The 57084-nt window shown below is 45.9% G+C and carries 56 protein-coding genes and 4 tRNA genes (1 of these 60 only partly in view); 39 read left to right on the top strand and 21 right to left on the bottom strand.

Annotated elements, in window-relative coordinates; translation table 11 throughout:
- The 4 genes from cytR to hslU form a co-directional block, all read left to right on the top strand.
- Positions 1–840: the 3' portion of a DNA-binding transcriptional regulator CytR gene (gene cytR / locus ACQEXT_RS15735; protein ID WP_269378380.1), read on the top strand. Its footprint begins 168 nt before the window's first position; the window shows 840 of its 1008 coding nt (coding positions 169–1008); its start codon lies off the left edge, out of view; the stop codon is at positions 838–840.
- 114 nt (positions 841–954) lie between these two features.
- The gene (ftsN, locus tag ACQEXT_RS15730) at positions 955–1503 is read left to right on the top strand and encodes a cell division protein FtsN (RefSeq protein ID WP_426952927.1); all 549 of its coding nucleotides are present in this window, start codon (positions 955–957) and stop codon (positions 1501–1503) included.
- A gap of 257 nt (positions 1504–1760) precedes the next feature.
- Positions 1761–2306, top strand: coding sequence for an ATP-dependent protease subunit HslV (gene hslV, locus ACQEXT_RS15725; RefSeq protein WP_269378378.1), 546 nt, complete (start codon positions 1761–1763; stop codon positions 2304–2306).
- Positions 2307–2342: 36 nt separating this feature from the next.
- Entirely contained in the window at positions 2343–3677 is a 1335-nt protein-coding gene (gene hslU / locus ACQEXT_RS15720; RefSeq protein WP_269378377.1) for an HslU--HslV peptidase ATPase subunit, read from the top strand.
- Positions 3678–3731: 54 nt separating this feature from the next.
- Here hslU and frdD read toward each other — a convergent pair whose 3' ends face one another.
- The 4 genes from frdD to frdA are packed head-to-tail and all read right to left on the bottom strand — an operon-like array spanning position 3732 to position 7089.
- Positions 3732–4109 carry a fumarate reductase subunit FrdD gene (gene frdD / locus ACQEXT_RS15715; protein ID WP_138973547.1) on the bottom strand — a complete coding sequence of 126 codons (378 nt, stop codon included), beginning with the start codon at positions 4107–4109 and terminating at the stop codon, positions 3732–3734.
- A 12-nt stretch (positions 4110–4121) separates the two neighbouring features.
- The gene (gene frdC, locus ACQEXT_RS15710) at positions 4122–4505 is read right to left on the bottom strand and encodes a fumarate reductase subunit FrdC (protein ID WP_331418545.1); all 384 of its coding nucleotides are present in this window, start codon (positions 4503–4505) and stop codon (positions 4122–4124) included.
- Between the two features lie 2 nt (positions 4506–4507).
- On the bottom strand, positions 4508–5272 hold the full coding sequence (locus tag ACQEXT_RS15705) for a succinate dehydrogenase/fumarate reductase iron-sulfur subunit (protein ID WP_138973545.1): 765 nt from the start codon (positions 5270–5272) through the stop codon (positions 4508–4510).
- Positions 5272–7089: a fumarate reductase (quinol) flavoprotein subunit gene (gene frdA, locus ACQEXT_RS15700; protein ID WP_331427479.1), complete on the bottom strand. Its 1818-nt coding sequence runs from the start codon at positions 7087–7089 to the stop codon at positions 5272–5274. The genes ACQEXT_RS15705 and frdA overlap by 1 nt, the downstream gene beginning before the upstream one ends.
- A gap of 422 nt (positions 7090–7511) precedes the next feature.
- Here frdA and epmA point away from each other — a divergent pair, with 422 nt between their 5' ends.
- From epmA to cysE, 5 genes are all read left to right on the top strand, one after another.
- The gene (gene epmA, locus ACQEXT_RS15695) at positions 7512–8483 is read left to right on the top strand and encodes an elongation factor P--(R)-beta-lysine ligase (protein ID WP_426952926.1); all 972 of its coding nucleotides are present in this window, start codon (positions 7512–7514) and stop codon (positions 8481–8483) included.
- 146 nt (positions 8484–8629) lie between these two features.
- Complete coding sequence (locus tag ACQEXT_RS15690; RefSeq protein ID WP_426952925.1) at positions 8630–9064, top strand: rhodanese-like domain-containing protein; 435 nt, start codon at positions 8630–8632, stop codon at positions 9062–9064.
- A gap of 158 nt (positions 9065–9222) precedes the next feature.
- A complete protein-coding gene (gene secB / locus ACQEXT_RS15685; protein ID WP_138971081.1) occupies positions 9223–9690 on the top strand; it encodes a protein-export chaperone SecB in 468 nt (155 codons plus the stop codon).
- A gap of 176 nt (positions 9691–9866) precedes the next feature.
- Entirely contained in the window at positions 9867–10898 is a 1032-nt protein-coding gene (gpsA, locus tag ACQEXT_RS15680; protein WP_138971080.1) for an NAD(P)H-dependent glycerol-3-phosphate dehydrogenase, read from the top strand.
- 61 nt (positions 10899–10959) lie between these two features.
- The gene (cysE, locus tag ACQEXT_RS15675; protein ID WP_138971079.1) at positions 10960–11781 is read left to right on the top strand and encodes a serine O-acetyltransferase; all 822 of its coding nucleotides are present in this window, start codon (positions 10960–10962) and stop codon (positions 11779–11781) included.
- Between the two features lie 100 nt (positions 11782–11881).
- Here the strand turns inward: cysE and ACQEXT_RS15670 are convergent, their stop codons facing one another.
- The 3 genes from ACQEXT_RS15670 to argE form a co-directional block, all read right to left on the bottom strand.
- Entirely contained in the window at positions 11882–12421 is a 540-nt protein-coding gene (locus ACQEXT_RS15670; protein WP_138971078.1) for a PadR family transcriptional regulator, read from the bottom strand.
- A 395-nt stretch (positions 12422–12816) separates the two neighbouring features.
- Complete coding sequence (gene ppc, locus ACQEXT_RS15665; protein WP_269378369.1) at positions 12817–15450, bottom strand: phosphoenolpyruvate carboxylase; 2634 nt, start codon at positions 15448–15450, stop codon at positions 12817–12819.
- Positions 15451–15701: 251 nt separating this feature from the next.
- A complete protein-coding gene (gene argE / locus ACQEXT_RS15660) occupies positions 15702–16838 on the bottom strand; it encodes an acetylornithine deacetylase (RefSeq protein WP_426952924.1) in 1137 nt (378 codons plus the stop codon).
- 153 nt (positions 16839–16991) lie between these two features.
- On the opposite strand from argE, the gene argC reads away from it, so the two are divergent.
- The 4 genes from argC (at position 16992) to argH (ending at position 22275) form a co-directional block, all read left to right on the top strand.
- Positions 16992–17996 carry an N-acetyl-gamma-glutamyl-phosphate reductase gene (gene argC, locus ACQEXT_RS15655; protein ID WP_331417691.1) on the top strand — a complete coding sequence of 335 codons (1005 nt, stop codon included), beginning with the start codon at positions 16992–16994 and terminating at the stop codon, positions 17994–17996.
- 37 nt (positions 17997–18033) lie between these two features.
- Positions 18034–18828: an acetylglutamate kinase gene (gene argB / locus ACQEXT_RS15650; RefSeq protein ID WP_426952923.1), complete on the top strand. Its 795-nt coding sequence runs from the start codon at positions 18034–18036 to the stop codon at positions 18826–18828.
- Positions 18829–18940: 112 nt separating this feature from the next.
- Positions 18941–20155, top strand: a complete 1215-nt coding sequence (locus ACQEXT_RS15645) for an argininosuccinate synthase (protein ID WP_138971075.1) — start codon at positions 18941–18943, stop codon at positions 20153–20155.
- Positions 20156–20400: 245 nt separating this feature from the next.
- Positions 20401–22275: an argininosuccinate lyase gene (gene argH, locus ACQEXT_RS15640; RefSeq protein ID WP_138971074.1), complete on the top strand. Its 1875-nt coding sequence runs from the start codon at positions 20401–20403 to the stop codon at positions 22273–22275.
- 204 nt (positions 22276–22479) lie between these two features.
- On the opposite strand, the gene ACQEXT_RS15635 is transcribed toward argH, so the two are convergent.
- The 3 genes from ACQEXT_RS15635 to ACQEXT_RS15625 form a co-directional block, all read right to left on the bottom strand.
- Positions 22480–22734, bottom strand: coding sequence for a DUF3624 domain-containing protein (locus ACQEXT_RS15635; RefSeq protein WP_426952922.1), 255 nt, complete (start codon positions 22732–22734; stop codon positions 22480–22482).
- Positions 22735–22850: 116 nt separating this feature from the next.
- Positions 22851–24308, bottom strand: a complete 1458-nt coding sequence (locus tag ACQEXT_RS15630) for a dihydrolipoyl dehydrogenase (protein WP_426952921.1) — start codon at positions 24306–24308, stop codon at positions 22851–22853.
- 182 nt (positions 24309–24490) lie between these two features.
- Positions 24491–25219, bottom strand: coding sequence for a redoxin family protein (locus ACQEXT_RS15625; protein WP_269378362.1), 729 nt, complete (start codon positions 25217–25219; stop codon positions 24491–24493).
- A 170-nt stretch (positions 25220–25389) separates the two neighbouring features.
- Between ACQEXT_RS15625 and oxyR the strand changes: the two genes are divergently transcribed.
- Positions 25390–26286 carry a DNA-binding transcriptional regulator OxyR gene (gene oxyR, locus ACQEXT_RS15620; protein ID WP_426952920.1) on the top strand — a complete coding sequence of 299 codons (897 nt, stop codon included), beginning with the start codon at positions 25390–25392 and terminating at the stop codon, positions 26284–26286.
- A 55-nt stretch (positions 26287–26341) separates the two neighbouring features.
- Here oxyR and ACQEXT_RS15615 read toward each other — a convergent pair whose 3' ends face one another.
- On the bottom strand, positions 26342–28858 hold the full coding sequence (locus ACQEXT_RS15615) for a penicillin-binding protein 1A (RefSeq protein ID WP_426952919.1): 2517 nt from the start codon (positions 28856–28858) through the stop codon (positions 26342–26344).
- A gap of 136 nt (positions 28859–28994) precedes the next feature.
- Here ACQEXT_RS15615 and pilM point away from each other — a divergent pair, with 136 nt between their 5' ends.
- The 12 genes from pilM (at position 28995) to trpS (ending at position 39951) form a co-directional block, all read left to right on the top strand.
- Positions 28995–29975: a type IV pilus assembly protein PilM gene (gene pilM, locus ACQEXT_RS15610; protein WP_426952918.1), complete on the top strand. Its 981-nt coding sequence runs from the start codon at positions 28995–28997 to the stop codon at positions 29973–29975.
- A complete protein-coding gene (locus ACQEXT_RS15605) occupies positions 29965–30531 on the top strand; it encodes a PilN domain-containing protein (RefSeq protein ID WP_426952917.1) in 567 nt (188 codons plus the stop codon). Before pilM ends, ACQEXT_RS15605 begins: the two co-directional genes overlap by 11 nt.
- Positions 30524–31111, top strand: a complete 588-nt coding sequence (locus tag ACQEXT_RS15600) for a type 4a pilus biogenesis protein PilO (RefSeq protein ID WP_426952916.1) — start codon at positions 30524–30526, stop codon at positions 31109–31111. Before ACQEXT_RS15605 ends, ACQEXT_RS15600 begins: the two co-directional genes overlap by 8 nt.
- A complete protein-coding gene (locus tag ACQEXT_RS15595; protein WP_426952915.1) occupies positions 31101–31577 on the top strand; it encodes a hypothetical protein in 477 nt (158 codons plus the stop codon). Before ACQEXT_RS15600 ends, ACQEXT_RS15595 begins: the two co-directional genes overlap by 11 nt.
- A gap of 18 nt (positions 31578–31595) precedes the next feature.
- Positions 31596–33023 (top strand): type IV pilus secretin PilQ, encoded by a 1428-nt coding sequence (locus tag ACQEXT_RS15590; protein ID WP_426952914.1) that lies wholly within the window; start codon positions 31596–31598, stop codon positions 33021–33023.
- Between the two features lie 152 nt (positions 33024–33175).
- Positions 33176–33694 carry a shikimate kinase AroK gene (gene aroK / locus ACQEXT_RS15585; protein WP_138971063.1) on the top strand — a complete coding sequence of 173 codons (519 nt, stop codon included), beginning with the start codon at positions 33176–33178 and terminating at the stop codon, positions 33692–33694.
- A gap of 25 nt (positions 33695–33719) precedes the next feature.
- Complete coding sequence (aroB, locus tag ACQEXT_RS15580) at positions 33720–34808, top strand: 3-dehydroquinate synthase (protein ID WP_426952913.1); 1089 nt, start codon at positions 33720–33722, stop codon at positions 34806–34808.
- A 78-nt stretch (positions 34809–34886) separates the two neighbouring features.
- Positions 34887–36380 carry an SPOR domain-containing protein gene (locus tag ACQEXT_RS15575; protein WP_426952912.1) on the top strand — a complete coding sequence of 498 codons (1494 nt, stop codon included), beginning with the start codon at positions 34887–34889 and terminating at the stop codon, positions 36378–36380.
- Between the two features lie 90 nt (positions 36381–36470).
- Positions 36471–37298, top strand: coding sequence for a Dam family site-specific DNA-(adenine-N6)-methyltransferase (locus ACQEXT_RS15570; protein ID WP_138971060.1), 828 nt, complete (start codon positions 36471–36473; stop codon positions 37296–37298).
- Positions 37299–37422: 124 nt separating this feature from the next.
- Positions 37423–38094: a ribulose-phosphate 3-epimerase gene (rpe, locus tag ACQEXT_RS15565; protein ID WP_138971059.1), complete on the top strand. Its 672-nt coding sequence runs from the start codon at positions 37423–37425 to the stop codon at positions 38092–38094.
- Positions 38095–38098: 4 nt separating this feature from the next.
- On the top strand, positions 38099–38782 hold the full coding sequence (locus ACQEXT_RS15560) for a phosphoglycolate phosphatase (RefSeq protein WP_426952911.1): 684 nt from the start codon (positions 38099–38101) through the stop codon (positions 38780–38782).
- A gap of 131 nt (positions 38783–38913) precedes the next feature.
- Positions 38914–39951: a tryptophan--tRNA ligase gene (trpS, locus tag ACQEXT_RS15555; RefSeq protein ID WP_138971057.1), complete on the top strand. Its 1038-nt coding sequence runs from the start codon at positions 38914–38916 to the stop codon at positions 39949–39951.
- A gap of 257 nt (positions 39952–40208) precedes the next feature.
- On the opposite strand, the gene trmL is transcribed toward trpS, so the two are convergent.
- From trmL to ACQEXT_RS15540, 3 genes are all read right to left on the bottom strand, one after another.
- Positions 40209–40685: a tRNA (uridine(34)/cytosine(34)/5-carboxymethylaminomethyluridine(34)-2'-O)-methyltransferase TrmL gene (gene trmL, locus ACQEXT_RS15550; protein ID WP_331417669.1), complete on the bottom strand. Its 477-nt coding sequence runs from the start codon at positions 40683–40685 to the stop codon at positions 40209–40211.
- A 96-nt stretch (positions 40686–40781) separates the two neighbouring features.
- Complete coding sequence (cpxA, locus tag ACQEXT_RS15545) at positions 40782–42161, bottom strand: envelope stress sensor histidine kinase CpxA (RefSeq protein WP_426952910.1); 1380 nt, start codon at positions 42159–42161, stop codon at positions 40782–40784.
- Complete coding sequence (locus tag ACQEXT_RS15540) at positions 42161–42856, bottom strand: response regulator (protein WP_138971054.1); 696 nt, start codon at positions 42854–42856, stop codon at positions 42161–42163. The genes cpxA and ACQEXT_RS15540 overlap by 1 nt, the downstream gene beginning before the upstream one ends.
- Positions 42857–43040: 184 nt before the next feature.
- Here ACQEXT_RS15540 and ACQEXT_RS15535 point away from each other — a divergent pair, with 184 nt between their 5' ends.
- From ACQEXT_RS15535 to pfkA, 3 genes are all read left to right on the top strand, one after another.
- Positions 43041–43538 carry a CpxP family protein gene (locus ACQEXT_RS15535; protein ID WP_426952909.1) on the top strand — a complete coding sequence of 166 codons (498 nt, stop codon included), beginning with the start codon at positions 43041–43043 and terminating at the stop codon, positions 43536–43538.
- Between the two features lie 113 nt (positions 43539–43651).
- Positions 43652–44560 (top strand): CDF family cation-efflux transporter FieF, encoded by a 909-nt coding sequence (gene fieF, locus ACQEXT_RS15530; RefSeq protein ID WP_138971052.1) that lies wholly within the window; start codon positions 43652–43654, stop codon positions 44558–44560.
- A gap of 271 nt (positions 44561–44831) precedes the next feature.
- Positions 44832–45794, top strand: coding sequence for a 6-phosphofructokinase (gene pfkA, locus ACQEXT_RS15525; protein ID WP_138971051.1), 963 nt, complete (start codon positions 44832–44834; stop codon positions 45792–45794).
- Positions 45795–45867: 73 nt separating this feature from the next.
- Here pfkA and ACQEXT_RS15520 read toward each other — a convergent pair whose 3' ends face one another.
- The 4 genes from ACQEXT_RS15520 to epmB all read right to left on the bottom strand — a co-directional run bounded on the left by ACQEXT_RS15520 (position 45868) and on the right by epmB (position 49455).
- Positions 45868–47193 carry an anaerobic C4-dicarboxylate transporter gene (locus ACQEXT_RS15520; protein ID WP_138971050.1) on the bottom strand — a complete coding sequence of 442 codons (1326 nt, stop codon included), beginning with the start codon at positions 47191–47193 and terminating at the stop codon, positions 45868–45870.
- Positions 47194–47365: 172 nt separating this feature from the next.
- A complete protein-coding gene (locus tag ACQEXT_RS15515) occupies positions 47366–47860 on the bottom strand; it encodes an MgtC/SapB family protein (protein WP_138971049.1) in 495 nt (164 codons plus the stop codon).
- A 78-nt stretch (positions 47861–47938) separates the two neighbouring features.
- Positions 47939–48430, bottom strand: a complete 492-nt coding sequence (locus tag ACQEXT_RS15510; RefSeq protein ID WP_426952908.1) for a type II secretion system protein — start codon at positions 48428–48430, stop codon at positions 47939–47941.
- Positions 48431–48432: 2 nt separating this feature from the next.
- Positions 48433–49455 (bottom strand): EF-P beta-lysylation protein EpmB, encoded by a 1023-nt coding sequence (gene epmB, locus ACQEXT_RS15505; protein ID WP_426952907.1) that lies wholly within the window; start codon positions 49453–49455, stop codon positions 48433–48435.
- 32 nt (positions 49456–49487) lie between these two features.
- Between epmB and efp the strand changes: the two genes are divergently transcribed.
- The 3 genes from efp (at position 49488) to rraA (ending at position 51692) form a co-directional block, all read left to right on the top strand.
- The gene (efp, locus tag ACQEXT_RS15500) at positions 49488–50054 is read left to right on the top strand and encodes an elongation factor P (RefSeq protein WP_331427496.1); all 567 of its coding nucleotides are present in this window, start codon (positions 49488–49490) and stop codon (positions 50052–50054) included.
- A gap of 116 nt (positions 50055–50170) precedes the next feature.
- A complete protein-coding gene (locus tag ACQEXT_RS15495) occupies positions 50171–51088 on the top strand; it encodes a 1,4-dihydroxy-2-naphthoate polyprenyltransferase (RefSeq protein WP_426952906.1) in 918 nt (305 codons plus the stop codon).
- A gap of 76 nt (positions 51089–51164) precedes the next feature.
- Entirely contained in the window at positions 51165–51692 is a 528-nt protein-coding gene (gene rraA, locus ACQEXT_RS15490; protein WP_426952905.1) for a ribonuclease E activity regulator RraA, read from the top strand.
- A 47-nt stretch (positions 51693–51739) separates the two neighbouring features.
- On the opposite strand, the gene ACQEXT_RS15485 is transcribed toward rraA, so the two are convergent.
- Positions 51740–53083 (bottom strand): MATE family efflux transporter, encoded by a 1344-nt coding sequence (locus ACQEXT_RS15485; RefSeq protein ID WP_171052134.1) that lies wholly within the window; start codon positions 53081–53083, stop codon positions 51740–51742.
- A gap of 109 nt (positions 53084–53192) precedes the next feature.
- Positions 53193–53963, bottom strand: a complete 771-nt coding sequence (gene tpiA, locus ACQEXT_RS15480; protein ID WP_138971043.1) for a triose-phosphate isomerase — start codon at positions 53961–53963, stop codon at positions 53193–53195.
- Positions 53964–54234: 271 nt separating this feature from the next.
- Between tpiA and ACQEXT_RS15475 the strand changes: the two genes are divergently transcribed.
- On the top strand, positions 54235–54582 hold the full coding sequence (locus ACQEXT_RS15475; protein ID WP_138971042.1) for a 5-carboxymethyl-2-hydroxymuconate Delta-isomerase: 348 nt from the start codon (positions 54235–54237) through the stop codon (positions 54580–54582).
- A gap of 41 nt (positions 54583–54623) precedes the next feature.
- A complete protein-coding gene (locus ACQEXT_RS15470; protein ID WP_138971041.1) occupies positions 54624–55049 on the top strand; it encodes a DUF805 domain-containing protein in 426 nt (141 codons plus the stop codon).
- A 179-nt stretch (positions 55050–55228) separates the two neighbouring features.
- On the opposite strand, the gene coaA is transcribed toward ACQEXT_RS15470, so the two are convergent.
- Complete coding sequence (gene coaA, locus ACQEXT_RS15465) at positions 55229–56152, bottom strand: type I pantothenate kinase (protein WP_426952904.1); 924 nt, start codon at positions 56150–56152, stop codon at positions 55229–55231.
- 211 nt (positions 56153–56363) lie between these two features.
- On the opposite strand from coaA, the gene ACQEXT_RS15460 reads away from it, so the two are divergent.
- From ACQEXT_RS15460 to ACQEXT_RS15440, 5 genes are all read left to right on the top strand, one after another.
- Positions 56364–56439: transfer RNA gene (locus tag ACQEXT_RS15460), tRNA-Thr, on the top strand.
- Positions 56440–56475: 36 nt separating this feature from the next.
- Positions 56476–56560 (top strand) — tRNA-Tyr (locus tag ACQEXT_RS15455).
- Between the two features lie 35 nt (positions 56561–56595).
- Positions 56596–56670, top strand: a tRNA-Gly gene (locus ACQEXT_RS15450).
- Between the two features lie 13 nt (positions 56671–56683).
- Positions 56684–56759, top strand: a tRNA-Thr gene (locus ACQEXT_RS15445).
- Between the two features lie 140 nt (positions 56760–56899).
- Positions 56900–57084: GTP-binding protein (locus ACQEXT_RS15440; RefSeq protein ID WP_232425018.1), on the top strand; the 185-nt coding region annotated here is incomplete at its 3' end.

The following is a 57084-nucleotide window of genomic DNA, read 5'->3' as shown; positions in this document are numbered from 1 at the left end:
AATGAGTCAAAAACAATTATCGCGATCATTCCGGATATCTGTGATCCTTACTATACCGAAATTATTCGAGGTATTGAGGATGCTGCGATGGAGCACGGTTACATTGTGCTACTCGGCGATAGTGGTCAGCAGAAAAAAAGAGAAAGCTCATTTGTGAACCTTGTGTTTACTAAACAAGCTGATGGCATGTTGTTGCTTGGTACCGATCTCCCCTTCGATGTCAGTAAACCTGAACAGAAGAATTTGCCTCCTATGGTGATGGCGTGTGAGTTTGCGCCAGAATTAGAACTCCCAACTGTACATATCGATAACCTGACTTCCGCTTTTGAGGCGGTTAACTATCTCACGCAGATGGGGCATAAGCGCGTCGCTCAGATCTCGGGACCGCAATCGGCGGTGTTGTGTCAATTCCGTCATCAGGGCTATCAACAAGCTCTACGTCGAGCGGGTATTACGATGAATCCTAATTACTGTACGTATGGGAATTTTTCGTTTGAGGATGGTGCCAAGGCAGTGCGTCAGCTGCTGGCGTTGTCTGAACCTCCAACAGCGGTCTTTTGTCATAATGATGCAATGGCTATCGGTGCGATTCAGGAAGCGAAAAAGCTCGGTATCCGAGTACCACAAGATTTATCCGTGGTTGGTTTCGATGATATCCACTTTGCACAGTATTGCGATCCACCGCTAACTACCATTTCACAGCCTCGCTATGAAATCGGTCGTCAGGCGATGCTAATGATGCTTGAGTTATTGCGTGGCCATGACGTTAGAGCAGGATCGAGACTATTGGAAACGAAACTGGTTGTTCGTGAAAGTGCTGCTCCTCCGCGAGTGCTTTAAAACATACCTCTCAGCGGCACATTTTGATGTGCCGCTTCCATTTATACTCTGTCATCAAGTGGCGATCTGCATTAACATGTCGGCAGTAGTAAACAAAATTATTGATGTTAAGTAGTGGCGAATCGAGATTACGTTAAAAGAGGTCGTGGTGGAAACAGCCGCCAGCCGACCAAAAAAACATCTGCACCACGTCGTAAACCATGGCGCAGTGGCCTGTTAGCTATTTTGCTGGTGGGTGTGTTTGGTTATGGTCTGTATACCCTCAGTAATGATCCTGAGCCACCAGCGCCAGTTGTTGAACCGGTTAAACCAAAATCGAAGCCAGCAACGCAAGCCAAACTGCCACCACCTCCAGAAGAGAAGTGGGATTATGTCGATTCGTTGCCAAGCCGAGAAGTCGAAGTAAAAGCTAAAGAGCAGGTGGTATCTGAGATTCCATATATCATGCAGTGTGGCGCTTATAAGACCGCTCAGCAAGCTGAAGCACGTAAATTGGATATCGCTTTTCAGGGCATCAATAGTAAGATCCGTAAAAAAGAAGACAGCAGTTGGTATCGTGTTGTGCTTGGACCTTATAAGTTCAAGCGAGATGCGGAACGAGACAAGCATAAGCTACAACGCGCTAAAATCGAACCTTGCGCAATCTGGAAAGAAGCGCAGTAGAAGTTTTAAAAACGAACCCAATGGGTTCGTTTTTTTATGCCACGTAAACAGAACGGGTCCCGCCCTGCGAGAGTTTAGAACGGACTTCGTCCTTCGAGATGTGGGGGCGGGTAGTGAGTTGATAGAACCAGGTGTTGACAGGACTTGTCCCAGCGAAGAGATAACACTCTCGCCTCTCGCCTGCCCCTTGAATTTCCAATCCCTAAACCTCATATAATCTCTAACATTGAGATTAAAATAACTATGAGGCCCTGCTCGTGACTACCATTGTATCTGTACGTCGTAATAACAAAGTCGTCATCGCTGGTGATGGCCAAGTATCACTAGGTAACACCGTGATGAAAGGCAATGCACGAAAAGTGCGTCGTCTGTACAACAACAAAGTGCTAGCTGGCTTTGCGGGCGGTACTGCAGATGCCTTTACGCTGTTTGAAAAGTTTGAAAGTAAACTGCAAATGCATCAGGGTCATCTAACTAAAGCTGCGGTAGAGTTAGCGAAAGATTGGCGAAGTGACCGTGCCCTACGCAAACTGGAAGCTCTATTGGCTGTTGCTGATGAAACGGCTTCTTTGATCATTACTGGTAACGGTGATGTTGTTCAGCCAGAAAACGATCTGATCGCAATTGGTTCGGGCGGTAACTTTGCTCAGGCTGCGGCTACAGCTCTGCTAGAAAATACAGAATTAGATGCTCGTGAAATCGCAGAGAAGTCACTCAAGATTGCAGGTGATATCTGTGTGTTTACGAACCATTACCACACTATTGAAGAACTAGAAATTCCAGCTCAACAAGCAGCTGAATAACCAAAGATAGTGGCTAACTAATTTAAGGAAAAGATTATGTCTGAAATGACACCTCGCGAAATCGTCCATGAACTTAACCGCCATATCATTGGTCAGGACAAAGCTAAGCGATCGGTAGCGATTGCATTACGTAACCGCTGGCGTCGCATGCAGCTTGATGAAAGCCTGCGTGTAGAAGTGACACCGAAGAACATTCTGATGATTGGTCCAACGGGTGTGGGTAAAACTGAAATTGCCCGCCGTCTTGCGAAGTTGGCGAACGCACCTTTCATTAAAGTTGAAGCGACAAAATTTACCGAAGTAGGTTATGTCGGTAAAGAAGTCGAAACCATCATCCGTGACCTAACGGACGTGGCGATTAAGATGACTCATCAACAGGCAATGGAAAAAGTGAAATTCCGTGCCGAGGAGCAGGCTGAAGAGCGTATTCTTGATGCACTGCTACCGCCAGCGCGTGATGCTTGGGGGCAAAATGAGCAGCGTGACGAAACTTCGTCTAACACGCGTCAGGTTTTTCGTAAAAAACTACGTGAAGGGCAGCTAGACGATAAAGAGATCGAGATCGATGTCGCAGCACCACAAATGGGTGTTGAAATTATGGCGCCTCCTGGCATGGAAGAGATGACGAATCAGCTGCAAGGCATGTTCCAGAATCTAGCGGGTGATACGAAGAAAAAGCGTAAGCTCAAAATCAAAGATGCGATGAAAGCTTTAACTGAGGAAGAAGCGGCCAAGCTTGTTAATCAAGAAGAGCTAAAGGAGCAGGCGATTTTCAACGTAGAAAACAACGGTATCGTATTTATCGATGAAATCGACAAGATCTGTAAACGTGGTGAGAGCTCGGGTCCAGATGTTTCTCGTGAAGGTGTTCAACGCGATCTCCTACCACTGATTGAAGGCAGTACGGTTTCAACCAAGCACGGTATGGTTAAGACAGACCACATTCTGTTTGTTGCTTCAGGGGCATTCCAAGTGGCAAGACCTTCAGATTTAATCCCTGAACTTCAAGGTCGTCTGCCTATTCGAGTGGAACTTGAAGCGCTGTCTAGCGATGACTTCAAACGTATCCTAACTGAGCCTAAAGCGTCTCTGACGGAGCAATACGTTGCGCTGATGAAGACAGAAGATGTCGACATCGAGTTTACGGAAGAGGGGATCATTCAAATTGCACAAGCAGCATGGACAGTGAATGAAAGAACTGAAAATATCGGTGCGCGCCGTCTACATACTGTGATGGAGCGATTAATGGATGAGATCTCATTCGAAGCGACCGATAAAGCGGGCTCCAAGCTAACGATTGATGCCGAATATGTGAAAGCGAAACTTGGTGAAACAATCGAAGATGAAGATCTAAGCCGCTTTATTCTTTAATTGAGCCACATAAAAAAGCCCGCTAACTGAGCGGGCTTTTACTTTGAGTGCTTGTTAAAGCATAAAGATAAAAATGACAGCTAGAGCAGAAATAAGACCTGCAAACGCGTAGCACGCAACTTTACCAACAATACCTGTATGGAATTTAAGATCGTGCATGCCGTGGTGAACACGGTGCATCGCATGCCACATTGGTAGTGCCAGTGTCGCGATGATAAATAGCGCGCCAATGATGCTGGTTGCAAAGTCTACAACACGTTCATAGCTTAGCGCGTCAGCACTGATCACACCGAGCGGTACCAGTACACCTAGCACCAAAATTGTGATTGGTGTGATCATTGCGAACCAAGTACCGCCTGCGCCAAACAGACCCCACCAGATTGGCTCATCAGAACGTTTAGGTGCTCTATCTACAGAGAAATTCGGTTTCATCGTTAAAGCTCCTTAAACCACGATCAAGACAATAAGTGAGATGAAAGCTACCGCCGCCCACTGAGTCAGTACAATGATCTTCTTATCGACAAGTTTACCTTTCAAGCGAATCGGCATTACTTGCGGCATCATACTGAAGAAGGTTTGAGCATGCAGTAGGCTGCCCGCTAGCGCCACGATGTTAATCGCGACGACTACTGGATTCGCCATAAAATCAAGCCAAGTTTGCCAAGCGTCAGGGCCTTTTACCAATGAACCTAAACCGACGGTTAGGAATAGAGTAAACAGGATTAGAGGCAATACAGTTGCTTCACGAAGCATGTAGAAGCGGTAAAAAGGATGATCTTTCCACCAAGTGCGTTTTACTTCACGAACGTAAGGTTTACGGTTACTCATCCTTATGCCTCCTCTGCTGTTTTCGCTGGTGTACCATCAGGCTTCAACATCGCAATAACGAAATCCATCGAAGATTCGACTTTACCTTGGTTCACTGCCGCGGCAGGGTCAACGCTCTTAGGACAAACTTCAGAACAATAACCAACAAAGGTACAGCCCCAAGCGCCGTTTTCGCCATTGATGAGTGCCATACGTTCAGCTTTACCGTTGTCACGGCTATCGAGGTTGTAGCGGTGAGCAAGCGTTAGTGCTGCTGGACCAATGAACTCTGGGTTTAGACCAAATTGAGGACACGCGGCATAACATAGACCACAGTTGATACAACCAGCGAACTGCTTGTACTTCGCCATCTGTTCAGGAGTTTGGATGTTAGTCCCATCTTCTGGCTTGCGGTCGTTACCGATAATGTATGGTTTGATCGCTTCAAGGCGCTCAATGAACGGCGTCATATCAACGATAAGATCTTTCTCAATCGGGAAGTTCGCTAGTGGTTCAATCTTCACACCGTTCGGGTAGTCACGTAAGAAGCTCTTACACGCTAGCTTAGGTACACCGTTTACCATGATGCCGCATGAACCACAGATAGCCATACGACAAGACCAGCGGTATGACAGATCTTTGTCTAGGTTATCTTTGATGTAGCCTAGCGCATCAAGCGTAGACATGGTTTCATCAAATGGTACTTCAAAGGTTTGAAAGTGCGGCTCTGCGTCATGCTCAGGGTCATAGCGCAGAATCTCGACTTTTTGGATGCGATTGCCTGACATTATGCTTGCTCCTCTGCATTCTTCTCTGCTGCTTTAGCTGCTTCTTCAGCCGCTGCTTTCTCTGCTGCTTCACCGTATAGACGAGCTTTTGGCTGTGACTTAGTGATTGTCACTGTGCTGTAGTCGATTTCAGGTGCTGCATCTTCTTTGTAGAAGGCCAGAGAGTGCTTGAGGAAGTTCACATCGTCACGCTCCGTACAACCATCATCTAGACGCTGGTGGGCACCACGAGACTCTTTACGTAAGATTGCTGAGTGAACCATAGCTTCTGCTACTTCTAGGCCATAACCCACTTCGATAGCGTATAGAAGGTCAGTGTTAAACACTTTGCCCTTATCTTTGATGCTGATGCGCTTGTAACGCTCTTTTAGTTCAGTGATTTTGTCGATCGTCGCTTGCATCAGATCTTCTTGGCGGTAGATACCACAGCCCGCTTCCATGGTGTGACCCATTTCAGTACGGATTGTTGCCCAGTTCTCATCACCTTCTTGGTTCATCAGAGCGGCAATACGTTCTTCAACCGCTTTAACTTGAGCTGCGATGGACTCTTCGTTCCAGCCTTTGAATTCAGCTGCACGTTTCACTGCTTGCTCACCCGCTACACGACCGAATACCACAAACTCAGCCAGTGAGTTTGAACCTAAACGGTTCGCACCATGCAGACCTACAGACGCACACTCACCGACTGCGAACAGACCTTTAATGCGTGTTTCACATTCGCCGTTAGTCTCAATACCACCCATGGTGTAGTGCACGGTTGGACGAATTGGGATGGGTTCTTTTGCTGGGTCTACGTTTACGTAAGCTTTAGCCAGTTCACAGATGAACGGTAGACGTTCTTGAAGGTACTCTTCACCCAAGTGGCGAAGGTCTAGGTGCACCACGTCACCCAGAGGGTGCTTGATGGTGTTGCCTTTTTGTTGTTCATGCCAGAAAGCTTGAGAAACTTTGTCACGTGGACCCAGTTCCATGTATTTGTTCTTCGGTTGACCAACTGGAGTCTCAGGTCCCATACCGTAATCTTGTAGGTAACGGTAGCCGTTCTTGTTAACGATAATACCGCCTTCACCACGACAGCCTTCCGTCATTAGGATGCCTGTACCTGGTAGACCGGTTGGGTGGTATTGAACGAACTCCATATCACGTAGAGGTACGCCATGGCGGTAAGCCATTGCCATACCATCACCCGTAACGATACCGCCGTTTGTATTACAGTGGTAAACGCGGCCAGCACCACCAGTAGCTAGAACAACCGATTTGGCTTTGATCGTAACCAATTCACCTTCTGACATGTGAATCGCGATAAGACCCTGAACCTCGCCTTCATCGACAAGAAGGTCTACCACAAAATATTCATCAAAACGTTTGATGTTTTGGTACTTCATCGAGGTTTGGAACAAAGTGTGAAGCATATGGAAGCCAGTCTTATCGGCAGCAAACCATGTACGTTCAACCTTCATACCGCCAAAGCGACGAACGTTAACTTCACCGTTCTCTTTACGGCTCCATGGGCAGCCCCACTGTTCCATTTGAATCATTTCGCGAGTTGCGTTCTTCACGAAGTACTCAACAACATCCTGTTCACAAAGCCAGTCACCACCACCAACGGTATCGTTGAAATGGTTGTCTAGGCTATCTTCATCCTTGATAACTGCGGCTGAGCCACCTTCTGCAGCGACCGTATGGGAACGCATTGGATAAACTTTAGAAATCAGTGCAACTTCTAAGTCAGGGTTTGCTTCAGCTGCTGCAATAGCAGTGCGAAGACCAGCGCCGCCTGCGCCGATCACTGCGATATCTGTGGTGATAATTTGCACAGTTATCCTCCAGTGTGAAAATGCGGAATAGTCCGCTTGTTATAATTAATTGGGGAATGCCCCAAAAGTGGTAGGGCTAGTGTAGAAGAGCTACATGGCAGAAAAATTGATGTATTTGGGTTTTTGCTCCGGTAATGCATATAAGAGCATAAAATTTATAGGTTATGTGATTGCAATCACGGCAAAGAAGGTTTGCTCTTCTTAGATTGCACCGTGTTTTGTTAAATGACTGTTGCATAACATTTGATTGATTGATAATAGGCTGGCGGCGAATGTTTTCTGTGCTGTAATACGACAAATGCTTGCTTCAAAAATAAGCAGAGTGGTGGGTTGTGCAGAGTACAAATATCGGCGTTTATTGCTAGGAAAAGTCGGATAAACTTGATACTTTCTCGCCAGATTAACCCAAAGAGAGTTTTCCAATGAACCACGACTGGCAGCCAACTGCTTCAATTGAACAGCTTCGTCAACGTGCTGATCTAGTGAGTCAGATTCGTCAATTCTTTCGTGCCCGAGATGTATTGGAAGTCGATACACCGGCGATGAGTCATGCCACCGTCACCGATATTCATCTGCATACTTTTCAAACAGAGTTTGTCGGCCCTGGTTATGCCGATGGTAGCAAACTCTATTTTATGACCAGCCCAGAATTTCACATGAAGCGCCTGCTGGCAGCGGGTAGTGGCTGTATCTATCAGATTAATAAAGCTTTTCGCAATGAAGAAAACGGTCGTTACCATAATCCGGAGTTTACTATGCTGGAGTGGTATCGCGTGGGTTTTGACCACCATAAATTGATGGATGAGATGGACGATTTGCTACAACTTGTTCTCAAATGTGGCCAAGCTGAGCGCATGACCTACCAGCAAGCCTTCATCAATGTACTTGGAGTGTGCCCTTTAGAAAGTACGATGGGTGAGCTGAAGGAGGTTGCAGCCAAGTTGGGTTTAAGGGATATCGCTGAACCAGAACAAGATATGGATACGCTTCTCCAACTGCTGTTCAGTGTGGGTGTGGAAGCTAAGATTGGCCAAAATGTCCCTGCTTTTGTTTACGATTTTCCAGCGTCACAAGCGGCATTGGCAAAAATCAATGCGGAAGATCCAAGAGTGGCGGATCGTTTCGAGGTTTACTTTAAAGGTATCGAACTGGCGAATGGCTTCCATGAGCTCGACAATCCGAGTGAACAACTAAAACGCTTCGAATCAGACAATGCTAAGCGAATAGAGATGGGGCTCAACCCACAGCCGATCGACTACCATCTTATTGCCGCTCTGAAATCGGGGCTGCCTGAATGTGCTGGAGTCGCCTTAGGCATTGATCGCTTAATTATGCTTGCGATCGGCTGTGATCATATTGATCAGGTGACGGCATTTCCGTTTCCAATTGCGTAGCGAAAAGTGCAACAGATTCTTATTCTGAGTGTAATTGGCTCGCTTAGGCATCTTAACCTCGCTATACTTCCAATCTGAATTTTTAGCCTAGGGCAGTCACACATTGTTGGAAATGTGGGCGGTTCTATCATCAAAGAGCACAGGACATGCAAGAGTACATCGCATTTTTTCAAGAGAACATGATTCTATCTTTGGTATGGGTGGGTCTATTAGTCGCCCTTATCATGAACATTGTTAAATCATCTACTGCCGCTTACAAAGAGATTACAGCTGCACAAACGACACAACTTATGAACCGTGAAAATGGTGTAGTTGTTGATATTCGTAGTAAAGATGAGTACCGCAAAGGGCATATTACAGATGCAGTTCACATTTTGCCGTCTGATATCAAGGCTGGTAACTTTGGTAGCCTTGAAAACCACAAATCAGCCCCAATCATTGTAGTATGCAAGACAGGTCAAACGGCTCAAGAGAGTGCTAATCTTCTTGCCAAAGCAGGCTTTGAAAACGTCAACCTGCTTAAAAATGGTTTGATTGCTTGGAGTGAAGCCAACATGCCTTTGGTTAAAGGTAAAAAGTAAATTAACTCGCTAATACCTTAAACGCTGATTGAAAAATCAGCGTTTGTCTTAGAGAGATGTGAACAGTTCCACGAAAATCATTGGAAACCTAGTCATTCCCAACTCTCTCGGTTAACCTCCAAGCAGATATTTTATTGCAGGATTAAAGGATTTTTAAAATGGCTGAAGCAGCACCACAACAAGAAGCGCAAAACTTCGCAATCCAACGCATCTTCCTTAAAGATGTTTCTTTTGAAGCTCCAAACTCACCTAGCATGTTCCAAAAAGACTGGAACCCAGATGTTAAACTGGATCTAGATACTCAAAGCCGTGAACTTGGTGAAGGTGTTTATGAAGTGGTTCTTCGTCTAACAGTGACAGTGAAGAACGCAGAAGAAACAGCGTTCCTATGTGAAGTTCAGCAAGGTGGTATTTTCACTGCTGAGAAAATGGAAGCAGGCCAGCTAGCACATTGTTTAGGTGCATTCTGCCCGAACATCCTATTCCCATATGCGCGTGAGACGATCTCAAGCTTAGTCGTTAAAGGTACGTTCCCTCAACTAAACTTAGCACCAGTTAACTTTGACGCTCTGTTTATGAACTACCTACAGCAGCAAGCTCAGCAAGAAGGCCAAGCTGAAGCATAATCAGTGAGACCTCTGATCAGTCAGAGGTATGGTATAAAATGCACAGAGTGTCTTGCACAAGATACGATGTGCATTTTTTGTTTTACGTGCCAGTTACTGGGTTTTTGTTACTAATTTCTAAACGCTAGAGAGTAGTAACAAGATTCTAGTCAACCTAATGACAATCAGGCGGAACAATGAAAGACAACACCAACAATGCTTACGGTAAAGAAATTGCAATGACAGTCCTAGGTGCTGGCTCATACGGCACTTCCCTTGCAATCTCACTCGCGCGAAATGGTGCGAACGTAATCATTTGGGGCCACGAACCAGAACATATGGCTCGTCTAGAAGCCGACCGAGCTAATCACGAGTTTTTACCTGGGATTGAATTCCCAGATTCACTGATCGTTGAATCCGATTTAAAAAAAGCGGTTCAAGCGAGTCGCGATCTTTTGGTGGTCGTTCCAAGCCATGTGTTTGGTATAGTGCTGAATAACGTCAAGCCATACCTGCGTGAAGACTCTCGAATTTGCTGGGCGACGAAAGGTTTGGAGCCAGAAACGGGTCGGCTACTTAAAGATGTAGCAAATGAAGCGCTTGGTGAAGGGTACTCGTTAGCAGTCCTTTCAGGTCCTACCTTTGCTAAAGAGTTGGCGATGGGAATGCCGACTGCCATTTCTGTGGCTTCTCCTGATGCTGCTTTTGTTGCCGATCTTCAAGAGAAAATTCATTGCAGTAAGACGTTTCGAGTTTATGCCAACAGTGACTTTATCGGCATGCAATTAGGTGGTGCGGTTAAGAACGTGATTGCGATTGGTGCAGGCATGTCTGATGGCATCGGCTTTGGTGCCAATGCGCGTACAGCACTCATCACCCGTGGTCTTGCTGAAATGACACGTCTTGGTGCTGCGCTAGGTGCTCAACCAGAAACCTTTATGGGTATGGCTGGTCTTGGTGACCTTGTTCTGACCTGTACCGATAACCAGTCGCGCAACCGTCGCTTTGGTTTAGCGTTAGGTCAGGGTAAAGATGTCGATACGGCACAGCAAGAAATTGGTCAAGTAGTGGAAGGTTACCGCAATACCAAAGAGGTCTACCTATTGGCTGAGCGTATGGGCGTAGAGATGCCGATTGTTGACCAAATTTATCAAGTATTGTATCAAGGCAAGGATGCCAACTTGGCGGCCAAAGATTTACTTGCCCGAGATAAGAAAGCGGAAGCATAAGAGAACGACAGCAACACTGGATTTGTATCTAGATACTAGGGATTCAGTTCTAGGAAACGACATGAAACAATGTGAGAAACAGAAGGTATGGCACACCATTGTGAAGGAAGCACGTGAGCTTTCTGAGCAAGAGCCAATGTTAGCCAGCTTTTATCATGCGACCATTATTAAGCATGATAGCCTAAGCGCAGCGCTTAGCTATATTTTGGCAAACAAGCTAAATACGGCTTCTATGCCTGCAATGGCGGTTAGGGAAGTGGTAGAAGAAGCGTTGAATGCTGATCCGAGTATCAGCTCAGCAGCGGCCTGTGATATCTGCGCTACTGTTACTCGAGATCCTGCTGTTGCTATGTACTCAATGCCACTGCTCTATTTAAAAGGCTACCACGCGCTTCAGGGGTATCGAGTTGCCAACTGGCTATGGAAGCAGGGGCGTATCGCTTTAGCAACCTATCTACAAAATCAAATTTCTGTTGCGTGTCAGGTTGATATCCACCCAGCGGCTAAGATTGGCTATGGCATCATGCTTGACCATGCCACTGGGATCGTCATTGGTGAAACAGCGGTTGTTGAGAACGATGTGTCGATTCTTCAGGATGTCACGTTGGGCGGTACAGGTAAAGAGTGTGGCGATCGCCATCCTAAAATCCGTGAAGGTGTCATGATTGGTGCGGGTGCCAAAATACTGGGTAATATTGAAGTGGGCGAAGGGGCGAAGATTGGTTCTTGCTCGGTCGTGCTTCAACCAGTGCCTGCCCATACAACCGTTGCTGGTGTACCTGCTAAGATTGTGGGTCGCCCAACAACCGATAAACCGTCGTTGGATATGGATCAGCAATTTAACGGCAAGTCGCAAAGTTTTATCGGTGGCGATGGGATATAGCGTTAAGAACGCTTCGTTCCGAGTTTGGGCTTTATTAATTGAATTTTAAAGAAAAGGGTTGGCACTAGGTGCCAACCCTTAAATTTTTCTCACTTCTCGATTACGCTAGCGTATCCAATTCAGTCAGTACTTCTTGAGCCCACTCAACCCATGCTTGGCGAATCAGTAGGTTTCTGCGAAGCGTTAGACGCTCTAGACGTTGCTGCTTATCAAGTGTTGATGGCGTTGAGTAGTAAGCGTTTTCAATCTCTTGATAGTGAGCGACGAGCTTACGTGACTCTTCAACAAGTTCACCTAGCTGGGTACGGAATGGCGCAGAAGGTTGCACGGCACAAGCCATCAGCTTTGCAGAGAACTCGTCGCGAACCGTTGGGTGTGCGGTTGGTTGGTCGAACCATTCACCAAGAGCGGCGCGGCCCGAATCAGTAATTGAGTAAACCTTACGGTCTGGTTTTCCTTCTTGGGGTTCAAGAACACAAGTAACAAGATTGTTCTGAGCCATCTTATTAAGCTCACGGTACACTTGCTGGTGGCTCGCCTTCCAGAAGTAACCAATAGTCGCTGAAAATTCTTTAGTGATATCGTATCCAGTAGCGTCGCGCGTGCTTAATACGGTCAAGATAACGTGTGGTAATGACATGTCTTCAATCCAAATGGTCAATAAACTACAAAACTTAACCACTTCTTACTGTCGTGCTTCTAAAGGCACTCATTATCAGTATTTAAAGTGGCACCAACAAAGTTGGTCATGTCACCTAAAAAAGCCGTTTATCACCTAGGATCGATAAAAAGATTATCGAAAGCTGCAGTCTGTAGATTATATATAGTTAACCGCAGCGGTTGAGTAGTATATCTAAATAATAAGCATAAAGTAGAATAGAAGGACAAAATATCCCAAAAAAGTTACAAATAACTGCTTTGGGTTTGTTTTGTGGGATATTTATCTTTGTTGTGGTTTCTAATGTCTCTCGGCTGACATTATTTACTATCAAAGAAAAAGGTTGGTGTGATGACACCAACCTTTAACTGTGAGGGTTAGCCCGTGTTTCGCATACCCGCAGCAATACCCGCTATCGTAACCATCAGCGCTTCTTCCAGCTCTGGAGCGGCTTCTTGATCTTGACGAGTGCGGTAAAGCAGTTCTGCTTGCAGCATGTTCAATGGTTCAACATAGATGTTACGTAAGCGGATGGACTCTTGTCCCCAAGGGTCACTTTGCATCAGGTTCTCGTTGTTCTCTACATTAAGCACTGCTTTGATATCTTTTTGCAGTTGTTCACGTAGACGATCACCCAGTGGCAGTAGTTTAGGGTCTACCAAGCGTTCATCATAGTAACGAGAAATTTCCATATTGCACTTAGTGTAAACCATCTCAAGCATACCAAGACGTGTAGAGAAGAATGGCCATTCGCGACACATTTCCTCTAATAGCGCTTGATGTCCTTTGTCTACGGAGTATTGAATTGCCTCACCTGCACCTAGCCATGCTGGAAGGACAAGACGGTTTTGACTCCAAGAGAAAATCCATGGAATCGCACGTAGGCTTTCTACACCACCGTTAGGATTACGTTTAGCTGGTCGAGAACCAAGCGGTAGCTTACCCAGTTCCAACTCTGGCGTTGCTTGACGGAAGTAAGGCACAAAATCTGGCTCGCCACGAACGATGTTTCGGTATGCTTCACAGCTGACCTCTGACAAGACGTTCATCAAATCACGCCATTCTTGTTTTGGCTCTGGTGGTGGCAGTAGGTTTGCCTCAAGGATTGCACTTGCATAGAGGCTAAAGCTATTGACAGCAACTTCTGGAAGCCCAAGCTTGAAGCGAATCATTTCGCCTTGCTCTGTCACACGCAGACCGCCTTTTAGACTCTTTGGTGGCTGAGAAAGTAGTGCTGCATGCGCTGGTGCGCCACCGCGACCAATAGTACCGCCTCGGCCATGGAATAGGGTCAGTTCGACGCCCTCATCTTCAGCCACTTTTACAAGAGATTCCATGGCATGGTATTGAGCCCAGCCAGCAGACATCACGCCTGCGTCTTTAGCCGAATCTGAATAACCGATCATGACCATTTGATGGTTTTGAATAAAGCCACGGTATAGGTCGATGCCCATCAATTGTTTGATGACAGACTCTGCGTTGTTTAAGTCGTCTAACGTTTCAAACAATGGACAAACGTCCATACGATAAGGACAACCCGATTCTTGTAGCAACAGGTGAACGGCGAGTACATCGGAAGCGGTACGAGCCATCGAAATGACATAGGCACCGAAAGCTTCACGAGGTTGAAGGGCGATGATATTACACGTGTCCAAAACCTCTTGAACGGCTTCAGATGGCTGCCAATCACGTGGTAGTAGTGGACGTTTAGAGGCTAACTCGTTAGTTAGAAAAGCAATCTTATCTTGCTCGCTCCAATGGTTGTAATCACCAATACCTAGGTAGCGAGTCAGCTCAGACAATACATCTGAATGACGGGTACTTTCTTGACGAATATCGAGACGAACTAGATGGACACCAAAAGCTTTGATTCGGCGTAGGGTATCGAGTAATGAACCGTCAGCAATGATACCCATGCCACATTCGTGTAGGGATTGGTAACAGGCGTAGAGAGGTTCCCACAACTGTTCGACACGTTGCAGCGGCGCTTTGACCGCCAGTTTTTGACCATGAATCTTGGCGTCGAGAATCTCTTTGGTTTCGTTTAACAGCTCTCGAAGTTGCTTCAGTACAGCGCGGTAAGGTTCATGTTCATCGTCCCCCGCGAGTGCACGAACCGCGTCGTTACATTTGGTCATCGACAATTCGCTAACCAGCTCGTTGATATCGCCTAGATAGAGATCGGCCGCTTTCCAACGTGAGAGCAGTAATACTTCACGAGTAATGGTATGGGTGACAAATGGGTTACCATCTCGGTCACCACCCATCCATGATGAGAAGTGAACTGGTCGCGCATCAATAGGTAGTCCTTCGCCTAGGTAGCCTTCCAAACGTTGGTCTAGTTCTCTTAAGAAATCAGGTACCGCTTCCCATAATGAGTTTTCAACCACTGCAAAGCCCCATTTGGCCTCATCAAGTGGTGTTGGGCGCTGTTGACGGATGGTATCCGAGTGCCAACTTTGTGCGATTAACTGCTCAAGACGACGTTCCGTTTTTTGGCGCTCTTTAACGGATAGATCACTCAGTTCCAGTTTAGAAAGGCACTTGTTGATCTTAATCAGCTTGTGAATCATGGTTCGACGAGTGATTTCAGTAGGATGCGCGGTTAGTACCAACTCAATGTTTAGATCGCGTACAGCTTGGGCTGTATCAAGTTTACTGATGTCGTTTTGAGCCAGTTTTGAGAAAAGCGTATTGATAGCGTCTGGTTCGCATACATGAGCATCGCAGTGACGTGAAATCGTATGGTACTGCTCTGCCATGTTCGTTAGGTTTAGAAATTGGTTGAATGCATGAGCAACTGGAGTCAGTTGATCATTTGGCAGGCTTTTTATTTCATCAATCAAGCTTTTTCTATCTTGCTGATTGCCTGCGAGGGCGGACTTGGAAAGTTTACGAATGGTTTCTACTTTCTCTAGAAGTACGTCACCATGTGCGTCCTTGATGGTGTTGCCGAGCAAGTGTCCTAGCATGCTCACATTGCTTCTGAGCGCAGAGTATTTCTCGTTCATTATCTTCCTGCCTTGTAAAAAAATTACATCCAATGTTTCTTTGTTAGGTAGACAATCTAGCGAAAAATATCGCCGCGAGTCAAATACTGTAGGCTAAGTTTGCAAATATTGTGCAAATGAATGTAACGTCCAAAGATGCATGCGATTGACTAATTATGTTGAAAATTTATTACAAAAAAGGTTGGCGTAACACGCCAACCCTTCAATTTATCCGAATCCACTATTCAAGAGCGATTGCTTCTTCTTTGCCTCTAAAAACAATACTTATGCATCGCTTTTGACAAAACATCGATCGTTGGATCAATAAACTCGAACGCGAGGAATTCATCCGGTTGGTGCGCTTGATCGATTGACCCCGGCCCTAGAACGAGAGTCGGGCAGAGTTGTTGCAGGAAAGGCGCTTCTGTGCAGTAGTTGACAGTTTGAGATTCGAGCCCACAGATCTCTTCCACACCACCAATAAATGGGTGGTCATGCTGACATTCATAACCCGGAATGGGTTCATGAAGTGGAGTAATGCTGATTCGGCCAGGCCACTTAGCTTCAACTTCTTTAAGTGCGCCGCGCAACATATTGTCCAAACCGTCTAAACTGATGCCCGGTAAAGGACGTACATCATAATGCAGTTCGCAACAACCACAGATGCGGTTCGCACTGTCGCCACCATGAATATGACCAAGGTTAAGAGTGGGACTAGGGATAGCAAAACCTGGGTGGTGGTACTCTTTGATCAATTTATCGCGTAACTGCATTAGTGCAAATAGAACTTCATGCATGATCTCAATCGCATTCACACCTAATGAAGGATCTGAAGAGTGCCCGGATTTCCCCGTAACTCGCACGGCATTGGCGACATGGCCTTTGTGACCTCGGATAGGCACTAAGCTGGTTGGCTCACCAATAATGCAGTAGTCCGGTTTAAACGGTGCATTCTCAGTAAAGTGGCGTGCACCCAGCATGGTTGTCTCTTCATCGCAGGTAGCCAGTATATAAAGAGGCTTGATCTGTTTACTCCAATCGACTTTTTTTACGGCTTCTATAATAAAGGCGAAAAAGCCCTTCATATCTGCCGTACCTAAACCATAGAAGCGATTGTTTGCTTCAGTTAACGCGTGAGGTTCAAAATTCCATCGCGCTTGATCGAATGGCACGGTATCGCTGTGACCCGCGAGTAGCAGACCACCTTCTCCACTGCCTTTCTTGGCAATTAGATTGAGTTTCCCTTCTTCGACGGTTGTGACTTCGACGCTGAAGCCGACATCCTTTAGCCATCCTGCTAATTTTTCAATGACTTTGGCGTTGCCTTCATCCCAACTTGGGTCTGTCGAGCTAATAGAAGAGGTGGAAATCAGGCCGCTGTAGACCTCAAGAAAACTTGGTAATTTCATATTTAGTTTACATTCCCTGTTGACAGAGTACGGTTAAGAAGGTAAAACACATATTAAATCACTTTTATTGAATAAAAAACCAATAAAAGCGAAATTAATTAAATTTATAGTCACTCATTGAGTGGTGATTTTAGGTCGAATTGGATGTCTCAGATGCTTAAAACCACAATCATAGGCGCAAGCGGTTATACCGGAGCAGAGCTTGCTCTGATGGTGCACAAACACCCTGAACTTACGCTATCAGGTTTGTATGTTTCCGCCAATAGCTTAGATGCGGGGAAATGCATCTCGCAATTACACGGTAAGTTAGCTGGGATTATTAGTCAGTCTGTACTGCCTCTTACTGATGTTGAAGCTGTCGCAATTGAAAGTGATGTGGTGTTTTTAGCGACTGCGCATGAAGTCAGCCACGACCTAGCCCCTCTTTTTCTTGCTCAAGGCTGTCAGGTCTTCGACTTGTCTGGCGCTTTCCGTGTAAAGAAAGAAGGGTTCTATAACCAGTTTTACGGTTTTGAGCATCAGCATGAATCTTGGCTAGATAACTCGGTTTATGGCTTAGCGGAATGGAACGATGACGGAATCAAGCAGTGTCAGCTTATCGCTGTTCCTGGTTGTTACCCAACAGCGTCTCAATTGGCAATTAAACCGTTATTGGAAGCGGGTCTTGTTGATGAAAGTCAGTGGCCAGTGATCAATGCGACTAGCGGTGTCTCTGGAGCGGGCAGAAAGGCAACCATGACCAATAGCTACTGCGAAGTGAGCTTACAGCCTTACGGTGTATTTAATCATCGTCATCAGCCAGAAATTGCTAGCCACTTAGGTCGTGAGGTGATTTTCACACCGCACCTTGGCAACTTTAAACGCGGGATACTTGCCACAATCACGCTCAAACTTGCTCAAAATGTGACAGAGCAGCAGGTCGCTCAAGCATTTCATGCAGCTTATGAAAATAAGCCGGCAGTGCGTCTCACCGTTGACGTGCTACCAAGTATTCAAAATGTAGAAAATACACCTTTCTGCGATATCGGCTGGAAGGTTCAAGGTGAGCACATCATCGTAGTCTCTGCGATTGATAACTTACTAAAAGGTGCATCAAGTCAAGCGATGCAATGTTTAAACATCCACTACGGATTTCCAGAGTTAACTGCCCTTATTTAGGCAAATACGCTTAAGCAAGTAGGTAAAGGGACGAGTAATGACAGATAACAAATCAACTCCATTAGTGATCAAATTAGGCGGTGCTGCACTGTCTTGTACTGAGACTCTTAGCCAGGTATTTGGCGCAATTGCGAATTATCAAAAGCAGGCTCAGCGACGAATTGTGATCGTCCACGGAGGGGGTTATCTGGTGGACGATCTAATGGCTGCCCTACAACTTAAAACAGTGAAAAAGGACGGTCTAAGAGTCACTCCTTACGATCAAATTGGAGTGATTACCGGTGCTTTAGCAGGCACGGCAAACAAGATGCTACAAGGCCAGGCGATTAAAGATGGGCTGAATGCGGTCGGTCTAAGCCTTGCGGATGGCGGGCTATGCCATGTTGAAGAGCTCGATCCTGAGTTGGGTGCGGTTGGCAAAGCAACCCCAGGCGACTCAACCGTGCTTCAAGCTGTTCTTGCCGCTGGCGCTTTGCCAATCATTAGCTCGATCGGCTTAACAGCAAATGGTCAGATGATGAATGTGAATGCCGATCAAGCGGCAGTTGCCGTCGCAGGTGCTCTCGACGCTGAGTTAGTTCTGCTATCAGACGTGAGTGGTGTTCTCGATGGAAAAGGTCATTTGATCAAGAGCCTTGATGAAAAGCAAGCACAGAGCTTAATTCAAGGGCATGTGATCACTGACGGTATGATCGTCAAAGTGAACGCTGCACTTGAAGCTGCGAACGATTTAGGTCGCCCAATTGAAGTTGCGACTTGGCGTTACCCAGACAAGCTGGTTGATCTGTTTGCCGGACAAAGCATCGGAACTCAGTTCTTACCTAAGCAATAAACCAATGAATTAGCTGCAACGCATGTAGCGGTGCAGCCAAAAAAAAACAATCAGGATGTAACCCGTAGCACTGACCGCCAAGCGCAGAGCCGGGATTTTGGAGAAAAGAAAGATGAGCAAAGTTCAAGTAAATAAAGTTGTTGTCGCATACTCTGGCGGTCTGGATACTTCAGTCATTATTCCGTGGCTAAAAGAGAACTATGACTGTGAAGTTATCGCATTTGTCGCAGATGTTGGCCAAGGTGCAGAAGAGCTAGAAGGTATCGAAGCAAAAGCAAAAGCTTCTGGTGCATCTGAGTGTTATATCGCGGATCTGAAAGAAGAGATGGTCGCGGAATACATTTATCCAACGCTTAAAACGGGCGCTTACTACGAAGGTAAGTACTTACTAGGAACCTCAATGGCGCGTCCGATCATTGCTAAGGCTCAGGTAGAAGTAGCACGTAAAGTAGGTGCGGATGCACTGTGTCACGGTTGTACTGGTAAAGGTAATGACCAAGTTCGTTTTGAAGGAGCATTCGCCGCTCTAGCACCGGATTTACACGTTATCGCACCTTGGCGTGAGTGGGATCTTGTTAGCCGTGAAGAGTGTCTTGACTACCTCGCTGAGCGTAATATTCCGTGTACCGCATCATTAACGAAAATTTATTCACGTGATGCAAACGCATGGCATATCTCAACCGAAGGTGGTGTTCTTGAAGAGACTTGGAATGCGCCGAATGAAGATTGCTGGGTTTGGACCGTTGATCCAGAGCAAGCGCCAAACGAAGCGGAATATGTCACGCTAAAAGTTGAAAAAGGCGAAGTGGTTGCTGTTGATGGTGAAACAATGACGCCATACAACGCACTGGTTTACCTAAATGAAAAAGGTGCTAAACACGGTGTAGGGCGTATTGATATCGTCGAGAACCGTTTGGTTGGTATGAAGTCACGTGGTTGTTACGAAACTCCAGGGGGCACTATCATGATGGAAGCACTGCGTGCAGTAGAGCAACTGGTGCTGGATAAAACATCATTTGAGTTCCGTGAAGAGCTAGGCCTAAAAGCATCTCATCTAGTGTACGACGGCCGTTGGTTCACACCGCTATGTAAATCGATTCTCGCTGCATCAGAAGAGCTGGCTCAGGACGTGAACGGTGAAGTAGTGGTTAAACTATACAAAGGTCAAGCGACAGTGACTCAAAAGCGTTCAGACAACAGCCTATATTGTGAGAAGTTTGCGACCTTCGGTGAAGACGAAGTGTACGATCAAAGCCACGCGGAAGGCTTCATTCGTCTCTACTCGCTATCAAGCCGTATTCGTGCGTTGAATAGCCAGAAAAAATAATTGAGATATGCATTAACAGTTAGAGCCCATTTGGTATCCAAATGGGCTTTTTACGTATATGTTCATCGCAGATGAGTGATAGATTTTATCGTGAATAAATATGTAAAAATAATGAATTAATACTTTATTTTTGTTGGGTTTTGCCGTAACTTTGATTCATCATAAAAACTGAATCAGATTCAGAGTCATTTTAAGCAATATAGCTACTAGCACAAATAGTGAGCAAGGTAATCAGGAGAAACGCGATGGCATTATGGGGCGGAAGATTTACCCAAGCGGCAGATACGAGATTCAAAGACTTTAACGACTCATTGCGCTTCGATTACCGACTAGCTGAACAAGATATTGTAGGGTCAATCGCTTGGTCTAAGGCTCTGATGTCTGTTGGCGTGCTGAGTGAAGAAGAGCAGCAGAAGCTCGAACTGGCATTGAATGAACTCAAGCTAGAGGTGATGGAAGACCCACACCAAATCTTGCGCTCAGATGCAGAAGACATCCACTCTTGGGTTGAGCAGCAGTTGATTGGCAAAGTGGGAGACTTAGGTAAAAAGCTCCACACTGGTCGTTCGCGTAACGATCAGGTCGCAACCGACTTAAAGCTATGGTGTCGTCAACAAGGGCAGCAGTTACTTATGGCGCTTGATCGCCTTCAAGCTCAGATGGTATCGGTAGCGAAACAGCATCAGGATACGGTTCTTCCTGGCTATACCCATCTACAACGTGCGCAGCCAGTGACCTTTGCTCATTGGTGTTTGGCGTATGTGGAAATGTTCGAGCGTGACTACTCGCGCTTACATGATGCGATTACCCGCCTTGATACCTGTCCACTAGGTTCAGGTGCGCTAGCAGGCACGGCTTATCCGATCGATCGTGAAGTGTTAGCGCATAATCTGGGTTTCCGCAGAGCAACACGTAACTCTCTTGATTCAGTTTCCGATCGTGACCATGTTATGGAGCTGATGTCTGTCGCCTCTATTTCGATGCTGCATTTGTCTCGCCTTGCTGAAGATATGATCTTTTACAACTCGGGTGAGTCTAACTTTATCGAATTGGCTGATACCGTCACCTCTGGCTCATCACTGATGCCACAGAAGAAAAACCCCGATGCTCTTGAACTGATTCGTGGCAAAACCGGTCGTGTTTACGGTTCATTGGCAGGCATGATGATGACGGTTAAAGCTCTGCCTCTTGCGTACAACAAAGATATGCAGGAAGACAAAGAAGGCTTGTTCGATGCGCTCGATACGTGGAACGATTGTATGGAGATGGCTGCACTTTGCTTTGACGGCATCAAGGTAAATAAAGAACGTACGCTTGAAGCGGCCAAGCAAGGCTATGCGAATGCGACTGAGTTGGCTGACTATTTGGTCGCGAAAGGGATCCCATTCCGTGAAGCTCACCATATTGTTGGTGTGGCTGTCGTGGGTGCGATTGCTAAAGGCAGTGCTCTAGAAGAGCTTTCTATCGCAGAGCTCAAAGAGTTTTCAGACGTTATCGAAGAGGATGTATACAGTATTCTGACCATCGAGTCGTGCTTAGAAAAACGCAGCGCTTTAGGTGGGGTTTCACCTAAGCAGGTTGCCTATGCGGTTGAGCAGGCCGAAGGACGTTTGATTAAACGTGATACCTCCGCGGTGAAGGTGAGACCAGCACGTCTGACGGATATTGAAGCATTGGAAGGTATGGTGGCTTACTGGGCGAATATGGGTGAAAACTTACCGCGTTCACGTAGCGAACTTGTGCGTGATATTGGCTCATTTGCTGTCGCGGAACATCATGGGGAAGTGACTGGTTGTGCATCCCTTTATGTGTATGACTCGGGTTTAGCTGAAATTCGCTCATTAGGTGTTGAAGCTGGCTGGCAAAAACAGGGACAAGGCAGTGCGATTGTTCAGTATTTGGTAGAAAAAGCCCGTTTGATGGCAATCAAAAAAGTGTTTGTTCTAACGAGAACGCCAGAGTTCTTTATGAAGCAGGCCTTCTTGCCGACATCGAAGTCATTATTGCCTGAGAAGGTACTAAAAGATTGCGATCAATGTCCAAGGCAACACGCTTGTGACGAAGTGGCACTTGAAGTCAATCTGGTTGAGCAAGCCATTGCACGCGTCAGCGTCGCGTAAGTGATTGAATCTGAATGTATCAAAAAAGATCAAAAAAGATCGTTCTTTTTTGGAACTAATAAGATTAAGCAGAGTCTATAAAAATACCACTGCTTTTTCTTAGAAGAATCTAAGAAGGCCCCAAACCAGATATTGGTTTTGGGGCTTTTTCTTTTTTAGCGTCTCGCTAAATTTGATTGGCTCGAGCACTTCGCTGTTATGGTGCTACTCTTCGCCATTGCGTTTTCGCCATGGAAGGATCACAAAGCGCATCCAAAGGTGCAGGAAGAGTAGACCGTTGAAAGCAAAACCAGCCAAAATAAGCGCGATCGATTCGATAGTTTTCGGGTTATCTTTAAACGCAAACCACCATACAATCCAACATAAAACAGAAAGCACAGAGAGTTGATCGAGACATCTTTGGCAGCGGCCAAGTTTTTTCCAAAACCATTGGCTGTTTTTACAATACTGGCATGTCATGCTGGTGGCTTATTAGTGAGCGTATTGAGTGGTTTATATCCTAACCCAGAGAGAACGTGCTATTCCACAACCAGATACAAAAAAGCGAGCCATTTAGGCTCGCTTTCGATTTTGGATTAGCAGCCTGGGCCGCAATCTAGACAGTGTTTGATCATCTCTGGACCTAGATGTAGTTTAGCGTTTAGGTCACGTAAGGCTGTGCGTACACCCTCTTCGATCACCGGATGATAGAAAGGCATATCTAACATCTCAGACACAGTCATTTTATTCTGGTGTGCCCAGGCTAGCAGGTGAGCTAGGTGCTCTGCATTCGGTCCCATCATCTCAGCACCGAGGAAGCGACCAGTACCCTGTTCTCCGTATACGTGAAGGATGCCTTTATTGCGTAACATAACGCGAGATCGACCTTGGTTTTCAAATGAAACTTCACCCGTCGCGAAACAGCCACAATTACCTAAACGTGTGGTTAGCTGCTTATAGGTCTCACCAACCATTGCGATTTGCGGGTCAGAGAAGACGGCTGATATTGGTGAACGACGCAGGCCTGCACGAATATCTGGGAAACGACCTGCGTTATCCCCTGCGATACGCGCTTGATCTGCTGCTTCGTGCAGCAATGGAATTTGGTTGCTGGCATCTCCAGCAATAAAGATGCTCTCTACTGACGTTTGCAGCGTGTAATATTCAGCGGTTGGAACGCCGCGCTCATCCAGCTCTAGAGTGGTATTCTCCAAGCCTAGTTTATCAACGTTTGGTCGACGTCCAGTGGCTGCCAATACATAGTCAACGATAAAGCTTTCCAATTCACCATCTTGATTAATAAAGAGAATTTCAACTTTGTCTGTGCCGTCAATACGCTTCATGCTTTCGATTTTAACGTCCGCATCCAAGTAAAACTCTTGCTTGAAAGCTTTATCTGCGTAAGCCATGACTTCAGGGTCTGTGATTGGGCCTACTTGACCACCAAGACCAAACAGCTTCACGTTGACACCTAAACGATGCAGCGCTTGTCCAAGTTCAAGACCAATAACACCAGGGCCAAATACAGCAACAGCTTGAGGAAGATCATCCCAGTCAAACACATCGTCATTAATGATGAGACGATCCCCGAGTTCGTTCCAAACCGCAGGGTATGCTGGACGTGAGCCCGTCGCGATAACAATACGTTTCGCGTGGATCTGAGTATGGTCATCCACCATCAAGGTGTTGTTGTCGATAAATTTTGCGTAACCAGCAATCTTGTCTTCTGCTGGGATCTCATCGACACCTTCCAGTACAAAGCCTACAAAACGGTCACGTTCACGTTTTACACGATCCATTACTTCGCGGCCGTTAATCACGATTTCGCCTTGAGGATGAACACCAAAACCTGGTGCTTTTTCGATTTGGTGAACGCTTTCAGCCGCAGCAATCAATAGCTTCGAAGGCATACAACCTACGCGAGCACAAGTGGTGCCGTATGGGCCGCCTTCAATCATCACAACGCTGTTTGTATGTGCTTTTGCTGCGCGGTATGCGCCTAAACCTGCTGTACCACCACCAATAACGGCAACATCGACATTTAACTGTTTCATAATTGGGTCTCGCTGTTTACTCCAAGCGTTTTCGAGTGAGAAAGCTTGAGGATTTGAATCTATGTTTGTATCAATCTGGATAAGTCGTGGGACTGCCCTGAGACAACGACTTATCAAGACTGGGGAGGAGTAGAATTTAGGTGTCCCCCGCACCGCAGTGGCACGGGAGACTGAGGGTTTTATTAGCCTAGGTAAGCTTCTAGCTCTTCGCTGCCACCGATGTGTTTACCACCGATGAAAACTTGAGGAACTGTAGAGCGGCCAGTGACTGCACGTAGACTTACTGTTGTCGCATCTTTACCCAAAACCACTTCTTCATACTGAAGACCGTGGTCAATCAGGTTTTGTTTCGCTTTCGCACAGAATGGGCAGCCTGGTTTAGTAAACACAGTGATAGATTCTTGTGTTTTGTAGTCAGGAGCGATGTACGCAAGCATTGTGTCAGCGTCAGAGACTTTGAACGGGTCACCTGGTTCGTTTGGTTCGATGAACATTTTTTCTACTACGCCATCTTTAACCAGCATGCTGTAGCGCCATGAACGTTTGCCGAAGCCAAGGTCGTTTTTGTCAACTAGCATACCCATACCGTCTGTGAACTCACCGTTACCGTCAGGAATGAAGGTAATATTTTCTGCTTCCTGATCCTGTTTCCATGCGTTCATAACGAATGTGTCATTGACCGATACACATAGGATTTCATCAACACCATGCTCTTTGAATACAGGGAACAACTCATTGTAACGAGGTAGGTGGCTTGATGAACAAGTCGGAGTAAACGCACCAGGTAGGCTGAATACTAATACAGTCTTACCTTTAAATAGCTCATCAGTGGTTACGTTAACCCATGCATCACCTTGACGGGTTGGGAAAGTAACTTGTGGTACGTTTTGACCTTCTTTAGATGCAAACATATTTGTTTCCTTTTGATTTTATGTAATTTGGTGGTAAGTCTTATCAGTGCTTTCACTGTGCTCCGTTTCGATGAAGCTATTATTAAAAAAATCCTTTGATAGCTCTAATCGTTTAATGCTATGGTTTTGATAGATAATTTCTATCTACTAGGATGGGGAAACAACCAATTATGAATATTCGAGATTTTGAGTATTTAGTCGCGCTCGCTGAGCACAAACATTTTCGTAAAGCTGCTGAGGCGTGTTTCGTCAGTCAACCTACGTTGAGTGGTCAGATCCGCAAACTAGAAGATGAATTAGGAGCGGCCCTACTGGAAAGAAGCAGCCGCAGGGTACTGTTTACCGACGCGGGGTTACAATTGGTTGACCAAGCAAAGCGAATTCTCGCAGAGGTGAAAACCTTTAGAGATATGGCCAGTGGTCAAGCTGGTGAGATGGTCGGGCCAATGCATATCGGTTTTATTCCGACAGTCGGACCTTATCTGCTGCCTAAAATCGTCCCTATGCTAAAAGAGCGTTTTCCGGATTTAGAACTGTTTCTCCATGAGGCTCAAACGCATCAATTGGTGCGCCAGCTAGAGGATGGCAAACTTGACTGTCTTGTTCTGGCGGCTGTGACAGAAACGGCGCCTTTCAAGGAGATTGAGATCTACAATGAGCCACTGAGTGTCGCTGTTCCTTGTGGCCATGAATGGGCTGATCTTGATGAACTTGATATGTTGGAACTCAATGGCAAAACTGTGCTGGCATTGGGTGATGGCCACTGTCTACGTGATCAGGCCTTGGGCTTTTGTTTTGCCGCAGGTGCGAAAGATGACGAGCGCTTTAAAGCAACCAGTTTGGAAACTCTGAGAAACATGGTTGCCGCAGGCGCGGGAATTACACTCTTGCCTGAGCTGTCATTGCCAAAAGAGAAGCAGAAGGATGGCGTTTGCTACGTTAAGGCGATCAATCCTGTGCCTTCGCGTAGTATCGTGTTGGCTTACCGACCAGGGTCTCCCTTAAGAGCTCGTTTCGAGCAGCTTGCTGAAGCCATCGCACATCAGTTAGCGCAATCGCAGGCGTAGAATACTGAGATAAAAAAAGAGGTTGATGTCTGCACATCAACCTCTTTTTTATTGGTTAGAACAGCTCTTCACCACCATTTTCTGAGGTATAGATGCTGTTTGAGAGCTCATTGGTGACAAACTCAGTTGGTTCTGTTCCTTCAAGGAAATATTCGAACATGGAGCTTGAATCAAACTTATTGGTAAGTAGACCTGAGTCTCTGTCGATGCGAACACGGACAATGTTTTCAGGGATGACTTTCGCTTGTTCAGGTACCCCAACTAAAGCGGTGTGCATAAAGTCTACCCATGCTGGCTGAGCGGTTTTGGCTCCTGCTTCTGCACCTGAAATCTGATTTTTATCCAAGTTGCTGTTTGGCTTGGTTGTCCCTAGATTACGATTGTGGTCATCAAACCCAACCCAAGCGATTGCAACCATACCTGGGCCATAGCCGTTGTACCAAGCATCTTTAGAGTCGTTTGTGGTACCGGTTTTGCCCCCTATATCACGACGTTCTAACGATTGAGCTCGCCAGCCTGTGCCGTTCCAGCCAGTACCGTCACGCCAGTTACCGCCACCCCAAATATTGCTGTACATCATTTCGCGCATTAAGAATGCAGTCTGCTCAGAAATAACTTGAGGTGCATACTGGGGTGTCTGTTGTTCAGTCACGTCTTGCTCAGCAAATTGGCCGCTAATGCTTTGCGCTGACTCACAGCCCTGACGGCAGATGGTTTTAGGTGTGGCTTCAAATTCTAGGTCTCCAAATGGTCCTTCTACGCGACTAATATAGAAAGGTTCCACATAGTAACCACCGTTGGCGAAAACAGAATAGCCTTGCGCCATTTTGATTGGCGTTAAGCTGCCTGCGCCGAGTGCAATTGTTTCTGATCGTGGTAACTGATCAAGTTCAAAACCAAAACGCGTTAGGTACTCACGGGTCTCATCAAGGCCGACTTCACGCAGCACGCGCACTGCCATCACGTTTTTCGATTGAGCTAAACCAATACGCAGACGAGTTGGGCCAATGTAGGTTGGTGGTGAGTTCTTAGGACGCCACGCTGTTCCCTGACTTTGATCCCATTGGTTAATCGGTGCGTCATTGACCAGCGATGCTAGGGTCATTCCTTTATCGATCGCGGCAGAGTAGATAAATGGTTTAATACTTGAACCTACCTGACGTACCGATTGTGTCGCACGGTTAAATTTGTTGTGGACAAAGTTGAAGCCACCCACCAGAGAAAGTACAGCGCCATTTTCAGGATTCATAGCAACGAAAGCCGTGTTGGCATTTGGAACCTGACTGAGATGCCATGCAAATGTTGCTTCGTCGTTATCTGAGGTGATCTTGACTTGGCGTACCCAGATTTGTTCACCAGCTTTGAGCACTTCTTTTGCGTTTGATGGTGACTGACCTTGGCGGTCATCCGTTAGGAACTTACGTGCCCATTTGATGTTATCCCAAGTTAAGGTTTGAATGCCTTGTCCTTTTACTGAGATGGTTGCTTGTTTGTTTTCAACCTTAGTGACAACAGCAGGGATGAGTTCACCGTAGCTTGGTACATCGTTGAGAGTTTTATCTATTTGGGCTTGTTCAAACGCGGCTTGGTCTTCTTTCCACAATACTTTCTCAGCACCGCGGTAGCCGTGACGCTCATCATAAGCGAGTAGGTTGTTAATCGCAGAGTCGTTTGCTGCGGCTTGCAGTTTAGAATCGACCGTGGTGTAGATCTTCATACCAGAGGTGTATGCCTCGTCTTCACCGTAACGTGCAACCATCCAAGCACGAGCAAGTTCAGCTACATAAGGTGCACTTAGTTCAATTTCAGCGCCATGGTATTGAGACATGATCGGTTCTTCACGAGCTTGGTCGTACTCATCTTGCGTGATGTATTTTTCATCGAGCATTCGAAGTAAAACAACATTGCGTCGATGAGTGGCACGTTCTAATGAGTAAATTGGGTTCATTGTCGACGGAGCTTTAGGCATGCCCGCTAAAATGGCAATCTCACTTAGGCTTAAATCTTTAAGCTCTTTGCCAAAATAGGTTTGTGCAGCGGCACCAAAGCCATATGAACGGTAGCCTAAGAAAATCTTGTTGACGTACAGCTCCATGATCTCTTCTTTGCTTAGAAGCTGTTCAATATGGATGGCAATGAATATCTCTTTGATTTTACGCATTATCTTCTTCTCGTTGGAGAGGAAGAAGTTACGCGCTAGCTGCTGCGTAATGGTACTCGCACCTTGTTTCGCTGAGCCAGAAAGTGCCACCACAACCGCCGCTCGAGTAATACCAATTGGGTCAATACCTGGGTGGTCATAGAAACGGCTATCTTCGGTTGCGATAAGCGCTTCAATAAGATGTTGGGGAATGTCGTCATAGGCGACAGGTATGCGACGTTTTTCGCCGAACTGAGAGATCAGTTTGCCATCTTGACTAAATACCTGCATCGGAGTTTGCAGTTTAACGTCTTTTAGGGTGGCTACATCTGGTAGCTCGGGTTTGACATATAAATAGAAACCGAAAATAGTTCCGATTCCAAGAAATATGCAAATCAGTGTGAAAATAAACAAACGCTTTATGAACTTCACCGGAGATTCCCTGAATAATTGGGTTCACTATATGCAAACCCTTGTATTTTAAGCTAACAGTTAGCTCAATCATTTATGTGCTTATTGAACCATTCACTTACGCATAAGAGCTTAGCAACTATAAGGCATTAGCAGCATGGGTAAATCAGTAGTTTCAGGTATTGATATCGGCCACCACAGTATAAAAGTGGTCGTACTTAAACCATACAAGGGCAGATACGCACTGGTAGGTTACCAAGAGTTACCGATTGAAGCTGGCATTTTCTCTGATAACCACATGTTAAATTATCAGAAAATTGTAAAGAAACTCAAAGAACTAAGGAAGACTTTACCAAGAATTAGTCGCAAAGTAGCACTTACTCTCGCTGATAATTCAGTAATAAGTAAAGTATTACAGATAGATAGTGCCACTAGTCGGCATGAAATAGAATTTGCTCTTCTCGATGCATTTTCGTCTCAGTCCCCCTTTCCTGTAGAGGAGTTGTGCTTAGATTACGTTGAGCTGGAGGAGCAAAACACCGATCAATTTCGATTGTTTCAAGTTTTCGCGACCAAAAAGGGTGTCGTGAATAATCGAATTGAAGTGCTGCGAGCCGCAGGAATGTCGCCGCTGCTGATAGACCTTCGTTCACACAGCCTAGCCCGAGTTTGGCAACTGGCGGCGAGTCAGTTAGGTCGCAATGACTGGATGCTCATCAATATCGATCGGCATCTATCGACAGTGTGTATTGATTTTCCTCTTCATGCTCCTTATTGCAAGGATATTCATGTCGGCAATGAAGATAAGCATAAGCCGACCTTATCACAGTGCCAGTTCAAGGCATTCGCGCAAGGATTAGTCGAGAAGCTAAAACGACAAATTCAGCTCATTGCATCCATCTACAATGTCAACATTCAGGGAGTTTGGTTATGCGGAGAGGCAGGGCAGCTGTCAAAACTCTCTAAATGGCTACACATTTACTTAAAGCTAGAATGTCAGGTACTTGATCCCTTTGAACTACTAGAGTGGTCGTCTTGTCGCGTGCAAAGAAGTGAGTTAGAGGGAGGGGCATTTGCGATCGCCACCGGAGCGGCCTTGCGAGGTGTTAGCTGGTTGGAGTCGAAGAGTGCTGTATAACGTTAATTTACTTCCTTGGAGAGAATGGCGCAGGCACCAAAAAAAGCAGCGCTTGAAGTGGTTAGTTAACTCAGGTGTTATGGTGGCTCTTGCTATTCAAGGTTGGGCGGGTATCTATATTGATCACCAAATTGATATCAAGCTATCTCACTTGGCATTATTGAACTCAGAGTTAGCACAGACAAAACAGCAACAAGGAGAGTTGGACAATGTGCGGCGAGAGCTGAACAACGTCCGTGGGCATCATGAAGCATTAGCTGAGCTGAAGCAACGAACCGACAGCGTTGTTCAGTTTATTGAATCACTTCCTGTCTATATCCCGTTACGTGTGTATCTCGTTAGCCTTCAGATGGTGGGGAATAAGATTGAAATGGTGGCGATCAGCAGAGAGATCGCCAATATCAGAGCACTACTAGACTCACTCGAAAATTGCCTACGGTGCCAACAGATCCGAATTCATTCGATAACCAATGACAGTTACTTTTCTGGCCTTCTTTACCACAAAGCGGAGCTCTCATTTTCGCTAGATGGCAGTGAGGGGCTTCCAAATGGCTAAGCTAACTTTCAACATTGAACAATGGTCACAATGGCCATTGCGTTACCAACTACTCATCACTCTACTCTTTTTCGTGTTTATACAGGGTATTGGTTATCAATGGTATCTAACCCCAAAACTAGCCCAAGTCGTCGTCACTGAAAAACAGCAACAACAACTGCAATTGCTGATTGATGAGAGTTTGGTGAAACTTGCTGAATTGGCAGATATTAAAGCGAACTACCGTCTAGCACTGGAACAAAAGAGGCAGATCTCGGCTCCCTTCTTGTCTCAACCCGATATCACCGATGTGGTGGTTGAAATAAACCAGCTTGGTGTAGAGCGAAACCTGACATTCACTCGTATCGAAGTGCAAAAGCAAGACACGGACCGATTATTCTATCGCCAGCTTATTAATATTGAGCTGAGTGGGCGCTATTTTGATATCGGAGCATTTATCCGCGCTCTCGCTCAACTCCCTCAAGTGATCGTCGTTGAAGAGGTTCATTGGCAAAATAGCGCAGAGGCAAGTTCGCCATTGAAACTCCGACTGCGGGTCTATCTTTATCAGTTGTTGATTGGAGAGAACAATGAAGACTAAGGTTCTCTCTGCCTTAGTGGTTGGCTTGATGGCAAAAGGATGCCTAGCCAAGCAAGAACTCGTGGCATCTAAGATGGATTATCTTACTGAGGCATCGGTATCTGTATTATTGGCTAGGGATGCACAAGGTCTTAGTGCTAAACGGGCGGTTCGAGATCCGTTTGAGCTGCCAGTCATCGAGATTCAGACTCAAAACAAGAGCGTCGAGAACCAATTATCAACGTGCCAGCCCACGATTGATTGTCCGCTCAACAACTGGTTACTCAAAGGCACCATCATTGGTGCGAAAGCAGCCTCTGCGTTTCTCCAAACACCTCAAGGAGAGATAAAACGTGCGACGACAGAGCAATCTCTCGATTCGGGAGCAATGGTTGTTGAGCAGATAACGGCTGACTCAGTCGTGATGCGAGAAGTGCTTTCTGAACCAGAACGGCGGTCAGTTCGACATTCTCTCAAACTGCGTTGAGTAAATAGAAGGTATCTTATGAGTGAGTCTTGGCCGAGGAAAATGAGTAGCAACATCCACTCTCTATCACTGTGGTTGCTTGTCACGATGCTATGTATATGGACAAGTGATAGCACTGCTGATGCGCTGGAGTCTACAGGTCGCGACGAATACAGCGACCAGCAAAGGAATGAGGTAGAGGTGGATGGAGACCAACTGTCGATTAACTTCCAAGATATTCCAGTGAGAATTGTATTGCAGTTGTTGGCGGAACACAGCGATTTTAACATTGTGGTGTCAGATTCGGTTAGTGGGAATCTGAGTTTACGACTCACTAAGGTCTCTTGGCAGCAGGTGTTTAATACCATTCTCAAGTCAAAACAACTGGGGAAATGGGTCGAAGATGGGGTGATCATCGTTGCGCCATTATCTGAAGTTGAAGAGCGGGAAAAACAGATTCTAGATAGCACTCGATCGGAGAGGGAACGACAACAGGCGATCTCGGAGGTTATTTGGGTCAAATACGCTAAGGCTGCCGATTTGTTACTGATGCTAAGTAACAATGAAAGTGGCCGTAACCCGTATCTATCAGAGAGAGGCACCCTGAGTGTTGATGAGCGCACCAACGCTCTACTTATTCATGATTTAGAACCTAATGTGATAGGCGTTAGAAACATCGTACGTTCACTGGATATTCCCCTCAAGCAGGTGCAGATAGAGGCTCGTATTGTCACAGTGGATGAAGGGCAATTGGACGAGTTGGGCGTCCGATGGGGATTAGATCGCACAAACCGAAACACGGTGATAGGGGGCAGTATTGAGGAAAATACACTTGAAGAATTTACCCTCGACCAAATGCTGAATGTCAACCTCGGTTCGACTTCAGTTAATGCCGCCAATATCGCTTTTCAGCTTGCGACTTTAGGCTCGGATGTATTACTTGATCTTGAGTTATCAGCAATGCAATCAGAAGCGAAGGCGGAGGTCATATCAAGACCGAGACTCATGACCACAAATAAACAGGCAGCCTACATAGAGCAAGGGACAGAAATTCCCTATTTTGAAACATCGGATAAAGGTGTGGTTAGTGTTGAATTCAAAAAGGCGGTACTGAGCTTAGAGGTCACACCGCAGATTTTGTCTGAAGATAAATTGATACTCGATTTGAACGTGACTCAAGACCGGCCAGGTAATGTGGTCAAAGCGGGGAAAAATGAAGCGCTGGCGATCAATACTCAGAGACTCGAGACGCAAGTTTTGGTTAACGATGGTCAAACCGTCGTCCTGGGAGGGATCTATCAATACAGTGTGACTGATTCTATAGATAAGGTTCCTATGCTTGGTGATATTCCTATTCTGGGAACGCTGTTTCGTCGTACTTACCAAAATATCGCTAAAAGCGAGTTGCTGATTTTCGTCACTCCAACCATAGTCACAGAGTCAGATTTCTCTGAGGTGCGAAAATAAATTTGCATTAATGGCACCTTATCTAGATAATTTCGGGTCTTATCACGAATTATCTGTGAGGAATCGGTGCCACAAGCTTTTCCATCGCTAGTACTATACTGGCTTTTCTTGTGGCGATGTCATTGAATTAACGTTGTAAATTACTGCTAAACATGGCTGAGAAACGCAATATTTTCCTTGTTGGCCCTATGGGTGCCGGCAAAAGCACAATTGGTAGACATCTAGCTCAACAGCTTCATATGGAGTTTGTTGACTCAGATACTGTCATCGAAGAACGCACAGGCGCAGATATCGCTTGGGTATTTGACGTAGAAGGTGAAGAAGGCTTCCGCGTTCGCGAGGAAAAAGTGATTAATGACCTCACTGAAGAGCAAGGTATCGTACTTGCAACAGGTGGTGGTTCAATCAAGAGCAAAGAAAACCGCAATCGCCTTTCTGCTCGCGGTATTGTTGTTTACCTAGAGACAACAATTGAGAAGCAACTTGCGCGTACTAACCGCGACAAGAAGCGCCCATTATTACAAACTGATAGTCCACGTGAAGTGTTGGAATCCCTAGCGGGTGAACGTAACCCTCTTTACGAAGAAATTGCGGACTACACAGTACGTACAGACGATCAAAGTGCAAAAGTGGTAGCCAACCAGATCGTAAAAATGCTAGAAGAAAGTTAAGACTTTTAGCAACTGGAGAATACCCATGGAACGGATTACGGTCAGCTTAGGTGAACGTAGCTATCCAATCTCAATTGGCGCCGGATTATTTAATGATCCGGCCCACCTTTCTTTCTTATCTGCAAAACAAAAAGTTGTCGTCATCACCAATGTGACGGTGGCTCCTTTATACGCGGATAAAATTCTCTCTCTTATAGAACAGCTTGGCTGTCAAGCCTCTGTGTTAGAGCTACCAGATGGAGAGCAATACAAATCACTCGATACCTTTAACACTGTCATGAGTTACTTGCTTGAAGGCAACTATGCCCGTGATGTTGTGGTTATTGCGCTAGGCGGTGGCGTGATTGGTGATTTGGTTGGTTTCTCTGCGGCTTGTTATCAGCGTGGTGTCGATTTTATTCAGATCCCAACAACGCTACTCTCTCAGGTTGATTCCTCAGTGGGAGGAAAAACAGCAGTAAACCATAAGCTTGGCAAGAACATGATTGGGGCTTTTTATCAGCCTAAAGCGGTCGTGATTGATACTGATTGTTTGAAAACCTTGCCGAGTCGTGAGTTTGCGGCGGGGATGGCTGAAGTCATCAAGTATGGCATCATCTACGATCCTGAATTTTTTGTTTGGCTAGAAGAGAACCTCGACAGATTATATCAACTGGATGAGCAAGCACTGACTTACGCGATTGCACGTTGTTGTGAAATCAAAGCGGAAGTGGTTGCACAGGATGAGAAAGAGTCGGGAATTCGCGCATTGCTGAACCTAGGTCATACATTTGGTCATGCGATTGAAGCCGAGTTAGGTTATGGTAATTGGCTACACGGAGAAGCCGTTTCGTCAGGTACCGTGATGGCAGCAAAAACCGCACAGCTTCAAGGGCTTATCACTGAGCAGCAAGTTGAGCGAATTATTTCTATACTGAAGAGAGCACAACTACCAGTCCATACACCGAAGCAGATGTCATTTGCTGATTTTATCAAGCACATGATGCGCGATAAGAAAGTATTGTCTGGTGAACTTCGACTGGTTTTGCCTACCAGTATAGGAACAGCCGAAGTAGTAAAAGGTGTTCCTGAGTCGGTACTTGAGCAAGCGATCGACTTCGCACGCACCGTATAATTCTTCTAGTCTGTAATACCAAACTGGCATCAATGATGTTGGTTTGGTACTACTCATATTGTCATTAGGATAACGCAAATGAGCTTGGCGCATGATCCACGTGTGTTGGAATTAGACTCTCAGACAGAACTGTTGGAACGATTGCAGCTGTTAACTAATTTTGGCTCAAACTTGGTGACATTAGGAGGAGCTCCGGGAGCTGGAAAAACTTGGCTAGCGCAATGCTATCTCGAAGCGTGGGCTCAAGATAAAAACCAGTCTCTACTCATGTGTCATGCCAACCAAGGTGATGACCAGCGTCGCTCGACAATCTTAACTCAGCTCGTGTCCGAGCCGCTATTTAACCCATCCGACTCTCTTGTGGAATCTTTTACGCGCTTAATGGAAGGTGAAAGCTGTGATGTGGTTATCGCAGTGGATGATGCTCATCTGCTGAGTGAGTCTTTTGTGTCTGAGCTTTGGATGTTAGTGCTTGAAGCGCAAACCAACCCGAGCTGGACTGTTAATGTGCTGTTGTTTGCAGAGTCTAACAGTATGGATGCGCTCCTGACTCGTTTAAGTTATGGTCAGGAACACAAACCAATTGATCTTGAAATTGAACCACTTAGCCAGCAGGAAGCGGATCGTTTTTTTGAACATTTGGTGATTCGATTTGTCGAAGATGACATGGAAAAACGGGTACGCAACGCGTATCGGACGATCGCTCGCCGCCCTGGCGAGATCATGGCGTTAGGGGATTATAAAGTGGAAAAAAGGATTATTATCCGCTCGATAGTGGGTTCTCCGGTGAATATTGCATTACTGGTTATTACTTTGCTGTTATTAATCGGTGGCGGGTACTGGTGGATGATGATGCAACCATCTGCGGACGACAAAGCACAGCAAATTACCCAGTCGATGGAGCAGACGGTGATTCCTACTCTCCCTGAAAGTGAATCTGAAACAGAAGCTAGCGCAGTTATCATTGAATCAGAGCCCGTTATAGATCAGACCTTGGTGAATGCGGTTGATGACTCTATGGCTTTGCCGCCCGATGTCACCGAGCAGGTAACAAGTGTCGGTACTGCCGATGATGCCCAACAGCGTGTAGTGATCACATCAGACGTTGTCGATGCGCTGATGGAAGGGAAACCTGAACAAGTGGATACCAGCGTGATCGATGAGGTGGTTGAACAATCTATGGTCGAAGAACCGACTCCGGTTGAAGAAGCGGTATCGCCTCAAGAACAGACGCCATCAACAACAGAAACGGTCATTAAGTTCTCCTTTACTAAAGATGAACTTAAGAGTTTTTCTTCACGCAGCTACACTTTGCAGCTTGCTGCCGTTAGCTCACTTCAAGAAGTTCAGAAATTTATCGATCTGCATCAACTTGCTAACCAAGTGTTTATTTATCCAACGGAACGCAATGGTGTTGAATGGTACATTATCACCTATCAAAACTACCCAACGATTCAGGTTGCACGTGATGCAGTGGCTGGATTATCGAGTGAGTTACAAAAACTGGATCCGTGGGCAAAGTCGTTGAATCAAGTTCAACGCGAGATAGATCGTGGCAGCCAAGAGAACTAGATTGTTTTTCACCGCAAAATAGCCTGAGATTAATTACAAAATATGTTACATTCCGCAGCCTTAATTTGTGGTTGATAGATAGAGCAGTAGATGAAGAAGCAGCGAGCCTTCCTGAAATGGGCAGGGGGTAAATACGGACTTGTCGAAGATATCCAGCGTCACTTGCCTGAAGCTCGTAAACTGGTAGAGCCGTTCGTAGGTGCTGGTTCTGTTTTCCTCAATACGGACTACGAGCAATACCTGCTGGCAGATATTAATCCGGATCTGATCAACCTGTATAACCTTCTTAAAGTAAATCCACAAGAGTACATCTCGGAAGCGAAGCGTTGGTTCTGTGCTGAGAATAATCGTAAGGAAGCTTATCTCGATATTCGTCAGCAGTTTAATGCCACTGACGATGTCATGTATCGCTCCTTAGCATTTCTTTATATGAACCGTTTTGGTTTTAATGGCTTATGCCGTTACAACAAGAAGGGTGGGTTTAATGTCCCTTTCGGTTCGTATAAGAAGCCGTACTTCCCTGAAGCAGAGCTAGAGTTCTTTGCGGAAAAATCAAAGAAGGCGACTTTCGTATGTGAAGGCTACCATGAGACCTTCAAGCGTGCGCGAAAGGGCAGTGTGGTTTATTGTGATCCTCCTTATGCACCGTTATCTAACACAGCGAACTTTACCTCATACGCAGGCAATGGGTTCAGCTTAGATGATCAGGCCGCTTTGGCGGATGTTGCCGAGCGAGCTGCGGTAGAACGTGGAATCTCAGTTCTTATCTCTAACCACGATACAACACTCACTCGTCGCTTATATCATGGCGCAGAGCTTAACGTGGTTAAGGTGAAGCGTACTATAAGCCGCAATGGTGCAGGGCGAAATAAAGTCGATGAACTGCTAGCGCTATTTAAGCCAACAGACAGTGAATAATCACATTTCATCAAGCTTTCCTATCTTCTGACCTTTAGCTTAGGTAGAATTGCGCGCAAAATGCTCTGTAATTCAGAGAATCTGTTTTGAATGCAATGATGCCAATTACTACTAGAGGTCAGGTATGAAAGATTTCCTTATCGCTCCATCGATTTTGTCTGCAGACTTTGCTCGCTTGGGTGAAGACGTTGAAAAAGTGCTCGCAGCAGGCGCTGACGTGGTTCACTTCGACGTAATGGATAACCACTACGTACCAAACCTGACTTTTGGCGCACCTATCTGTAAAGCATTGCGTGATTACGGTATCACCGCGCCGATTGATGTTCACCTTATGGTTAAGCCGGTTGATAGCATCGTTCCAGATTTCGCCAAAGCTGGCGCATCGATGATCACATTCCATATCGAAGCATCAGAGCATGTTGATCGTACGTTGCAACTGATTAAAGAGCACGGCTGTAAAGCGGGCGTTGTACTCAACCCTGCGACCCCTCTGTCACACCTTGAGTACATCATGGACAAAGTGGATATGATTCTACTGATGTCAGTGAACCCAGGCTTTGGCGGTCAGTCTTTCATTCCAAATACCCTTGATAAGTTACGTGCAGTGCGCAAGATGATTGACGAATCGGGTCGCGATATCCGTTTGGAAATCGATGGTGGTGTGAAAGTGGATAACATCAAAGAGATCGCGGAAGCTGGCGCGGATATGTTCGTAGCCGGTTCTGCAATCTTTAACGAGCCAGATTACAAACAAGTGATCGACCAAATGCGCGCAGAATTGGCTCAGGTGAAGTAATTCGATGAATAAGCGTATTAAACTGATTGCCTTCGATTTGGATGGTACTTTGCTTGATAGTGTACCTGATCTCGCGGTAGCGGCTGATCAAGCCGTTCAAGCATTGGGCTTTCCCTCTGTTACTGAAGAGCAAGTTCGAGACTATGTGGGTAACGGTGCTGATATTCTTATCGGGCGTTCACTTAGCCGTAGTTTGACCGTGTCACCTGATCTTGACCCACAATTGCATGCCAAGGCTCGTGTGTTATTTGATGATTATTACCAACAAGGCGGGCACAAGTTAAGTCATTTATACCCAGCGGTAAAAGAGACTTTGGCTGAACTACACCGTGCTGGCTTTACGATGGCGCTGGTGACCAACAAACCTTCCAAGTTTGTTCCTGAAGTGTTGGCTCAGCATAACATTGGCCAATACTTTGTAGATGTGATTGGTGGTGATACGTTCCCTGAAAGAAAACCTAACCCCATCGCACTTAACTGGCTGCTTGAGAAGCACAACTGCCAGCCTGAAGAAATGTTGATGGTTGGCGATTCAAGCAATGACATCAAAGCGGCCAAGAATGCAGGTTGTTACTCATTTGGTCTTACTTATGGCTACAACCACGGTGAGCCAATCTCTGACTCTGAGCCAGATTACGTCGCGGACACCATCGCAGATTTAGTCGATGTTGTAACGGTTTGCGCGTAAGTGCAATAAAATATCTTCCAAAATACTCGTTAATGAGTACACTGAGTAAACCGTGTCACTAGGTGATTGAGAACCTGAATCGACACGGTTTTTTCATATATTTAGATTAAGAAGTCAAAGGAATCATTCCCATGAGCAAACCCATTGTATTGAGTGGTGTTCAACCATCAGGTGAACTAAGTATCGGTAACTACTTGGGTGCTCTACGTCAATGGCAACAAATGCAGGACGATTATGATTGCCAATACTGTGTAGTAGACCTTCATGCAATTACTGTCCGTCAAGATCCAAAGGCACTGCATGAAGCGACGCTTGACGCATTAGCAATCTGTCTTGCCGTTGGTGTTGATCCGAAAAAGAGCACGCTATTTGTTCAGTCTCATGTACCAGAGCATGCTCAACTTGGTTGGCTTCTTAACTGCTATACCCAGATGGGTGAACTTGGTCGTATGACTCAGTTTAAAGATAAGTCTGCTCGTTATTCAAAAGATACCTCTAGCCAGTTCGGTGATGTGAATGTGGGTTTGTTTGACTACCCTGTATTGATGGCAGCTGACATCCTGCTTTACGGTGCTCACCAAGTGCCAGTAGGTAGCGATCAGAAGCAGCACTTGGAGTTAGCACGCGATATTGCTAACCGTTTTAACAACATCTATTCGCCAGAGCAGCCTATCTTCCAAGTACCAGAACCGTATATTCCAACAGTGAATGCACGCGTGATGAGCCTTCAAGATGCGACTAAGAAGATGTCAAAGTCAGACGATAACCGTAAAAACGTGATTACTCTGTTGGAAGAGCCTAAGTCAATCATTAAGAAGATTAACAAAGCTCAGACAGACGCAGAGACACCACCACGTATCGCGCATGACTGGGATAACAAAGCCGGTATTTCTAACTTGATGGGTCTTTACTCGGCAGCGACGGGTTTAAGCTTTGAAGAGATTGAAGCTAAGTACCAAGGCGTTGAAATGTATGGTCCGTTCAAGAAAGATGTCGGCGAAGCCCTTGTCGCAATGCTTGAGCCTATCCAAGCTGAATACCATCGTATCCGCGCTGATCGTGCTTACATGGATCAAGTGATGAGACAGGGTGCGGAAAAAGCGTCAGCTCGTGCTGCTGAAACATTGAAGAAAGCATACCAAGCAGTAGGTTTCGTTACACGCCCGTAGTGCTGAGAAAAGCCAGAACGCTGCGCTTCGAGATCGGGCTACGCCCTTCGAGATGCTAGATCGCTTCGCTCCGAGAACGGACTTCGTCCTTCGAGAGGCTCTTGTGGTGAGTGAGTCGAAAGTTGCAGGCAGCGCTGGCTAACGCTTAAGTCTAATTGTCTGATTTTAAAAGAAAAGGGTTGATATACACTGTCAACCCTTCCAAGTTTTTCTCGCTTCTCGCTTCTCGCTTCTCGCTTCTCGCTTCTCGCTTCTCGCTATTGCGCCCCTTCAAAGCCCATTTGACGCCACGCTTCAAAAGCAATGATCGCCACCGCATTGGAGAGGTTGAGACTGCGTGCATCAGGCATCATTGGAATGCGGATGCGCTGTTCCATAGGCATACTTTCAATCAAATCAGCGGGTAGGCCGCGAGTTTCTGGGCCGAATAACAGCACGTCACCTTTATGGAATTGAGCGTCGACGTGATGACCTGTGGTTTTTGTTGTGCAGGCAAAGATGCGATAGTCACCGCGCTCTTTCTCTAAGTATTCCACAAATGCCTGATAGTTTTTGTGTCGAATAACGCGAGCAAGATCATGATAGTCGAGCCCTGCGCGACGTACTTTCTTCTCTTCCAAATCAAACCCTAGTGGCTCAATCAAATGTAAGTTGGCACCACAGTTGGCACATAGACGAATAATGTTACCAGTATTAGGTGCGATCTCAGGCTCATATAGGGCGATATCAAACATATTGTGATTCTTTAATTACTGACAGGATTGAGGCCTGAAAGTATAAGGCGGCTTGCCACAGCCGCCAAGTCTGATGTAGTGATTTTGTAGGGATACTTAGTGATGGAGAGGGAGTGTGATCGTCACGCACAGTCCACCTAGCTTGCTGCGCGTTGCACTCACGGTTCCGCTGTGCTGCCTTACTGCACTTTCGGTGATGGTTAATCCTAGTCCGGTACCACCACTGTGCCTATCACGAGCCGTTGACACGCGATAGAAAGGGCGGAAGATCGCATCGAGTTCATGGTCAGGTACCCCATCACCGTTGTCATCAACAGTGATCGTAATGTACTGGTTGGACTCTACCACTTGAACTTCGATACGATCCTTTCCGTAGTAGATGGCGTTGCGGACGATATTGTCTACCGCACTCATCAGCAACTTGGGATTACCTGATATTGCACAACTTGGCAAGGTAGTGAAAATCAGTTCTTTATCCATTTGTTCTGCTTCAAATTGAGCATCAGAAAGGATGGCTTCCCATAGACTACTGACGGGCTGTAGCTCTCGATTTAAGTGGCTGTCGACTTGCATTCGTGACAGCTCAAGAAGTTCAGCAATCATCTGCTCTAAGCGTTGCGCTTCGGTATCTATGCGAGCTAATTCCGCGCTCTCCCCTTGTTTTCTGGTGGCAAGCGCGTTTGCCATGCGCAGACGAGTGAGAGGAGAACGAAGTTCATGGGATATGTCGGACAGCAATCTCTGTTGACCTGAGATCATCTGGTTCACGGCCTCAACCATTTGGTTGAAGCTAGCTCCTGCTTGGCGGAATTCACTGGTGCCTTTCTCCAAGCTAGGGTCGACAACAAACTCACCTTTCGCGACACGCTTTGCCGCTCGTTCAAGCTTACGAGCGGGTTGACTTAATGCCCACGCTAACCAAAGCAGTAAGGGCGTACTTACGATCATTACCGCAAATAGTAGCTGGAACGGTCGGTCAAACATTCGTAGCAAGAAAGGAGGTGGCTGGTTCCACTTTACACCAACAAACAGTAATAGATCCTGTTTTGCTAATGTCACAGGTAGGGGGCCGGCAAACATGTAGTGACCGTATAGTTTTTGTTTTGGCTTTCCTGAAAGCTCGACACTCGTGATGAAGTTTTGTAGCGCTTTCGATCTATGTTCTCTTGAATCTTGTGTGGTGAGCAGGCTGCCGTCGAGGTCGGTAACAAAAAAGCGCGGCCGTGTATCACGAGGCGAGCGAGAAGGACCTTCCAGTTTGAATAGAATATTGGCAAGGTTTTCCTCGTTGGCGAACTGCTTCTCAATCGTCATTTTGAGTTCGATCAGACGATCATACTGATCGGCGGGAATATCACGAGCTTTCCTTGGATCAAGGTGAGGCAGAGACAGTACCGCCATCAGCACCAGAAACATGGTAAACCAAAAGATCGCAAAGATACGACCGTACAGACTGGTGATTTTTGGAAGTCGCATTAGTCCTCCTCAACCAGTAGATAGCCACGACCACGAAGCGTTTTGATACGTGATTTACCATCTTCTCTATCCGGAAGTTTTTTCCGCAAGTTAGATACATGCATATCGATAGCGCGATCAAAAGCGGCTAGACGTTTGCCCAGTACATCGAGGCTAAGGGTCTCTTTGGTTAGTGTCTGTCCCGGATTTTGAACAAAGTGGCTCAACAATGCGAACTCAGTGGTGGTCAGATCAAGCAGTTGGCCCTGACAGTAAGCCTCCTGCTTGCCGGGATAGATTTGAATATCTTGGTATTCGACACAGTCTGAGTTTTTACTTTGCTTGCCATTGGCTGAGCTTTGAGTGCGACGTAAGATTGCTCGGATTCGCGCGAGTAATTCACGATCGCTGAACGGTTTAGGTAGGTAGTCATCAGCACCCAGTTCAAGACCAATAACACGGTCAATCTCTTCACCTTTGGCGGTGAGCATCAATACTGGGGTTTGCCAATCTTCTCGGAGACGTTTGAGAGTTTCCATCCCATTGAGTTTAGGCATCATGACATCAAGCAGAATTAAATCAATATCATCGCTAAGTCGTGCTAGTCCTTCTTCACCATTGTTTGCTTCCGATACGTCGAACCCCTCAAAAGAGAGAACTTCTTTCAACAGGCTTGTGAGTTCTGTATCGTCATCAATTAACAGTATATGTGGCATAGCAAGGTCTCAACTTAGTTTGGTTACCGTTAGTTTACTGGGAAAACGTCCATTGATTTAGTGTCATTATTGTTCTTTACGATTCTTTACGCTCTATAGACGTTGCTTTACGCTGCAAGTCGTATTCTACACTTAACCGCTGTGAAGACAGCTCATTCAACAGATTAACGTGAAGGGTACGATTATGAAATTAGCAAAAAAAGTAGTATTGGCAGCCGCTGTTCTTCCTCTAGCATTGGGTACAGCAAGTGCATATGCATTTGGTGGTAAAGATCACAAGAAGGGTGGCCATGGCGAATGTGGCGGTGGTTTTGACCGCGGTATTATGCGCCAACTGGATCTCACTGACGCACAGAAAGACCAGCTTCAAGAGATGCGTGAAACTGGTAAAAAAGATATGAAAGCGGCATTCAAAGATAACTTCGAAACGCGCCATGCTGAAAATCAAGCACAGCGTGCGAAAATGCAGCAGTTAGTATTGGCGGACAATTTTGACCAAGCGGCTGCGAATGAATTAGCGAAAGCTATGGTTGTTCAACAAACAGAGCACAAAGTTAAGATGCTGGAGAGACAGCACAAGATGCTAAGCATTTTGACTCCTGAGCAGAAAGCGAAGTTTGTTGAACTGCAACAAGAGCGCGCTACTGAGTGTGCTGAAAAAATGCAAAAGCGTTTTGACTAACCTTGTTCAGTAACGCATTCGAAGGCGGCCGAAAGGTCGCCTTTTTTATGTCATTTTTATTCAACTTGTGAAGCGTTATACTTAGGGGATGTTTGCTTACTAATCAAAGTACTATGAAACAGGAATACGCTCGCCTTGTCACCATGGCGGCTTGGACAGCTACGATAGTGGCTACGGTTTTACTTATTGTTAAAGTCGCAGCTTGGTGGGTCACGGGATCGGTCAGTCTTCTTGCGTCACTAATTGACTCGATGCTTGATATTGCCGCCTCACTGGTCAATTTGGTTGTCGTGCGATACTCATTACAACCGGCAGACCGAGAGCACACCTTTGGTCATGGTAAAGCAGAGTCTTTAGCTGCCTTAGCTCAAGCGATGTTCATTTCAGGTTCGGCGGTCTTTCTTATTCTTAACGGCATAGAACGTTTCTTCAGGCCTCATGCTCTCCAGTCACCAGAGTATGGCGTATATGTCAGTTTGTTTGCCATTGCGGTGACATTGGGTTTGGTTACCTTCCAAAAACAAGTTGTCAAAAAAACGGGCAGCCAAGCGATCGCAGCCGATTCACTTCACTATCAGTCTGATCTCTATATGAACGCGGCTATTATGCTGGCGCTGGGTTTAAGTTGGTTTGGTATCACACAGGCAGATGCGGTGTTTGCTGTCGGGATCGGTGTGTTTATCTTATACAGCGCATTCAAGATGGTTCAGGAAGCCATTCAAACGCTACTGGACAGAAAGCTTCCGGATGATGAACTTAAAGCCATTCGACAATGTTGTTTGAATGTGAAGGGGGTACTGGGCGTTCATCAACTAAGAACACGGATGTCTGGCCCGACACGTTTTATTCAGCTTCATTTGGAATTGGAAGATAATATGCCATTGCTTGAGGCGCATCGAATCTCTGATCAAGTCGAGGATAAATTGCTTGAGCTTTTTCCTCAATCGGATGTACTAATTCATCAGGATCCCTATTCTGTGGTATTGGGAGCGGAGAAAGTCCAGAAATCTCAAGATTGGTAAGAGTAATAACGCAGACAAACCGTCAACTATTGACTATCTTTTCAGCGATACCACTTTTAACTGTGATCCTGATGTGTATCAAGTAAGTCAATGTGCAAAGCTGTAATACTCTTACATAAGTAGAAAACTTACATAATTTGATGCAAATAAAAGTAGTATTCCTTTCTAGGAAAGGTAACATATTGCACAGTTAAAGGAATTTTGTTGGTGGCTTGTTTGAAAGCGGCTGACGTAAAAATTGAAATAAGATTCCCAAAAATCGAGGGTGAGCATGATTAAGAAGATCGGTGTCTTAACAAGTGGCGGTGACGCACCTGGTATGAACGCAGCAGTCCGTGGTGTAGTTCGTACTGCACTATCTGAAGGGTTAGAGGTTTACGGTGTATTCGATGGCTACTTAGGCCTATATGAAGATCGTATCAAACAACTGGATCGTTCAAGCGTTTCTGACGTGATCAACAAGGGCGGTACGTTCCTAGGTTCTGCACGTTTCCCTGAGTTCAAAGAAGTCGAAGTTCGCCAAAAAGCGATCGAAAACTTACAGAAACACGGCATTGAAGCTCTTGTTGTTATCGGCGGTGACGGCTCTTACATGGGTGCGAAGAAGCTGACTGAAATGGGTTACCCATGTATTGGTCTTCCTGGCACAATCGACAACGACATCGCAGGTACAGATTACACAATCGGTTACCTAACTGCTCTTAATACAGTTATCGATGCGATCGACCGTCTACGTGATACTTCATCTTCTCACCAACGTATTTCTATCGTAGAGATCATGGGTCGCCACTGTGGTGATCTTACGCTTATGTCTGCGATCGCTGGTGGCTGTGAGTACATCATCACACCAGAAACGGGTCTAGATAAAGAGAAGCTAATTGGTAATATCCAAGATGGCATCGCTAAAGGTAAGAAGCATGCGATCATTGCTCTAACAGAGCTAATGATGGATGCGAACGAGCTAGCTAAAGAGATCGAAGCGGCAACAGGTCGAGAGACTCGTGCTACGGTTCTGGGCCACATTCAACGTGGTGGTCGTCCAACTGCGTTTGACCGTGTACTCGCTTCACGTATGGGTAACTACGCTGTACATCTTCTAATGGAAGGTCAAGGTGGTCGCTGTGTTGGTATTCAGAAAGAGCAACTTGTTCACCACGATATTATCGATGCAATCGAGAACATGAAGCGTCCTGTACGCACTGACCTGTTCAAGGTAGCGGAAGAGTTGTTCTAAGCACATCGCTAAAATGATTCAAATAAAAAGCCAGTTGGGAAACCAACTGGCTTTTTTACTATTTGTCGTTTGGTTAGTTCACAATCATGGTTGAGATAACGTAACCGACAGTCGTAGCGGTAACCACGCCAATGAAACCTGGTAGCAAGAAGCTGTGGTTGAGAATGTACTTCCCGATTTGGGTTGTCCCTGAGCGGTCGAAGGTAATCGCGGCTAGGTCACTTGGATAGAACGGGAAGAAGAAGTAAGCATAACATGCGGGTAGTACACCAATCAGAACAGGGGCTGGAATGCCCATCGCAAATCCAAGTGGCAGCATGATGGTAAGAACCGCAGCCTGACTCTTGAGGAATACTGACACCACAAACATCGCGATGGCGAAAGTCCATGGATGCGCGGCCACAATGTCACTCACCAAACTGATTAAGTAGGGTTTGTGGAAGCCGATAATCGTGTCACTCATCCAAGCAATACCAAAGATGATGATCACCGCCGTCATACCTGCGATAAACACGTTACTGTGGACGATTTTTTTCGGCTCTACTTTAGTGGTGAGTAGAATCAACGCACCGACAGATAGCATCAGAAACTGAATCGCTACCGACATCTTAACTCCGCTTGGTAGCAGACCTAAATCTTTACCAAACATCGCGACAAATATGACGGTGGCGATACCCGCGAGGAAGATGGTTAAACCTTTCTTCGCAACGCCTTCGTGGCTAGGGGTTTGATCGTCTTCATCGCTAGCATCAATTAGCTGTGCTTTGAATTCAGGATCTTGGCAACGTTCAATGAATGCTGGATCTTGATCGAGATCTTTACCGCGTTTCAAACTCCATAAACAGCCAACAAGTACACCAATCAGAGTTGCTGGAATGGTGACAAGCAGTACGTCAACTAGGCTGATATCGAGACTGTTGTCTGCGGCAGTCGCCATGACAACAGCCGCTGCTGCTGCAATCGGACTTGCCGTGATCCCCATTTGTGAAGCGACCGTAGACATTGCCATTGGTCTTTCAGGGCGAATACCTTTCTTATATGCCACATCATAAATAACGGGAAGAAGTGGGTAAACCGAGTGGCCAGTCCCGACTAACACAGTAAGAGAGTAAGTACAAAGTGGGCCTAAGAAGACGATTTGACTAGGGTGTTTGCGTAGCAGGCGCTCTGCGAACTTAACCAGTAGCTTGAGGCCACCCGTTGCTTCGAGTGTGGCTGATGCTGCGACCACCGCGAGAATGATCAGCATTACGCTGATAGGAGGTGATCCCGGTGCGACACCAAAAACGAAGGCCAGAACAGAAACGCCCAGACCACCGAGTAAACCAAACGCAATGCCTCCATGGCGGATACCGATAAAAATGACCGTCAGAAGCAGGAGCATATGTACGTAAAACATAATCTAACCCTACAGTAAGTTGAAAGTTGTGATTATGCTAACCCGAAAGGGGTAGGCGAAATGTGAGGTCTTTTGCTTATCTCGCGCATGACTTTCACTATTCGCCTCTTCTTTGTTTGTTATCAAATAACGAAGCTTAAATGGAGGAAATAGGTCGATTTATATCTAAGGCTTATGCACCAGAACGTAATCTCTTACGTTTCTGGAATGTTTGGTGTACGCCTCGACGTAACGCCTTAACTCTGTTTTCTGCTTTATCTACGCCAAGCAGAACCGTGAGTGCAAGCAAGGTGATAACAACGGACTGTTGTAAGTATCCTAACCCTATCATCAAGCCTAGAGCGGCAAGCATCCAGATAACTGCTGCGGATGTCACACCGTGGATTTTGCCATCTTGCGTCATCATTACACCGGCACCTAGAAAACCAACACCGGTAATGATTTGCCCAAGCACGCGAGCTTGGTCAAGGGTGTTTGGCGAGAGTGATACGGCCATCGACATAAATAGATAGGTACCAGAAATGATCAGAATTGAAGTACGAATACCGACAGGTTTGCCACGAGTCTGACGTTCGACACCAATTAAAATACCATTGATAGCGCAGCAAAGTAGCGCTAGCCAACTAAACGGTCCTAAGTCTAATAGTTGATCTAAAGTTGGTTGCATTATGACCTCCAAAACGCTCGAGTATGCATAGATTACAGGTGTCGATCGAACAAAAGATTTCTATCTTTAAGAAAAAAACTAGCAGCCATCTGTGGTAAGAATGAAATTCGGAGGATCAGTTTCCGTCGCCTCGGTGTACTGTAAGAAGCAGTTTAGTCCAACTTGTCTTCGACTCGCCGGCATATAGAGAATGATGCCATCGTCGCCATTGGTATTGCTAAAGTACCAGTCAGCATTGTCGCTGCCCCAAGTGGTGTTTTCTATGTTGGCATCAATAAGATGATCCCATGCGTTTGCATTGTCTGCTCTCGCATAGCCGTAGACGAGCAAGACATTCTCACCTTCAATTTCAATCGAAGCGTTCTCCTCGGTGTCGAGACCTCGAACCGATGACAAACCAATTAACTGATCGTTTGCTCCTTGCATGGCACTACGTAACCCTTGTAGGGCTGAAATGCGTGCGTCCGATTGGATATTTAACATACGTGGCAACGCTGTGACCGCTAGGATACCGAGCACAACAATGACGATAATGAGTTCAATCAGGGTAAATCCACGTACGTTTTTCATTACTACTCTAAATGTAGGTCGAGAGGGGTTTTACTGGCGCGGCCGCCAATTTCTCTAGTCAGTTTCGGTACCAAGTAACCAGAGACTTGTTCCAGCACGCCGGCCATGATTCTTTTGGCTTCCTGATCGGAAATAAAGAAATGCGCAGCGCCTTGCACCTTGTCTAGTACATGGATGTAATACGGCAGAATGCCTGCATCAAACAGTGCGTTACTCAGCGCAACTTGGCTAGCAACACTGTCATTCACACCTTTAAGCATCACGCCTTGGTTGAGTAGAGTAACACCAACTTGTTTGAGTCGAGACAATGCGTTGGTCAGAGTTTGATCTATCTCCTGTGCATGATTGATATGCGTAACTAAGATCACTTGTAGACGAGTTTGAGCCAATGTGTCCGTCAGAGTCTGGGTGATACGATCTGGGATGACGACAGGTAAGCGAGAGTGAATACGTAAGCGCTTAATATGGCCAATATCTGCAATATGCTTGATGAGCCAATTTAACTCCTCATCCTTGGCCATGAGAGGATCGCCACCGGATAAAATGATCTCATCGATCTCAGGGTGCTGCTGAATGTAGTCGAGGCTGGTTTGCCAAACTTGCTTAGATCCTTTGTTTTCGTCGTACGGGAAATGACGACGGAAACAGTAGCGGCAATTGATGGCACAGCCGCCTTTTACAATCATCAATGCGCGATTACGATATTTGTGCAGTAATCCTGGGATGGCATTGTTCTGTTCTTCGAGCGGATCGTTGGAATATCCTTGATGAATTTCAAACTCCTCACTCAAGGGCAGCACCTGACGTAAAAGCGGGTCATAAGGGTTGCCTTTTTCCATTCTATCGACAAAACTTTGCGGCACACGTTGCGCAAAAAGCTTTCGAGCTTCAAACCCGTTCTGCCAAGGGGTCGGATCAATTTCAAGTTGTTCGAGCAGTTTTGCAGGATCCGAGATCCCATTCGCTAGCTGTTTAAGCCAGTTTTGCTCAACAGATTCAACTTTTCGGGTTATGATGTGCGGCATTGAATTTAGCTCTAAGAATGTAAGAGGAAAAAATGGCTACTGTTAGCACCAATGAATTTAAAGGCGGTCTAAAACTAATGCTTGATAACGAGCCTTGCGTTATCTTGGAAAACGAATACGTTAAACCTGGTAAAGGCCAAGCGTTCAACCGCGTAAAAATTCGTAAACTTCTTTCTGGTAAAGTGCTAGAGAAAACCTTCAAGTCTGGTGATACTTGTGAAGTTGCAGACGTAATGGATATCGACCTAGATTATCTATATAACGACGGCGAATTCTACCACTTTATGAACAACGAAACATTCGAGCAGATTGCTGCTGATGTTAAAGCGGTAGGTGACAACGCTAAGTGGTTGGTTGAAAACAACACTTGTATGTTAACTCTTTGGAACGGCAACCCAATCGTGGTAACGCCACCAAACTTCGTTGAGCTAGAAGTAACCGATACAGATCCAGGTCTAAAAGGCGATACTCAAGGTACGGGTGGTAAACCTGCAACACTGTCTACAGGTGCAGTAGTACGCGTTCCTCTGTTTATCTCTATCGGCGAAGTGATCAAAGTAGATACTCGCTCTGGCGAATACGTTAGTCGTGTAAAATAAGCATTGCTTAGGTTAAGTTTTAGAAAAAGGTCACTTCGGTGGCCTTTTTTATTTTTATCTGCAAGGTTTGATGTGCCACAATTCTAGGTCAGTCCGATGGTACTAAACTAGAACCTATGAAACAGTCTCTTAAAATATGGCTAGATGCCGCTCGACCAAAAACCTTGCCTCTTGCATTGGTTTCTATCTTAACCGGTAGCGTATTGGCGTACTCCACTCACCAATTCTCTTTTGTTGTCGCGTTATTGGCGTTTTTGACCGCGACTCTGCTGCAGATTTTATCGAATCTTGCCAATGATTATGGCGATGCAGTGAAAGGAACCGACAATGAAAATCGACTTGGACCGATGCGTGCGATTCAGTCAGGTGCAGTGAGTCAGTCTGCTATGAAGCAGGCGATGATGATTAATGTGGTCCTGACTGTTATTGCGGGTCTGACGTTGGTGATGTACGCGTTAGAAAGCTTACAGAGCATCTTGGCCTTTATTGGCTTGGGGATGTTGGCAATCGTTGCGGCAATTGCTTATACCGTTGGCAATAAACCTTATGGCTATGTTGGCTTAGGTGATATTTCCGTCTTTATTTTCTTTGGTTTACTTGGCGTAGCAGGGACGTACTTCTTGCATACCGGCATCGTGGCGCCTTTACTGATCCTGCCAGCGATTGGCTGTGGTTTACTGGCTGTCGCAGTCCTTAATATCAATAACATGCGCGATATTGAGAACGACCAAGAATGCGGTAAGAAGACGGTCGCCGTGCGTCTTGGGCAAAAACGTGCCAAGCAGTACCACTTTGTCCTACTAGTGGGTGCTGTTATTGCTTTTGCCGCCTATTTGGTGCATCAACCTAGCCCAATATGGATCAGTCTGCCTTTTCTTCTCAGTCTGATTGTGACCTACAAACATGGTCGAGCAGTCTGGTTGGCACAGCAACCAGCGCAGATTGCGCCAATGATGCCTGTAATAGTGAAATGCTCAATGGTGACCAACTTGCTGTTTGCTGGAGTGGTCATAGCTCAAACTCTGGTGAGTTAAATGATGCATGTCATTGCAATGACTTAATGACCCTATATACTCGATGGAGATAACGAACGGTATGGGAAGGAATACTATGGAATACAATACCTCTGCCTTGTGCGACATCTACTTAGAGCAAGTCGATGTCGTTGAGCCCATGTTTAGTAACTTTGGTGGGTGCGCATCGTTCGCAGGCCAGATCACTACGGTGAAATGCTACGAAGACAATGGATTAATCCGTGAGATCTTAGAGCAAGACGGCCTTGGTCGAGTACTGCTTATTGACGGTGGTGGTTCTTTACGCCGAGCTTTGATTGATGCAGAACTTGCGTCAATGGCAGAAGAGAACGAGTGGGAAGGTATTGTTGTTTACGGTTGCGTCCGAGAAGTGGATGAACTGGAAGACATGAGTATCGGTATTCAAGCGATTGCTTCTATTCCAGTAGGCGCAACGTCCCAAGGTGTGGGGGAGGTTGATATTCCGGTTAACTTCGGTGGCGTCACTTTCCTTCCAGAAGATTACCTATACGCAGACAACACAGGGGTGATTCTTTCTCAAGAACCACTTGATGTCGATTTAGAAATCGACGACGATGAAGAAGAAATCGTGGTTAATGAATAACCCGTGAATCTTTACACAAACACCGGCCTAAAGGTCGGTGTTTTGTTTTATGGCCGTGAAGTAAGATAAGTACGACGAAGTTTGGTTGCATAAAGATAGCCCGCTGTTCCTCCGACAATATTGCCTAGTGCAATTCCGACAAAGAGTCCTTCAATACCGTACCACTGACCGCCAAGCCACGCGCATGGTAAGGTAAAAAGAAACAAACGCATAAAGCTCCATTGGAAAGCACGCATCGGTTGATGAAGGGCATTGAGTCCAGAGACCAACATCATCATTATGCCTTGAAAACCATAGCTAAAAGGCACCACCAACAGGTAATGCCAAAGCAGATCTTTTACCGCAACCTCCTGAGAGAAAAGGGCTGCAATCGGGATACTGAGTGGCACCATCATAATGAATATCCCGAGCTGGAAGACGATGGAAAAGCGCATGCTAAGAAATAGACCAGCAAAACTTCTCGTTGGATTATTCGCTCCCATATTCTGGGCGATGAAGGGCGTTAGAGCTGAAGTCAACGCCATTAAAACCAATATCAGAATTGACTCAACTCTCTGCGCTGCGCCATAAGCGGCAACCGCTGCTGTGCCATGAGAAGAGAGCATCATCATTAAAATAGCGCCCGAGATAGGAGTTAGAGCATTAGAGAGTGCCGCTGGAGTACCAATCTTAAGGATTTGTTGCCAGTCTTTTAAGAGAGAATCAAAGTTAGGCAGAGCAAGAAGCTTCTCACGTTTCGCCAATACATAAAGTGAACCGATTAAAGCCCCAAGCCAACTGAATGCACTGGCGATGGCAGCGCCTTGAATGCCAAGTTCTGGAAAAGGTCCGTAGCCAAAGATCAGGAGCGGGTCGAGTAGCCCGTTAATAAATCCAGCTAACATCATGATTTTTGCTGGGGTTTTTGTGTCGCCTGTGGCACGAATTGCACTGTTACCCGCCATTGGGATCACCAGCAGAGGAATGGTGAGATACCATATCTGCATGTACTGTTTTATCAGTGGCAGTAAATCAGTTTTTGCGCCAAGAGCTAGAAATAAAGGTTCTATGGAAAAGAACCCCATCGCTGAAGCGAGCACCACAAGAGTCACAGCCAAGATTAGACCGTGGGTAGAAAATCGCGCAGCGTCTTGAGCTTGACCTTGTCCCAGCAAACGTCCAATGCTGGTCGAGAGACCAATGCCGATTCCCATAGTGATACAGTTGACCGCGAAGGTCACTGGAAAGGTATAGCTGATCGCCGCTAGGGCTTGTGTGCCCAGCAGAGAGATAAAGAAGGTATCGACTAAGTTGAACATCAGAATCGCGATCATGCCGAACGTCATCGGAACGGTCATCTGACGGAGAACTAGGGGAATTGAGCCTGTTAAAAGGCCATGCTTATCCTGCATTCGGCACAACTACTAGTGATCGGAAAAGCGTAGGATACTTGATTGAGCCAACAGACACAAAAAAGGCCAGCAAAAGCTGACCTTTATTCTTTTCTATTATCTAGAAAAATTACGCTTTAGCCGCTGCTGCCGCTTTTGCGATTGCTGCGAAGCTCTTAGCATCTAGAGATGCACCACCAACTAGCGCACCATCGATGTCTGGTTGAGAGAAGTAAGCTTCTGCGTTTTCAGGTTTAACAGAACCACCGTATTGGATAATTACTTGTTCAGCGACTTCTTGGCTCTTCGCAGCGATTAGAGCACGGATAGAAGCGTGAATACGCTGTGCATCTTCAGCTGTTGCTGCTTTACCAGTACCGATTGCCCAGATTGGTTCGTAAGCGATGATTGCATCGTTAAGTGCTTCTACACCGTAAGTATCGATAACAGCGTTGATTTGACGCGCACATACCGCTTCAGTTTCACCAGCTTCGTTTTGAGCTTCAGATTCACCGATACAGAAAACAGGCTTTAGGCCGTTCTCTTTCAGGAAAGCGAATTTCTTAGCGATGAACTCGTCTGATTCGTTGTGGTATTCACGACGTTCAGAGTGACCGATGATGATGTGAGTTGCACCGAAATCTTTCAACATTTCTGGAGACATGTCGCCAGTGAATGCACCACTGTTGTTTAGGTCAGTGTTTTGTGCACCAAGGATGATTTTGTTGCCACCTTTAGCGATTAGCTGTTCCGCTAAGTCAATGTATAGCGCTGGTGGAGCTACAGCAACGTCTACACCTTCAACGCCTTCAAGCTCAGCGTTTAGACCATTTAGCAGCTCTTTTACCATTGCTTTGCTGCCGTTAAGTTTCCAGTTACCCATCACTACAGGACGACGCATAGGAATATCTCCGTGTTTAATCAATTAATGTAAAAAATCTTCGTAAGAATATAACAGATAAAATGGGTTAGATCATGATTACCGTCATGTCTTAACCGGATATCATTTATTGGTAGGAGCAGTCATGCCACATATCTGGTGCAATTGATGGACATATCAGTGATCCATGGTACAGATTGGCTGAAACATGCTCGGAATTAAGCATAGAAATTGGTAATAGTGTTGTCCATTCACCCTTTCTCGTGAAACTCTCTTACATTTGAGGAATACTATGCCAAATCTAGTCATGGAATACTCCAACTCTGTCGATGAACGTGTCAATGTTCAAGGGTTGTTGGAAGACTTACATCAGGTTGCGATCCAGTGTGGGTTGTTTGATATCGGTTCAATCAAGTCAAGGGCACTGCGTTACCACAACTGGTTGATTGGCGATGAAGGAGACAGCGTTGACTTTATCCACATCAGTTTTGAACTGTTAGATGGGCGTAGTACAGAGCAAAAAAGAGAGCTGTCACGTCAATTGATGGATGTGCTGTCAGAGCAGGCAGGGCATGTTCGTAGTCTAACGGTGAATATCCGCGACATGGATAAAGAGAGTTTTCAGAAAGTGGTGAATTAGATTACTTTTATCTAATTATGTTTAAATTTTGGGTATTTAAGATGTCAATGAAAGAACTGTTATTCTCGTTTCACGGTCGTATAGGACGTAAAACCTATTGGACTTGGAATGTGGCTTATTACTTACTAATTGTCGGTTTTGCGTTGGGAATGAATGTTCTGTTTCCATCCATAGCGCATCTTATTTTGCCGGTATTCTTGCTGATTGTTCTTCTACCGGATCTCGCCATCACCGCCAAACGTTGGCATGACAGAGGTAAGTCAAGTTGGTGGTTGCTGCTCAATATTCCCTTAGTGATTGGCCGAATGACCATGCCTGTTGGCGATCCAAGCCAAAGCGCGCAACCAACCACTTTACAAGCAGTGAGCTCAATGGCGGCACTGATTTGTGGTCTATGGATTCTAGTTGAGTGTGGTTTCCTTAAAGGCACGGATGGTGAGAATCAATACGGACCGGAAGGGAAGTAGAACGCTTCGCTCCGAGACCGGACTTCGTCCTGCGAGAGTTTAGAACGGGCTGCGCCCTTCGAGAGATGCACGTTATAGATGCTGAGTAGGTATCTGATACAGAGTTTTTGTTAGGGACTTACGTCTAAAATCCAGAAAAAAGGTTGACGCTTTCACGTCAACCTTCCAAGATTTTCTCGCTACTTCCTCAACAGTACCTGTTCGACTTTATGATTTTGCCCTTTTTGCAAAATTAAGTGTGCGCGTCCTTTGGTTGGCAAAATATTCGCATCTAGGTTTACACCATTGATCGCTTGCCAGATGCTGTGCGCTTTTTCAATCGCCTGTGGTTCAGTCAGCTTAGTGTAATGGCTAAAGTAAGAGCCGGGCTTGGTAAAGGCACCCTGACGAAACTTCAAGAAACGTTCGACATACCACTGTTCAATAATGGTGCTCTCAGCATCCACATAAAGTGAGAAATCAAGAAAGTCGGAAACAAAGACGCGATGAGGATCGTGAGGGTAGTCCATACCACTCTGAAGGACATTTAAGCCTTCAATAATCAGCACATCTGGGCGATCGACCACTTTGACTTCGTCAGTGATGTCATAAGTGATGTGAGAGTACACCGGAACTTCCAGATTCGGTTTACCGGCCTTTACATCAGAGACAAACGCAACTAACTGTTTGATATCGTATGATTCAGGGAAGCCTTTTCGGTGCATGATGCCGCGTTTATCGAGCACTTTCTTTGGGTACAGGAAACCGTCGGTGGTCACCAGCTCAACTTTAGGGTGGTTATCCCAGCGAGATAATAGCGCTTTGAGCAAACGCGCGGTGGTACTTTTACCAACGGCGACACTTCCCGCGATACCAATGATAAAAGGAGGCGCGGACTCTTGATTCGAAAGGAAGTTATTTAATACTGAGTTTCTGCTTTGGCGTGCAGCAACGTAAAGATTTAGCAAACGGGCTAGCGGCAGATAGATTTCTTCAACCTCATCCATCGTAAGGCTTTCATTTACACCTTGTAGCTCAACCAAATCGGTCTCGGATAACGTCATAGGCACAGCGTTACGCAGCGCGGCCCATTGCTGACGATTAAAAGAGAGATACGGCGTCATAGTCATCCTAACTTGGTTTTACTAATACGATAGAGCAGCGAAAATACAACAACCGCTAAAGATTTCCAACGACATAGTCTACATAAGTCAATTTTTGGCGATGAATTGGGCGAATTTTCAACAAATAAGCCCAAACGGACGAAAAAGAGATTTTTTTTTAAATTTACTATTGCAAGGCAGAAAATCATTCAATAGAATGCGCACCACTTATGCCGACTTAGCTCAGTAGGTAGAGCAACTGACTTGTAATCAGTAGGTCACCAGTTCGATTCCGGTAGTCGGCACCATTCTCTCCTTTAGTAGTGAGAATGGATAGAAAATTTGGAGGGGTTCCCGAGTGGCCAAAGGGATCAGACTGTAAATCTGCTGGCACTGCCTTCGATGGTTCGAATCCGTCCCCCTCCACCATATTCTTTAGGAAATAGCTCACAGAGTTACGTGTTGCGGGCATCGTATAATGGCTATTACCTCAGCCTTCCAAGCTGATGATGCGGGTTCGATTCCCGCTGCCCGCTCCACTCTATTTTGAGTGCTGATATAGCTCAGGCGGTAGAGCGCATCCTTGGTAAGGATGAGGTCGGCAGTTCGAATCTGCCTATCAGCACCAGCTCTATTAAAGCAAACTTTTCCTTTTGATACTTTCTTGCTGCTGAACTACGTTTAGTGTTTGAGAGTAATTTTATTACCAATACTTTTTGGTTGCGTGGTCATCAAAGCCACCTAAATCCGTACCTAGAGGGACAACTCATGTCTAAAGAAAAATTTGAACGTACGAAACCGCACGTAAACGTTGGTACTATCGGCCACGTTGACCACGGTAAAACAACTCTAACTGCAGCTATCTGTACAACACTTGCTAAAGTGTACGGCGGTGAAGCGAAAGACTTCGCATCTATCGATAACGCTCCAGAAGAGCGTGAGCGCGGTATCAC

The sequence above is a fragment of the Vibrio sp. TRT 29B02 genome (assembly GCF_050113655.1).
Taxonomy (GTDB): Bacteria; Pseudomonadota; Gammaproteobacteria; order Enterobacterales; family Vibrionaceae; genus Vibrio.
The sequence above is the reverse complement of the archived record's forward strand: the minus strand, read 5'-3'. Positions and strand labels throughout refer to the sequence as shown.

What these genes read in the sequence shown, in the direction of transcription:
- ACQEXT_RS15470 (WP_138971041.1), top strand. Translation starts at nt 54,624, where the DNA reads ATGTCAATGAAAGAACTGTTATTCTCGTTTCACGGTCGTATAGGACGT.
- argE (WP_426952924.1), bottom strand. Translation starts at nt 16,838, where the DNA reads ATGAAATTACCAAGTTTTCTTGAGGTCTACAGCGGCCTGATTTCCACC.
- frdC (WP_331418545.1), bottom strand. Translation starts at nt 4,505, where the DNA reads ATGAGTAACCGTAAACCTTACGTTCGTGAAGTAAAACGCACTTGGTGG.
- gpsA (WP_138971080.1), top strand. Translation starts at nt 9,867, where the DNA reads ATGAAAGACAACACCAACAATGCTTACGGTAAAGAAATTGCAATGACA.
- ACQEXT_RS15645 (WP_138971075.1), top strand. Translation starts at nt 18,941, where the DNA reads ATGAGCAAAGTTCAAGTAAATAAAGTTGTTGTCGCATACTCTGGCGGT.
- ACQEXT_RS15475 (WP_138971042.1), top strand. Translation starts at nt 54,235, where the DNA reads ATGCCAAATCTAGTCATGGAATACTCCAACTCTGTCGATGAACGTGTC.
- ppc (WP_269378369.1), bottom strand. Translation starts at nt 15,450, where the DNA reads ATGAACGAGAAATACTCTGCGCTCAGAAGCAATGTGAGCATGCTAGGA.
- ACQEXT_RS15495 (WP_426952906.1), top strand. Translation starts at nt 50,171, where the DNA reads ATGAAACAGTCTCTTAAAATATGGCTAGATGCCGCTCGACCAAAAACC.
- ACQEXT_RS15590 (WP_426952914.1), top strand. Translation starts at nt 31,596, where the DNA reads ATGAGTGAGTCTTGGCCGAGGAAAATGAGTAGCAACATCCACTCTCTA.
- coaA (WP_426952904.1), bottom strand. Translation starts at nt 56,152, where the DNA reads ATGACGCCGTATCTCTCTTTTAATCGTCAGCAATGGGCCGCGCTGCGT.
- ACQEXT_RS15635 (WP_426952922.1), bottom strand. Translation starts at nt 22,734, where the DNA reads ATGACATGCCAGTATTGTAAAAACAGCCAATGGTTTTGGAAAAAACTT.
- fieF (WP_138971052.1), top strand. Translation starts at nt 43,652, where the DNA reads ATGAAACAGGAATACGCTCGCCTTGTCACCATGGCGGCTTGGACAGCT.
- ACQEXT_RS15625 (WP_269378362.1), bottom strand. Translation starts at nt 25,219, where the DNA reads ATGTTTGCATCTAAAGAAGGTCAAAACGTACCACAAGTTACTTTCCCA.
- ACQEXT_RS15600 (WP_426952916.1), top strand. Translation starts at nt 30,524, where the DNA reads ATGGCTAAGCTAACTTTCAACATTGAACAATGGTCACAATGGCCATTG.
- pfkA (WP_138971051.1), top strand. Translation starts at nt 44,832, where the DNA reads ATGATTAAGAAGATCGGTGTCTTAACAAGTGGCGGTGACGCACCTGGT.
- ACQEXT_RS15535 (WP_426952909.1), top strand. Translation starts at nt 43,041, where the DNA reads ATGAAATTAGCAAAAAAAGTAGTATTGGCAGCCGCTGTTCTTCCTCTA.
- trmL (WP_331417669.1), bottom strand. Translation starts at nt 40,685, where the DNA reads ATGTTTGATATCGCCCTATATGAGCCTGAGATCGCACCTAATACTGGT.
- rraA (WP_426952905.1), top strand. Translation starts at nt 51,165, where the DNA reads ATGGAATACAATACCTCTGCCTTGTGCGACATCTACTTAGAGCAAGTC.
- frdD (WP_138973547.1), bottom strand. Translation starts at nt 4,109, where the DNA reads ATGAAACCGAATTTCTCTGTAGATAGAGCACCTAAACGTTCTGATGAG.
- tpiA (WP_138971043.1), bottom strand. Translation starts at nt 53,963, where the DNA reads ATGCGTCGTCCTGTAGTGATGGGTAACTGGAAACTTAACGGCAGCAAA.
- ACQEXT_RS15520 (WP_138971050.1), bottom strand. Translation starts at nt 47,193, where the DNA reads ATGTTTTACGTACATATGCTCCTGCTTCTGACGGTCATTTTTATCGGT.
- hslU (WP_269378377.1), top strand. Translation starts at nt 2,343, where the DNA reads ATGTCTGAAATGACACCTCGCGAAATCGTCCATGAACTTAACCGCCAT.
- argC (WP_331417691.1), top strand. Translation starts at nt 16,992, where the DNA reads ATGCTTAAAACCACAATCATAGGCGCAAGCGGTTATACCGGAGCAGAG.
- secB (WP_138971081.1), top strand. Translation starts at nt 9,223, where the DNA reads ATGGCTGAAGCAGCACCACAACAAGAAGCGCAAAACTTCGCAATCCAA.
- rpe (WP_138971059.1), top strand. Translation starts at nt 37,423, where the DNA reads ATGAAAGATTTCCTTATCGCTCCATCGATTTTGTCTGCAGACTTTGCT.
- ACQEXT_RS15540 (WP_138971054.1), bottom strand. Translation starts at nt 42,856, where the DNA reads ATGCCACATATACTGTTAATTGATGACGATACAGAACTCACAAGCCTG.
- cysE (WP_138971079.1), top strand. Translation starts at nt 10,960, where the DNA reads ATGAAACAATGTGAGAAACAGAAGGTATGGCACACCATTGTGAAGGAA.
- ACQEXT_RS15560 (WP_426952911.1), top strand. Translation starts at nt 38,099, where the DNA reads ATGAATAAGCGTATTAAACTGATTGCCTTCGATTTGGATGGTACTTTG.
- argH (WP_138971074.1), top strand. Translation starts at nt 20,401, where the DNA reads ATGGCATTATGGGGCGGAAGATTTACCCAAGCGGCAGATACGAGATTC.
- ACQEXT_RS15670 (WP_138971078.1), bottom strand. Translation starts at nt 12,421, where the DNA reads ATGTCATTACCACACGTTATCTTGACCGTATTAAGCACGCGCGACGCT.
- ACQEXT_RS15515 (WP_138971049.1), bottom strand. Translation starts at nt 47,860, where the DNA reads ATGCAACCAACTTTAGATCAACTATTAGACTTAGGACCGTTTAGTTGG.
- epmA (WP_426952926.1), top strand. Translation starts at nt 7,512, where the DNA reads ATGAACCACGACTGGCAGCCAACTGCTTCAATTGAACAGCTTCGTCAA.
- aroB (WP_426952913.1), top strand. Translation starts at nt 33,720, where the DNA reads ATGGAACGGATTACGGTCAGCTTAGGTGAACGTAGCTATCCAATCTCA.
- ACQEXT_RS15690 (WP_426952925.1), top strand. Translation starts at nt 8,630, where the DNA reads ATGCAAGAGTACATCGCATTTTTTCAAGAGAACATGATTCTATCTTTG.
- ACQEXT_RS15510 (WP_426952908.1), bottom strand. Translation starts at nt 48,430, where the DNA reads ATGAAAAACGTACGTGGATTTACCCTGATTGAACTCATTATCGTCATT.
- argB (WP_426952923.1), top strand. Translation starts at nt 18,034, where the DNA reads ATGACAGATAACAAATCAACTCCATTAGTGATCAAATTAGGCGGTGCT.
- aroK (WP_138971063.1), top strand. Translation starts at nt 33,176, where the DNA reads ATGGCTGAGAAACGCAATATTTTCCTTGTTGGCCCTATGGGTGCCGGC.
- trpS (WP_138971057.1), top strand. Translation starts at nt 38,914, where the DNA reads ATGAGCAAACCCATTGTATTGAGTGGTGTTCAACCATCAGGTGAACTA.
- ACQEXT_RS15570 (WP_138971060.1), top strand. Translation starts at nt 36,471, where the DNA reads ATGAAGAAGCAGCGAGCCTTCCTGAAATGGGCAGGGGGTAAATACGGA.
- ACQEXT_RS15705 (WP_138973545.1), bottom strand. Translation starts at nt 5,272, where the DNA reads ATGTCAGGCAATCGCATCCAAAAAGTCGAGATTCTGCGCTATGACCCT.
- cpxA (WP_426952910.1), bottom strand. Translation starts at nt 42,161, where the DNA reads ATGCGACTTCCAAAAATCACCAGTCTGTACGGTCGTATCTTTGCGATC.
- efp (WP_331427496.1), top strand. Translation starts at nt 49,488, where the DNA reads ATGGCTACTGTTAGCACCAATGAATTTAAAGGCGGTCTAAAACTAATG.
- ACQEXT_RS15630 (WP_426952921.1), bottom strand. Translation starts at nt 24,308, where the DNA reads ATGAAACAGTTAAATGTCGATGTTGCCGTTATTGGTGGTGGTACAGCA.
- epmB (WP_426952907.1), bottom strand. Translation starts at nt 49,455, where the DNA reads ATGCCGCACATCATAACCCGAAAAGTTGAATCTGTTGAGCAAAACTGG.
- oxyR (WP_426952920.1), top strand. Translation starts at nt 25,390, where the DNA reads ATGAATATTCGAGATTTTGAGTATTTAGTCGCGCTCGCTGAGCACAAA.
- ACQEXT_RS15485 (WP_171052134.1), bottom strand. Translation starts at nt 53,083, where the DNA reads ATGCAGGATAAGCATGGCCTTTTAACAGGCTCAATTCCCCTAGTTCTC.
- pilM (WP_426952918.1), top strand. Translation starts at nt 28,995, where the DNA reads ATGGGTAAATCAGTAGTTTCAGGTATTGATATCGGCCACCACAGTATA.
- ACQEXT_RS15595 (WP_426952915.1), top strand. Translation starts at nt 31,101, where the DNA reads ATGAAGACTAAGGTTCTCTCTGCCTTAGTGGTTGGCTTGATGGCAAAA.
- ACQEXT_RS15575 (WP_426952912.1), top strand. Translation starts at nt 34,887, where the DNA reads ATGAGCTTGGCGCATGATCCACGTGTGTTGGAATTAGACTCTCAGACA.